The organism is Streptomyces sp. NPDC048182, assembly GCF_043202555.1.
Lineage (GTDB): Bacteria > Actinomycetota > Actinomycetes > Streptomycetales > Streptomycetaceae > Streptomyces.
Genome location: NZ_JBIDAQ010000003.1, coordinates 277,649 through 335,319 on the forward strand (window position 1 = coordinate 277,649; position 57,671 = coordinate 335,319).

The window sequence follows — 57,671 nt, forward strand, 5'->3', positions numbered from 1 at the left end:
GGAGGTCTCGATCGCCTGGCAGATCGACGCCTACCGCTTCGAGCTGCCGTTCCTGGCCGCCCCCATGGACTCGGTCGTCTCCCCGGCCACCGCCATCCGCATCGGCGAGCTGGGCGGCCTCGGCGTGCTGAACCTCGAGGGCCTGTGGACCCGGTACGAGGACCCGCAGCCGCTGCTCGACGAGGTCGCCGGCCTGGACGCGGAGCGCGCGACCCGGCGCCTGCAGGAGATCTACGCGGCCCCCATCCAGGAGGAGCTGATCGGCCGGCGCATCAAGGAGGTGCGCGACGCGGGCGTGGTCACCGCCGCCGCGCTCTCCCCGCAGCGCACCGCCCAGTTCTCCAAGGCCGTCGTGGACGCGGGCGTGGACATCTTCGTCATCCGCGGCACCACCGTCTCCGCCGAGCACGTCTCGGGCGCGCACGAGCCGCTGAACCTGAAGCAGTTCATCTACGAGCTGGACGTGCCGGTGATCGTCGGTGGCTGCGCCACCTACACCGCCGCCCTGCACCTGATGCGCACCGGCGCGGCGGGCGTGCTGGTCGGCTTCGGCGGCGGCGCCGCGCACACCACGCGCAACGTGCTCGGCATCCAGGTCCCGATGGCCACCGCCGTCGCCGACGTGGCCGCGGCCCGCCGGGACTACATGGACGAGTCCGGCGGCCGGTACGTGCACGTGATCGCGGACGGCGGCGTCGGCTGGTCCGGCGACCTGCCCAAGGCGATCGCCTGCGGCGCCGACTCGGTGATGATGGGCTCCCCGCTGGCGCGCGCGACCGACGCGCCGGGCAAGGGCCACCACTGGGGCATGGAGGCAGTGAACGAGGAGCTGCCGCGTGGCCGGAAGGTCGACCTCGGCACGGTCGGCACCATCGAGGAGGTCCTCACCGGCCCGTCCCGCATCCCCGACGGCTCGATGAACTTCTTCGGCGCCCTGCGCCGCGCGATGGCCACGACGGGCTACAGCGAGCTGAAGGAGTTCCAGCGGGTCGAGGTGACGGTGGCGGACTCGCAGCACCGCCGCTGACCCGTTCCGCCCACCTGGCACACGAAGGCCGGCCGCCCTCTCCGGGGCGGCCGGCCTTCGGCGTGTCCCCATGGGACGCCACAGCAGGCCAACCCGCTGGGATCGAGTCCGTCTTCGGATGGTCCAGTTCCGGAGGAGGTGGATCTTGCGGATCTACGGACGTTGAGCGGCCGCCCCCAAGCGAGATGGGGGCGGACACCCGTTCATCGTCCTGGCGCCTGCCGCAGTACCCGCTGCGGTGGGCGCCGCCTGCTTTCACGGTACCCGCGCCGCCCCCCGTCCACCACCAGCCTCCGTGGTGCGGCCCCCCGCGCGCGCCCCCTCCTCACAACCGGTGCGCCGCCCCCGTGGGCGTGGCCCCCCGGGTGTCGAGGAGGAGCTGGGCCTTCACCGACAGGCCCTGGAGGTCATACGTGCGGTGCTGCTGGAGCAGGATCGTGAGGTCGGCGTCGGCGGCGGCCTCGTAGAGGGAGTCGGCGCGGGGAACCGGGCGGTCCAGGACGTTCCAGGACGGGACGTGGGGGTCGTGGTAGCTGACGGCGGCGCCCAGTTCCATCAGGCGGGTCGCGATCTCGTGGGCCGGGGTCGCCCGCTGGTCGCCGAGGTCGGCCTTGTAGGTGACACCGAGGAGCAGGACGCGGGCGCCGCGCGCGGACTTGCCGTGCTCGTTGAGGAGGGCGGCGGCGCGCTGCACGACGTAGCGGGGCATCTGGGCGTTGACCTGCTGGGCCATCTCGACCAGGCGCAGGCCGCGCGGGGCGTGGCCGGTGAGGTCCTGGGGGACGGAGTGGCCGCCGACGCCGGGTCCCGGGCGGAAGGCCTGGAAGCCGAAGGGCTTGGTCTCCGCGCAGCGGATGACGTCCCAGAAGTCGACGCCCAGGTCGTGGCAGAGCATGGCCGTCTCGTTGACGAGGGCGATGTTGACGTGCCGGAAGTTGGTCTCCAGGAGCTGCACGGTCTCGGCCTCGCGGGTGCCACGCGCGCGTACCACCTTGTCGGTGAGCCGCCCGTAGAAGGCGGCGGCCGACTCGGTGCAGGCGGGGGTGAGGCCGCCGATGACCTGCGGAGTGGTGGTGGGCGTGGCGTCGCGGTTGCCGGGGTCGACGCGGCTGGGGGAGTAGGCGAGGTGGAAGTCGCGGCCGGCGCGCAGTCCGGAGCCCTGCTCCAGGATCGGGCGCAGGAACTCCTCGGTCGTGCCGGGTCGGACCGGGGACTGGAGGATGACCGTGGTGTGCGGGCGCATGTGCGCGGCGAGGGTGCGGGCCGCGTCCGCGATCTGGGCGAGGTCGGGGGCGCCGTCCGCGTCCGGCGGGGTGGGCGGGCAGATCACCGCGGTGCGCACCCGGCCCAGCTCGGCGGGGGCCGCGGTGGTGCGGAAGCCGGTGGCCAGCATCCGGCGCACCTCGGCGGGGGTGAGCGGGCCGGGCTCGGGTCCGGTGGGGTAGCCGAGCGTGGGGATGCCGGCGGCGACGGCGGCCTGGGCCAGCGGCAGGCCGTACGGGCCGAGTCCGATGACGGCGAGATCTGCGGGCATGGCGTGGGCCGTCCTTCCCAGTAACCGAAGCGGGACAGGTGCGCAAGCCCGGTGGACAGAACGGGCGAGCACAACGTCAGACTAGGAGTAAATATGACCGACCTGTGGGATTGCGTGCCTGTATGTCCGGGAGTGTCGAGATGTCCGGAGCTGCCGAGCGTTGTCCACAGGCCCGGCGCGTGACGGCGGAGTCGGGCAAGCTGGTCAGAACCTGGGCGGCGGGGTACCCAGGGACCGGGCCTCGCCCCGACGGGGTGCGGCGGACGTGACGGACAGCGGGAGGCAGCGGTGAGGACAGCGACACTGGGGCCGGAGCAGCGCGCCGAGGCGCTCGCGGCGATGGCCGAGCGGGAGCTGGACGTACTGGTGGTGGGCGCCGGCGTGGTCGGCGCGGGCACCGCCCTAGACGCGGTGACACGCGGCCTGTCCACCGGCCTGGTCGAGGCGCGGGACTGGGCGTCGGGCACCTCCAGCAGGTCCAGCAAGCTGATCCACGGCGGGCTGCGCTATCTGGAGATGCTCGACTTCGCCCTGGTCCGCGAGGCGCTGAAGGAGCGCGGCCTGCTCCTGGAGCGGCTCGCGCCGCACCTGGTCAAGCCGGTGCCCTTCCTCTACCCCCTCCAGCACAAGGGCTGGGAGCGGCTGTACGCCGGCTCGGGCGTCGCGCTCTACGACGCGATGTCGATGGCGCGCGGCCACGGCCGGGGCCTGCCCGGGCACCGGCACCTGACCCGCCGTCACGCCCTGCGCGTGGCACCGGCGCTGCGCAAGGACGCCCTGGTCGGCGCGTTGCAGTACTACGACGCGCAGATGGACGACGCCCGCTTCGTCACCACCCTGGTGCGCACCGCGGCGGCGTACGGCGCGCCGGTCGCCAACCGCGCCCGCGTCACCGGCTTCCTGCGCGAGGGCGAGCGCGTGGTCGGCGCGCGCGTGCGGGACGTCGAGGCGGGCGGCGAGTACGAGATCCGGGCCAAGCAGGTGGTCAACGCGACCGGGGTGTGGACCGACGACACCCAGTCGATGGTCGGCGAGCGCGGCCAGTTCCACGTCCGCGCCTCCAAGGGCATCCACCTGGTCGTCCCCAAGGACCGCATCCACTCCAGCACCGGCCTGATCCTGCGCACCGAGAAGTCCGTCCTCTTCGTCATCCCCTGGGGCCGGCACTGGATCATCGGCACCACGGACACCGACTGGGACCTCGACAAGGCCCACCCGGCCGCCTCCAGCGCCGACATCGACTACCTGCTCGAACACGTCAACTCCGTCCTCTCCGTGCCCCTCACCCGCGACGACGTCCAGGGCGTCTACGCGGGGCTGCGCCCGCTGCTGGCCGGCGAGTCCGACGCCACCAGCAAGCTCTCCCGCGAGCACACCGTGGCCCACCCGGTGCCGGGCCTGGTCGTGGTGGCGGGCGGCAAGTACACGACGTACCGGGTGATGGCCAAGGACGCCGTCGACGAGGCGGTGCACGGCTTGGACATGCGGGTCGCCGACTGCGTCACCGACGACCTGCCCCTGCTCGGCGCCGAGGGCTACCACGCGATGTGGAACGCCCGGGCGCGGGTCGCCGCGCAGACCGGGCTGCACGTGGTGCGGGTGGAGCACCTGCTCAACCGGTACGGCACGGCCGCCGAGGAACTGCTCGCGCTCGTCGCCGCCGACCCCACCCTCGGCGAGCCCCTCCAGGCCGCCGACGACTACCTGCGGGCCGAGATCGTCTACGCCGCCTCGCACGAGGGCGCGCGCCATCTGGACGACGTGCTGACCCGGCGCACCCGGATATCCATCGAGACCTTCGACCGCGGCACCCGCAGCGCCCGCGAGGCCGCCGAGCTGATGGCACCGGTCCTCGGCTGGGACAAGGACCAGGTCGAACGGGAGGTCCAGCACTACGAGAAGCGGGTCGAGGCCGAGCGCGAGTCGCAGCGCCAGCCCGACGATCTGACGGCCGACGCGGCCCGCCTCGGGGCACCGGACATCGTGCCGCTCTGACGGGGCACCCGCAGGGGATGACGCGCGGTCAGCCCGCCGTGCGGCCGGGCAGAGCCCAGTCCCTGACCCGCACGCGGGCCGGCCGAAGGGCGCCGTCCACCGGTCCGCGCCGGGCACGCGGGCGAGGACCGGTGCGAGGGGCACCCTGGGCGTCGGGCACTTGTCGGGTGAGAGACAATGAAGGCTCTGTCAGGGCGGGTTGCATGAGGGGACGCATGTCGGAGGCGGAGCGGGCGGGGACATCCCGTCAGGACAAGAGCGCACGTCTCCTCGCCGGGCGCTACCGGCTGGGAGACGTGCTCGGCCGAGGCGGCATGGGGACGGTGTGGCGCGCCGAGGACGAGACCCTCGGACGCACGGTCGCCGTCAAGGAGCTGCGGTTCCCGACCAACATCGACGAGGACGAGAAGCGGCGCCTGATCACGCGCACCCTGCGCGAGGCCAAGGCGATCGCGCGGATCCGCAACACCAGCGCCGTGACGGTCTACGACGTCGTCGAGGAGGACGACCGGCCGTGGATCGTGATGGAGCTCGTCGAGGGCAAGTCGCTCGCCGAGGTCATCCGCGAGGACGGCCTGCTCGACGCGCACCGCGCCGCCGAGGTCGGCCTCGCCGTGCTCGACGTGCTGCGCTCGGCGCACCGCGAGGGCATCCTGCACCGCGACGTGAAGCCGTCCAACGTGCTGATCTCCGAGGACGGCCGGGTGGTGCTGACCGACTTCGGCATCGCGCAGGTCGAGGGCGACCCGTCCATCACCTCCACCGGCATGCTCGTCGGCGCCCCCTCCTACATCTCGCCGGAGCGCGCCCGCGGCCACAAGCCCGGCCCCGCCGCCGACCTGTGGTCGCTCGGCGGCCTGCTGTACGCGGCGGTCGAGGGCACCCCGCCCTACGACAAGGGCTCCGCCATCGCCACCCTCACCGCGGTGATGACGGAGAACCTGGAGGAGCCGAAGAACGCCGGGCCGCTGAGGGACGTCATCTTCGGGCTGCTCAACAAGGACCCCGACCAGCGGCTCGACGACGCCGGGGCGCGGGCGCTGCTCACCCGGATCGTCAGCGCCCCGGCCGGCGCGGGCGAACCGCTGGACGCCACCCGGGTCGTGCCGCTGCCCGCGCAGCCCGACGAGCGCTCCCGCCGGGGCGGCGGGAAGGGTGCCGGGGGCAGGCGGACCGAGGAGGGCGGCGACCGGCTGCGCGGGGCGCTGCGATCGGTGCGCAAGGCCGCCGTGGGTGCGGGGGCCGGGGCCGGCGCGGGTGCCGCCGGGAGTGACGCCCGGTCCGCGTCCGGCTCCGGTTCGGCGCCCGCCGCGTCGGGCGTGCCCGCGTCGCGGACGCCGGCGGCCGGTTCCGGGGCCGATGCGGGTCCAGGCCCGGGTGCCGGCTCCGGCTCGGGCTCGGCGGGCTCCGGTGGGGTGAATGCCGGGTCCGGCGGGCGGAGTTCCGGCTGGCCCGTCGTGCCGCCGCCGGACCTGCCCGCCCGGTCCGCGCCCCGGGCGCCGCTCAGCGACGTGGTGCCACGCCGGACGCTGGTGATCATCGCGGTGGTGGTGGCCCTGGCCGTGCTCGGCACCGTGCTCGCCCTGGTCCTCGGGGGCGGCGACGACGACAAGGGCGCGCAGGGCGCCGGCGACGCCAAGTCGTCCGCCTCCGCGCCCGCGAGCGGCGACACCGGGCGGGAGGCGAGCGGGGGCACGCGCACCGACGGCTCCACCGGCGCCAGTGCCTCGGCCACCGGCGAGTCCCCGCGGTCCAGCGCCAGCGGGTCGGGCAAGCCCGGCGCGGGGAGCGGCGGCTCCGACGACGATGACTCCGACGACACCGACGACTCCAAGGTCGAGGGCGTGGCCACCACCCACCAGGGCGCCCAGGGGTACCGGCTCGGCCTGCCCGCGGGGTGGAAGTACGGCTCCAAGGACTCGGCCGGCGACCGCTTCACCGGCCCGGACGGGCAGAAGCTGCTCGTCGCCTGGACGTCCTCGCCCAAGGGCGACCCGGTGCAGGACTGGAAGAACCAGGAGCGGTACATGACCCGCTCCGGCTACCAGAAGATCCGCATAGAGAAGGTGGGCTTCCGGAGCTGGAACGCGGCCGACTGGGAGTTCACCTACACCGACGGCGGCACCTCCTACCGGACCGTGGACCGCGGCTTCGTCGTCGACGACCGGCAGGGGTACGCCCTGATGTACACCGCGCGGGCCGCCGACTGGGACGGCGACCAGCGCCGGGACACCTGGAGGACGCTGACGGAGAGCTTCCGGCCCAAGTCCTGAGCCGGCACTCGGGGTTGGCCTGTACCAGATTCGGGCACGAGAGATCCGGCATCCCTCGTTGCGGGTTGCCTCCGGCACGTATCGTGAGTGTTTGCGGACCGTACGCAGCCGTAACGGGCCGCCGGACGAACGGAATCGACCGACAGACCGCCGGGGGTGGCGACGTGGACGACTACGCGGGACGGGTCCTCGCCGACCGCTACCGGCTGCCGCTGCCGCCCTCCGACGAGTACGAACTCACCGAGTCGCCGGCCTTCGACACCTACAGCGGGCAGGAAGTCCTGGTGCGGCAGCTGCCGTTGCCGGAGGTCGTCGAGGCGGAGGTGCTCGACGCGGAGGGACTGCCGGAGGGCTTCACCGCCCGTGACGGCGCCGTCCGGCGTCCGGTCCAGCGGACCCCGTCCGGGCGGGGCGGGACGCGCCGGCCGGCCGACCCGGTGGTCCGGCGGGCGGTCGAGGCCGCGCAGGCGGCGGCCGCGGTGCCCGACCATCCGCGTCTCGACCAGGTCTTCGACGTGTTCGCCGAGGGCGGTTCGCTGTGGGTGGTCAGCGAGCTGGTGGCCGCGAGGCCGCTGGCCGCGCTGCTCGCCGAGCAGCCGCTGACGCCCTACCGGGCGGCGGAGGTCGCCGCGGACGTCCTGCTCGCGCTGCGGGTCCTGCACGCCTACGGGTGGGTGCACCGCAACATCACCGCGCGCACGGTGCTCGTCTGCGACGACGGCCGCGTGATGCTGACCGGCCTGGCGGTGGGGGCGGCCGAGGAGGCCCTGTGCGGGTACGACCCGGTGCCGGCCGCGGAGGACGACGAGGCGGCCCCCGCCGCCCCGGCCCTCCCCGCGACGACACCGACGGCTCCCGGCACGCCGGGCACCTCGGCGTACCCCGCTCCCGGCAGTCCGGGCCCGCCGGTGGCACCCGCCCTCGGCGGTCCCGGCGGTCCCGGCGCTCCCGTGGCACCCGCTCCCGGCGTGCCCGCCCCCGGGGCCCCGATCGAGAGCTACGGTCCCGGTGGCACCGGCCCCGCCGGGGTCGATCCCGAGGCCGAGCGGCGGGCCGCCATCCAGGCGCGGAACGCCGGTGAGCTGCCGGGCCCGGGGAAGCCCGAGGGGGGCCGGGCCCTGCCGGGACCCGGCCCCGCCGGGCCGGCCGCCACCGACGACGTCCGCGCGGCCCGCGCCGGTGCGATCGCCGCGTACCGGGCGGGGGCCCGTGCCGCCGCCCGCATCCAGGAGGCGCAGACCGGCCGTGCCGCCCTGCCCGGCGCCCGCCCCGCCCCCGACGACGGTCCGGCAGCCGACGAGGGGCAGGACCCGGGCTCCCGGCCCGCGCCCCCGGGACAGATCGCCGACCCCTACGGCGTGCGCACCACCCCCTGGCACGGCGCCACACCCCGCCCCGCCGGCGGCCCACCGCCCACCACCGCCCAGCCCCCGACCGCCTCCCCGCCCCGCGCCCTCCCGGCGGCACGGGACCCGCACGACCGGCCGCGCTCCGGCGGCTCCGGCGCGCCGGGCCCGTACGACCGGAGCACCTCGCAGGCCCAGCCCGGCGGTCGGGCCGCACCGGATCCGTACAACCGGGCGCACCCCGACCGTCCCGCAGCTCCGGGCCCGTACGACCGGCCGCGCTCCGATGGTTCCGGCGCGCCGGGCCCGTACGACCGGAGCACCTCGCAGGCCCAGCCCGGCAGTCCCGCCGTTCCTGGCCCGTACGGCCGGCCCGCTCCCGACCCTCGCCCCGCCGCTCAGGTGCCGTACGAGAACCGACCGCAGCACCCCGCCCCGGGCCGTTGGGACGAGCCGGCCGGTCGGGCCGCCCGGCGCGGTCCCGCCACCGCGTTGGCCGCCGAGCGGGCGCGGCAGGCGCGGATGGCCGTCGTGGGGCCGGTGACCGAGCGGTGGGCGCCCGAGCAGGCCGGGCCGGTGCACGAGAACTGGCAGTTGGCGGCGCCCATCGGTCCCGCCACCGACCTGTGGGCCCTCGGCGCGCTGCTGTTCCGCGCCGTGCAGGGGCACGCGCCCTACCCGGAGGAGTCCACCGCCGAGCTGGTGCAGATCGTGTGCGCGGAGCCGCCGGCGTTCGCCGAGGAGTGCGGGCCGCTGCGCCCGGTCGTGGAGTCGCTGCTGCGTCAGGACCCCACCGAGCGCATCGAGTTCGAGGAGCTGAGCGGCTGGCTGCGCTCCCTCGTCCGGTCGGCGCCCGAGCCGGAGGCCGGGATGCACGTGGTCGCCGCCCCGCCCCCCGACACCGCGCGGCTGCCGATCATCCGGCGCCGCGGCGAGCTGGTGCGCCGGCGGCGGGCCGGCCTGCCCGCGCACCACGGGCGGCACAAGCGGGCCCGCGAGGAGGCCGAGCGCTCCCCGCGCAGCCTGGGCCGCACCCTGCTCCTCCTGGTGCTGCTCGTCCTGGCCGGCGCGGTCGCCTACGCCATGTTCTTCATGCCGAAGAGCGACACCGCCGGTTCCGGCGCGGGCGACCGCACCGGCTCGGCCGGTGAGGCGAGCCGTCCGCCGCCCGAGCGGTCGCCGGACGACTCACCGAGTGCGGAGCCGAGCACGGAGCCCAGCACGCGGCCGAGCACCGAGGAGCCCTCCGGCGCCACCGAGCCGCAGAGCAACGTCCCCGACGGCTTCACCCTGCGCCAGGACCCCGAGGGCTTCCGCCTCGCCGTGGCCGACGGCTTCCGCCGCACCCCCCGCAACGGCAGCGGGCAGGTCGTCTACACCAAGGGTGCCTTCGAGCTGTTGGTCGTTCCCGGACGGGACAGCGCGGGGCAGTACGGCACCGACCCGATGGCCTACCAGCGGGACAAGGAGCGGGAGTTGCAGCCGTACCGCGACTCCAGCTGGGCCACCTCCAGCGGCCTGAAGACCATCGAGGTGGGCGGACGCACCATGGCCGAGGGGCAGTTCACCTGGACCGGGTCCGGCGGAGGGGAGCTGTTCGTGCGCAACGTGGCGATGCTCATCGATGGCCGTTACCACATCGTCCAGGTGCGCGGCCCCGAGGCCGAACGCGACCAGGTGACCCGCATCTACGAGCAGGCGTCGGCGAGTTACCGGTACACGCGCTGACGGGAGCCGCGCCGAAGGGTTGCCTTCCGTTCGCGGAAGCGACAACCGTCACAGAGCTGTCCCGGTGACCCCCCGGGCGTTCCCCGGGAGGCGGTCGGTTCCTTAGTCTGACCCTGACAACACCATTGCGGGGCAACGTGAATCAGATGCAGGGCCGGCTCGTCGCGGACCGTTACCGGCTCGGTGACGCCATCGGCAGCGGCGGTATGGGACGGGTGTGGCGCGCCCACGACGAGGTGCTCCACCGGACCGTCGCCATCAAGGAGCTGACCGCGGCGCTCTACGTGACCGAGAGCGACCAGGCGGTGCTGCTCGCGCGCACCCGGGGCGAGGCGCGGGCGGCGGCGCGGATCAACCACTCGGCGGTCGTCACCGTGCACGACGTGCTGGAGCACGACGGCCGGCCGTGGATCGTGATGGAGCTGGTCGAGGGCCGCTCGCTGGCCGACGCCGTCAAGGAGGAGCAGCGGGTCGAGCCGCGCGAGGCCGCCCGGATCGGCCTGTGGGTGCTGCGCGCCCTGTGCGCCGCGCACGCCGCGGGTGTCCTGCACCGCGACGTCAAGCCGGGCAACGTGCTGCTCGGCCGGGACGGCCGGGTGCTGCTCACCGACTTCGGCATCGCCCAGATCGAGGGCGACTCCACCATCACCCGCACCGGCGAGGTCGTCGGCTCGGTCGACTACCTCGCGCCGGAGCGCGTCCGGGGCCACGACCCCGGGCCGGCTTCCGACCTGTGGGCGCTGGGCGCGACGCTGTACACGGCGGTGGAGGGCGTCTCGCCGTTCCGCCGCACCTCGCCGCTGACCACGATGCAGGCGGTGGTCGAGGAGCAGACCCCCGAGCCGCGGAACGCCGGCGCGCTGGCGCCCGTCATCGAGGCCCTGCTGCGCAAGGACCCGGCGGCCCGGCCGCCCGCCGCCGAGGCCGAGCGGCTGCTCGCCGCGGCGGCGGAGGGGCGGCACCCGGGCGCCCCTCCGGCGGTGGGGTACGGGGACACCGGCCAGGGGCCGGGCCACACAGCGGTCGGTCATCCGGCCCCGGGTTATCCCACGGCCGGGCAACCCGCCGCCGGCCATCCCGCTACCGGCCATCCCGCCGCTGGCCATCCCCCCACTGGCCATCCGGCGACCGGCCCGACGGCCATGGGACCGGCGCCGGCCTGGCCCCCGGCGGCCACGGGCCCGACCCCCACCGGGCCGATGACGCACACCGGGCCCGTCCCCGCCGCCGGCCCCCTGCGCCGGCGCCTGCGCACGCTCGCCCTGATCGTCGTGGTGGCCGCCCTGGTCGGCGGCGGCACCGCCGTCTGGCTCCAGAGCCGGGACGAGGGCCGGGGCTCCGGACAGGGCGGCGCGGGCCCCACGCCCGGCCCGACCACCTCGGCCACCTCCGGCCCGTCGCCCTCCACCTCCGCCTCCGAGGACGACCCGAGTGCGGGCCCCTCGGAGCCCTCCGACTCCGTCCCGGCGGGCTGGACGCGCCGCGACGACCCGGCGGGTTTCAGCCTCTCGCTGCCCGAGGGCTTCAAGCGCGAGGAGTTCACCACCGACGGCGGTCTGAAGCAGATCGACTACTCGCCCGACGGCGGCCGGAACTTCCTGCGGGTGGCCGTCGAGACCGACCCCGACTACGACGACCCGGTCGCCCACCAGCGCGACCTGGAAGCGCAGTTGCAGGGCCTGGCCGACTACCACCGCGTCACCCTGGCCGCCTCCACCTACCGCGACCGCAAGAGCGCCCACTGGGAGTACACCTGGACCGCGCGGGCCAAGGACACGCCGTTCCCCGGTCCGCGCCGGGCCGTCGAGGAGACGTACATCTCCCGCGACGGCACCGAGTACGCGATCTACATGTCGTCGCCCGCCGAGAACTGGCCCACCACCCGCGAGCAGTTCCGGACGGTGCTGCGCAGCTGGGAGGAGCAGCCCGGCTGACCCGGTCCCCGGCCGCGGGGCGCCCTCCCGGCCCGTCGGTTGTCGGCCACCGGCGTCCCGGCGGTCCGGAGCGCGTGCCTCCGGTGCGGCATCATGAGCCGCATGGTGACCGAGGGCGCGGGCGGGCGGGTCCTCGCGGGCCGCTACCGGCTCCAGGAGCGGCTCGGCCACGGCGGCATGGGCATCGTGTGGCGGGCCACCGACCAGCTGCTGGCCCGTCAGGTGGCCGTCAAGGCGCTCCCGCTGGACGACACCCTCTCCGCCGCCGAGGCCCGGCGCCGCCGCGAGCGCACCCTGCGCGAGGCCCGCGCGGTCGCGGGGCTGCGGCACCCGCACGTCATCGTCGTCCACGACGTGGTCGAGGAGGACGCGCACGCGTACATGGTGATGGAGCTGGTCGACGGCGGCTCGCTGGCCGACCGGCTCCGCGCGCACGGCCCGGTGGACGCCCGCGAGGCCGCCCGCATCGGGGTCGCCCTGCTCGGCGCGCTGCGCGCCGCACACGCCGCCGGCGTCCTGCACCGGGACGTCAAGCCCTCCAACGTGCTGGTCGGCGCCGACGGCCGGGTCGTGCTCACCGACTTCGGCGTGGCCCAGGTCGCCGGCGCCACCACCCTCACCGAACTGGGCGCCTTCGTCGGCTCGCCGGAGTACACCGCCCCCGAGCGGATGTCCGGGGCGCCCGCGGGGCCCGCCGCCGACCTGTGGTCGCTGGGCGTCCTGCTGTGCGCGGTGCTCAGCGGCGCCTCGCCCTTCGAACGCGACTCCCTGGGCGGCGTCCTGCGCGCCGTCGTCACCGACGCGATCCGCCCGCCGGCCGAGGCCGGGCCGATCCTGCCCGTCGTCCGGGGCCTGCTGCAACGCGACCCGGAGCGGCGCGTGGACGCCGAGGAGGCGGAACGGCTGCTGCGGGCGTACCTCGCCACCGGCCGCACGCCGGCACGCCGCCGTACCCAGCCCCGGGTACGGCCCCGTACCCGGACCCGCCCCGCCGCCCGTGGTGCCCTCGCCGCCCTCCTCCTCGTCGCCTTCGCGGCCGGCGCCGGCGTCGCGGCGGTGGCGCTGCTCGCCGACCACGGCGGCAGCGGCGGCGGCAGCCCGTCGAGTTCGGCACCCGCGACCCCGACCCCCGGCCCGTCACCGCCGGGGAGCACGCCCAACATGCCTAAAGGGGAGATAAGCGGCACCGCGCGTCACGGGTCTGTGACCACGGGCCACAAGCGGTGGATCGGGACACCTCCACCGCGATATGGATGAACCATGAGCAGTAACGGGGGACCTCGCAACGGGCCGGACGAGCCCACGAGTTACGGACTGGAGCCGCCGGGCCCGCGCCAGGACCCGCCCGTCGCCGTGCCGCACCCCGGCAATCCGTACGCCACACCCACGCAGGTCGCGCCGGTGCGGACGGAGGCCCCGCCGGCGTCCGACCCGGGCGCGGGCCGGCTCATCGCCGGGCGCTACCGGCTGGTGGCCAAGCTGGGGCACGGCGGCATGGGCACGGTGTGGCGGGCGACGGACGAGACCGTGGACCGCGAGGTCGCCGTCAAGGAGCCGCGGGTCCCCGACGGCCTCCCCGCCCGCGAACGGGACAACGCCTTCGAGCGGATGCGCCGCGAGGCCCGCGCGGCGGCCCGGCTGGACCACCCGGCCGTGGTCAACGTGCACGACGTGGCGGTGGTCGACGAGCAGCCGTGGATCGTCATGGAGCTGGTGCACGGCCGCACCCTGGGCGACGCCCTCAAGGAGGGCACCCTGGAGAACCGTGAGGCCGCCCGGATCGGCCTGGAGGTGCTCGGCGCCCTGGAGGCCGCGCACGCCGCCGGCGTCCTGCACCGGGACGTCAAGCCGGACAACGTCCTGCTCGGCCGGCACGACCGGGTCGTCCTCACCGACTTCGGCATCGCGCAGATCGAGGGCGAGACCAACCTGACCGACACCGGCGGCTTCGTCGGCTCGCCGGAGTACATCGCGCCGGAGCGGGTCCTCGGCCGCCGTCCGGGCCCCGCCTCCGACCTGTGGTCCCTCGGCGTGGTGCTCTACGCGGCGACGGAGGGCATCTCGCCGTTCCGCCGCAGCAACACCCCCGCCACGCTCCAGTCGGTGCTCAACGCCGTGCCCGCGCCGCCCGCCGCCGCGCACGGCCCGCTGGCCGAGGCCATCACCGGCCTGCTGGCGAAGGACCCCGCGCGCCGCCCCGACGCGGCCCGGGTGCGCGCCCTGCTGGAGCAGGCCGCGAACCCGCCGGCGCCGGCGCCGACGGTCCGCGTCGTCACCGCCGTCTCGGGCGGCCTGCGCTCCTACCGTCCCGGCAAGGGGACCTGGATCGCGCTCGGCGCGGCCGTCGTCGCGGTGGCGCTGGGGTCGTACCTGCTGGTCGCGGACCCCTTCGCCGGGTCGCTGCCGGACGGCTGGAAGCGGTACGAACTGGACAAGAAGGAGGCCATGAGCGTCGCCGTGCCGGCCCCGTTCGTGAAGGCGCCGCACCCCGACGACTGGGACGGCACCAGCGACACCTTCTCCGACCCCAGCGGGGCGGTCACCGTGCGGGTGGACCGCGACATCAAGGCCGAGGACAAGGACAACGCCATCCCGGCGACCGCCTCGGCCTACGGGTGGCAGGACTGGGACATGTTCAAGGACGGTGAGTACGGCTGGAACATGGCCGACAAGCCGGTCCCGCAGGGCGAGCCGCGCGAGGCCGAGTACCAGGGCCGCAAGGCCGCCGAGAACGTCATCCGGTACACGACCGCGGACACCGAGAACCCGCGCGAGCGGGAGATCCACCTCTTCTACTACCGCGCCGGCAACGGCGACATGTACCGGGCCTGGATCGACTACCCGTACAAGGGCTACTTCGCCGACGAGAGCCGGGACATCGCCAAGACGGTGATCGACCACTGGGACATCGACAACCTCTGAGCCCACCGGCCACCGCGGAGCACAACGCGCTGATCAGGGTGTTTGCTGCCAGTGGACGCTGGCGGCATGCGGCCGGTCGTGACCGGTCGGTGAAAGCCCATTACCGACGGGTACACAAAGGCCGCCCGACGTCATACCCTGCGGCTCATGACGGACGCGCAGGCACCAGCCATCACCGGCACCAACCCCCTCGCCCCCGCACCGCAGGGCGCCCGCACCGCCGCCGACGTGGTCACGCCGGAGCTGGTCGCCCAGCTGACCCGGGGCGTGGCCGGCTCCGGGCGCACCGCCAACCACACGCCGTTCACCGGCGAGAAGCTGGCCGACCTGCCCGAGTCGACGCCCGAGGACGTCGCCGGCGCCTTCGAGGCCGCCCGCACCGCCCAGGCCGCCTGGGGCCGCACGCCGGTGCGCCGGCGCGCCGCGGTGCTGCTGCGCTTCCACGACCTGGTCCTGGCCCGCCAGGCCGAGGTCCTCGACCTGATCCAGCTGGAGACCGGCAAGGCCCGCCTGCACGCCCACGAGGAGGTGCAGGCCGTCGCCATCGCCGCCCGGCACTACGGCCGCCGCGCCGCCGCCTACCTGCGCCCCAAGCGGCACGCCGGGGCCATGCCGACGCTGACCAAGGTCACCGAGTTGCGCCACCCGCGCGGGGTGGTCGGCCAGATCGCGCCCTGGAACTACCCGCTGGAGCTGTCCGTCGGCGACGCGCTGCCCGCCTTCGCCGCCGGCAACGCGGTGGTCATGAAGCCCGACACCGAGACCTGCCTGACCGCCCTGTGGGCCCGCGACCTGCTGATCGAGGCCGGGCTGCCGCCGGAGGTCTTCCAGGTCGTCATCGGGGAGGGGCCGGTCGTCGGCCCCGAGATCGTCCGGCACGCCGACTACGTCTCCTTCACCGGCTCCACCCGCACCGGCCGCGAGGTCGCCCAGGGCGCCGCCGCCCGCCTGGTCGGCGTCTCGCTGGAACTGGGCGGCAAGAACGCCATGCTGGTCCTGGAGGACGCCGACCTGGACAAGGCGGCGGCCGGCGCGGTGCGCGCCTGCTTCTCCTCCGCGGGCCAGCTGTGCATCTCCATCGAGCGGCTCTTCGTCCACGAGTCGGTCGCCGACGCCTTCCTGGAGCGCTTCGCCGCCCGCACGAAGGCCATGCGGCTCGGCACCTCCCTCGCCTACGGCGCCGACATGGGCTCGCTGGTGGGGGAGCGGCAGCTCAAGACCGTGGAGGCGCACGTCTCCGACGCCGTCGCCAAGGGCGCGAAGGTCGTCGCCGGCGGCACCGCCCGCCCGGACATCGGCCCGTACTTCTACGAGCCGACCATCCTCGACGGCGTCGAGGAGACCATGACCCTGTGCGCCGAGGAGACCTTCGGGCCGGTCGTCGCGATCCACCGCTTCGGCACCGAGGAGGAGGCCGTCGAACGGGCCAACGCCACGGCGTACGGACTGAACTCCTCGGTGTGGACGAAGGACGGCCGCCGCGGCCGGGACATCGCCGCCCGCCTGCGCACCGGCACGGTGAACGTCAACGAGGGCTACGCCCCCGCCTACGGCAGCGTGCAGTCCCCGATGGGCGGCATGAAGGACTCGGGCCTCGGCCGCCGCCACGGCTCGGAGGGCATCCTCAAGTACACCGAGGCCCAGACGGTCGCCCACCAGCGCCTGCTCCCGATGGCGCCCTCGCTGGGGATGGACGACGAGAAGTACGCCCAGTTCATGAGCCGCAGCTTGCGTGCCATGAAGACACTCCGGTTCAGGTGACCGACCTTCTTCAGGGGCGCGGGGCTGTATCGACTTGCGGCTCCGCCGCGTGAGCGCGACCAGCCCAGGACGGCCCGCACGCGACACTCAAAGAGGAGACCCCGTGCCCAAGGACGCAGACGCCTACGACTACGACGTCCTAGTCATCGGCTCCGGCTTCGGCGGCTCGGTAACGGCCCTCCGCCTCACGGAGAAGGGCTACCGCGTAGGCGTCCTGGAGGCCGGCCGCCGCTTCACCAGGGAGACCCTCCCCAAGAACTCCTGGGACCTCAAGAACTACCTCTGGGCGCCAAAGCTAGGCATGTTCGGCATCCAGCGCATCCACCTCCTCGGCAACGTCATGGTCCTGGCCGGCGCCGGCGTGGGCGGCGGATCGCTCAACTACGCCAACACCCTCTACGTCCCCCCGAAGCCCTTCTTCGAGGACCCGCAGTGGAAGGACATCACCGACTGGCAGGAGGAGTTGGCGCCCCACTACGACCAGGCCCGCCGCATGCTGGGCGTGCGCCTCAACCCCACCATGACCCCGTCCGACGTCCACCTGAAGGCGGCGGCGCAGAAGATGGGCGTCGGCGACACCTTCCACCTCGCCCCGGTCGGCGTCTTCTTCGGCGACGGCGAGGACGCGGACGGCGCGGCCAAGGCCCGGCCCGGCGCCACCGCGGACGACCCGTACTTCGGCGGAGCCGGACCGGCCCGCACCGCCTGCACCGAGTGCGGCGAGTGCATGACCGGCTGCCGGCACGGCGCGAAGAACACCCTGAACGAGAACTACCTCCACCTCGCCGAGCGGGCCGGCGCGGTCGTGCACCCCCTGACCACGGTCGTCTCCGTCACCGACGACTCGCGGGGCGGCTACGCGGTGGCGACCCTGCCGACCGACCGGCGCGGCCGGAACAAGAAGAGGAAGGCCGAGGGACGCCTCTTCACCGCCCGCCGCGTGGTCGTCGCGGCCGGCACCTACGGCACCCAGACGCTGCTGCACCGCATGAAGGCGAGCGGCCGGCTGCCGTACCTCTCCCCGCGCCTCGGCGACCTCACCCGCACCAACTCCGAGGCCCTGGTCGGCGCGCAGACCGACGACCGCCGCTACCGCCGGGCGACCGGCACGCCCAAGGCCGACTTCACCCGCGGCGTCGCCATCACCTCCTCGATCCACCCCGACGAGAACACCCACGTCGAGCCGGTCCGCTACGGCAAGGGCTCCAACTCGATGGGCGGCCTGTCCATCCTCCAGGTCCCCTACGCCGAGGGCTCCTCGCGCGCCCTCGGCTGGCTGGTGCACGCCGCCCGGCACCCGATGCTGGTCGCCCGCTCGCTCTCCAACCGGCGCTGGTCGGAGCGGACCATCATCGGGCTGGTCATGCAGTCCCTGGACAACTCGCTGACGACGTACCTGAAGCCCGGCGGCGTCGGCAAGGGCCTGCTCACCGCCCGGCAGGGCCACGGCGCGCCGAACCCCAAGCAGATCAGGGCCGCCACGGAGGCCGCCTCCGCGCTCGCCGCCGAGATCAACGGCTTCGCCGGGTCCAACGTCGGCGAGCTGATGGGCACCCCGCTCACCGCGCACTTCCTCGGCGGCTGCCCCATCGGCGACTCCCCGGAGACCGGCGTCATCGACCCGTACCACCGGCTCCACGGCCACCCGGGCATCTCGGTCGTGGACGGCGCCGCGGTCTCGGCGAACCTGGGCGTCAACCCGTCGCTGACGATCACCGCGCAGGCCGAGCGGGCGATGTCGTTCTGGCCGAACAAGGGCGAGGAGGACCCGCGTCCGGCGCCGGGCCGGGCGTACGAGCGCCTGGCCCCCGTCGCACCCAGGTCCCCGGCGGTCCCGGCGGACGCCTTCGGCGCGCTGAAGCTGCCGCTGCTGGGGATACCGACGGTGCCGCCCAAGGCGTAGGACGGACAGCGCACGCAGAAGGACCCGCACCCCCCTCCGAGTGCGGGTCCTTCTCGTATGCGGTGCTCCGCGTTACGCGGGCGTACCGGCCTTGCGGCGGCGGACGACGAAGATCGCACCGGCGCCGGCGACGACGGCGGCACCGCCGACCAGGCCGATCACCGGCAGCGCGGAGCTGGAACCGGTCTCGGCGAGGCTGCCGTTGACCCGCGGGGCGTTGGCGGCCGGCTGCTCGTCGGTGACCGGGGCGCTGCCGCCCTCCTGCGGCTCCGTGCCGTCGGTGTCCGTGCCGGGGGCGACGATCTGGAACTTGTAGGCGACCTCGCCGAAGCCGACGCACTCGGAGTCGGCGTCACCGTAGATCGTCGCGCCGAGCGTGAAGCCCGCGCCGACCGGGGCACCGGCCTTCACGTTCACGCGCAGCGGGACGTTCACCTCGTAGTCCGGCTTCAGCTCGTCCGTGACGCCGGCCCAGCCCACGGCCCAACCCGCCTCGTCGAGGGTCTCCCAGCGCTTCCCGTCCGGGTTGTACGCCTGCAGGGTGACCTGCTTGCTCTTGAACAGCTCCTCGCCGTCCTGGTCGGGGGAGGCGCCGGCCAGGTAGGCCAGGTCCTGGAGCGTGGAGTCGGAGTTGTTGACCACGTTCAGCGAGAACTCGTGCCAGCCGCTGCCCGCCTGGATCTTGCCGGGCAGGCCGGAGAAGCTGACGTCGACCTTGGTGTCCGCGCACTCGCTCGGCTCGGGCTCCGGGGTCTCCGTCTCCTCGGGCGTGGACGCGCTCGGAGAAGGGGTGCCGGTCGCCGAGGGGGTGCCGGTCGGCGAGGCCGAGTCGGTGGCGGTGGCGGAGGGGGTCGCGGTGGGGTCGGGGGTGCTGGTCGCCGACGGCGTGGTGGTGGCCGACGGCTCGGTGGAGACCGACGCGGTGGGGGACGGCGTGTCCGTGGGCGACTCGGTGCTGGTGACCGAGGCCGACGGGGACGGCGTCGCGTCGCCGTCCGCGAACGCGGCGGGCGCGGTGAGCAGTGCCACCGGGGCGATGACTGCCGTGGCGGCCGCTGCGGCCAGGGCGCGACGAATCTTCATGAAGACCTCAGTTAGTCCGGCGTGAGTCCATCCGTTCGGCGTGTTTGATCACTACGCCCTGGGAATGGTTGTCCGCGAACTGACAGGATCTTTATGTGACGTGAGACACAGAAGTTGTCGATGTTGCGGGCGGGCGGAGACGGCCCGGCCCCGTCCGGCCGGCCCCGGGCGTCCCCGGAGCCGGCCGTCACTTGGGTGACCGGGCTGCTGTCCCCTGCCGTCCGGTCACTTCCCTGGAGCGAGGTCCCACGACGTGCGGCACGATCCGTACGTCTCATCGCTCCAGCGAGCCACGCGTGGTTCTTTCGGGCCCGCCCCTGGCTGACACGGACACCGGGAGAACGAAGCCGTCGGCGGGCCGGTCACGCGCCGTACGGGTGAGACGGCGGCCGAACTCAGATGCGACCCCGGCACAGCTCCAGGAGCGTCATCGCCAGCGCGGTGCCCGGCCGGCCGAGGGCGTCCCGCCAATGGCCGAGCACCTCGGTCTCGCGGGACAGGTTCACGCGCCGGCCGCCGGCGGCGATCCGGGCGTCCTGGATGACGGCCGAGACGGCCATCCGTTCCTGGATCAGGCCGATGATGCGGTCGTCGAGCGCGTCGATGCGCGCGCGGGCGCCGCCGATCACGTCGGTGGGCTCGGTGGCGGTCTCGGTGGCGGTCTCGGCGGTGGTCTCGGTGGTGACGCTGGTCATGGGGTTGCTCCTCGGCTGGGGCGGCGGCCCCGGAGCGAGAAGGTCCGGAAAACCGCAGGCGCCCCGGACCTTGTCGGCCCGGGGCGCCTGGGAAGTCGCTCGTCAGTTGCTCAAGCAGCACGACCATGGCAGCCGGTGGGCCGGTTGCCATAGGTAAAGACGAAGGTCGGGTGCGTGAGCATGCGGTCAGTATGCCGTGCGGACGGACCGTGTCCAAGCCGGTTCGCATGGTGAGACCGGGGGAGGGGGCTGCGGACGGGGACGGCGGGTCCGGTCGCCTCGGTAGAATCGGTGGCACAAGCCCCCGCCCGACCGCCGGAAGGCACCCCGTGTCATCAGCGACTCCCGCTGCCGCCGCCCCCGACACCGTCCTGGTCGTCGACTTCGGCGCGCAGTACGCCCAGCTCATCGCCCGCCGAGTCCGCGAGGCCCGGGTCTACAGCGAGATCGTGCCCAGCTCGACGCCGGTCGAGGAGATGCTCGCCAAGAACCCGGCGGCCATCATCCTGTCCGGCGGCCCCTCCTCGGTCTACGAGCCGGGCGCCCCGACCGTCGACCCCGCGCTGTTCGAGGCCGGCGTCCCCGTCTTCGGCATGTGCTACGGCTTCCAGCTGATGGCCACCGCCCTCGGCGGCACCGTCGACAACTCCGGCGCCCGTGAGTACGGCCGCACCGACCTGACGGTCTCCAAGCCCTCCTCCACCCTCTTCGAGGGCACCCCCGCCGAGCAGGCCGTGTGGATGTCGCACGGCGACGCCTGCTCCGCCGCCCCCGAGGGCTTCACCGTCACCGGCTCCACCGCCGTCGTGCCGGTGGCCGCCTTCGAGAACGACGAGAAGAAGCTCTACGGCGTCCAGTACCACCCCGAGGTCATGCACTCCACGCACGGCCAGCAGGTCCTCGAGCACTTCCTGTACCGGGGCGCGGGCCTGCGCCCGGACTGGACCACGGGCAGCGTCATCGAGGAGCAGGTCGCCCTCATCCGCGAGCAGGTCGGCGACCGGCGGGCCATCTGCGGCCTGTCCGGCGGCGTGGACTCCGCCGTCGCCGCCGCCCTCGTCCAGAAGGCCATCGGCACCCAGCTGACCTGCGTCTACGTCGACCACGGCCTGATGCGCAAGGGCGAGACCGAGCAGGTCGAGAAGGACTTCGTCGCGGCCACCGGCGTGCAGCTCAAGGTCGTCGACGCCGAGGAGCGCTTCCTGAAGGCGCTGGCCGGGGTCTCCGACCCCGAGGAGAAGCGCAAGATCATCGGCCGGGAGTTCATCCGGGTCTTCGAGCAGGCCCAGCTGGAGATCATCGCGGACGAGGGTCCGGCGGTCGAGTTCCTCGTCCAGGGCACCCTCTACCCGGACGTGGTCGAGTCCGGCGGCGGCACCGGCACAGCCAACATCAAGTCGCACCACAATGTCGGCGGGCTCCCGGAGGACCTGGAGTTCCAGCTCATCGAGCCGCTGCGCAAGCTGTTCAAGGACGAGGTCCGGATGGTCGGCCAGGAGCTGGGCCTGCCCGAGGAGATCGTCCAGCGCCAGCCCTTCCCGGGCCCCGGGCTCGGCATCCGCATCGTCGGCGACGTGACCAAGGAGCGGCTCGACCTGCTGCGCGAGGCCGACGCCATCGCCCGCGAGGAGCTGACCGCGGCCGGCCTGGACCGCGAGATCTGGCAGTGCCCGGTGGTCCTCCTCGCCGACGTCCGCTCCGTCGGCGTCCAGGGCGACGGCCGCACCTACGGCCACCCGATCGTGCTGCGCCCGGTCTCCAGCGAGGACGCCATGACGGCCGACTGGTCCCGGCTGCCCTACGACGTGCTCTCCAAGATCTCCACCCGGATCACCAACGAGGTCAAGGACGTCAACCGCGTCGTCCTCGACGTGACCTCGAAGCCCCCGGGCACCATCGAGTGGGAGTGACCCCCCTGGGTCTGACCCCGGTCCTCCCTGGGCGCGCCTGACGGCCCGCACGACCCGCGTCAGCTCGACCCGGAAGAGGTGGAACGGCTCCGGCCGTTCCACCTCTTCCGCGTGTGTGGTGGGTGTGCGAGGGAGGTCATGCTCCGAGTCTGCCGACCCATCCAGACGCCCCCTGTCCGGTATCGCCGGGCCGTTCCTGGACAGGAGCTGTCCCAAAGGACGCACCGCCGGTAACTTCCGCCCCTACAGAGACGCCGCCGCACCGACGCCGCCGCACCGACACCGGGAGGACACGCCACATGCACGGGACGCCCGGAGCCATCCCGCCCCCGCCGCTGCCCACCGCCCAGCTGCGGTTCGCGATGCCGCCCAAGCACGACTCCGTCGCCGACGAGCGCCGCTACCGCAAGGAACGGCTGGCCGGTGCCCTGCGCCTGTTCGGCCGCCACGGCTTCGAGGACGGCGTCTCCGGGCACATCACCGCCCGCGACCCCGAGTTCAGCGACTGCTTCTGGGTCAACCCCTTCGGCGTGCCCTTCGGACACATCACCGTCAGCGACCTGGTGCTGGCCAACTCCGAGGGCCAGGTCGTCGAGGGCCGCCACCACGTCAACCAGGCCGCCTTCACCGTGCACTCCCAGGTCCACGCCGCCCGCCCGGACGTCGTCGCGGTCGCCCACTGCCACTCCGTGCACGGCCGCGCCCTCGCCGCCCTCGGCGAACTGCTCGACCCGATCACCCAGGAGAGCTGCGCCTTCTACGAGGACCACACCCTGTACGACACCTACTCCGGCGTCTCCGTGGACGTCGAGGAGGGCCGGCGCATCGCGCGCACCCTCGGCTCGGGCAAGGCACTGGTGCTGCGCAACCACGGGCTGCTGACCGTCGGCGACTCGGTGGACGCCGCCGCCTGGTGGTTCCTGTCGATGGAGCGGTCCTGCCAGGTGCAGCTGACCGCGCGGGCGGCCGGGCGGCCGGTCCTGATCGACCACCGGCAGGCGGTGGCCACCCGGGAGCAGCTCGGCGGCGACCTGGTGGCCTGGATCAACTACCAGCCGCTGTGGCAGCGCGTCAGCCGCGACGAGCCGGACCTCCTGGACTGACCCGTCTCCCGGGTGCGTATGGTCGAGCCGACGGCGGGACTTGACGGGTCGGTGGAAGGCGGCGGACGGCGATGGCATTCGGCATGCGGACGGAGACCTACCCCTCTCCGGGCGGCGACCGGGGCTGGCGGGCGGAGGCCGCCCGGTACGCCCTGCTGCCCCTGCGGATCTTCCTCGGCGTCACCTTCGTCTACGCCGGCCTCGACAAGCTCACCGACGGCGGCTTCCTGGCCGACTCCGGCGCCGGCTCCATCGGCGAGACGATGCGCGCCGCCCGCGACTCCGCTGCCCTCCCTTCCCTGGTCGACCTCGCCCTGCACGCCCCCACCGGCTTCGGCTACGCCATCGCCCTGGGCGAGCTGGCCGTCGGTCTCGGCACCCTCCTCGGGCTCCTCGGCCGCCTGGCCGCGCTCGGCGGCGCCCTGATCTCGCTCAGCCTGTGGCTGACGATGAGCTGGTCCTCCGATCCCTACTACTACGGCAACGACCTCGCCTACCTCATGGCCTGGCTCCCTCTCGTCCTCGCGGGCGCGCCCGTGCTGTCCCTGGACGCGATGCTGCACACCCGCCGCAGGCGCCGCCGGGCGGGCTACCGGTAGCGGCGTCGCCGTCAGCGGGGGGCGTCCGGGCCCGCCCCCGCCCCCGCCCGGGGGTCCCGCGCCCGCCGTCGCCCTCGCACGCCCCGGGCCATGGCGGCGACGAGGCCCGCGAGGCAGAGGCCGCCGACGACGAGGGGGATCGCGGTGAACCACGGGATCTGCCACAGGCCCCCCGCGTCCCCGGCGTAGAGGAAACCCGCCACGGCCAGGACGAGGCCGGTGACGAGCCGGCCGGGCTGGAAGCTACGACCCCGCACGGGTCACCTCCGCCTGCCCCACGCCGACCTCCAGGTCGAGGTCGAGGGTGCCGCCGCCGGTGGTGCCGGAGGCGGGAGCGAGGACCAGTCGCTGGTGCTTGCCCGGCGCGACGTCGATGTCCTTCCTGTCGTCGCCGGGCAGTTGTATGTCGCCCACACCCACCTCCACGTCCAGCCGCACGGTCATGTCGGCCGGCACCACGACCCGCACGCGACCGAGGCCCACGTCGGCCCGGGTGGTCACCGTCTGCCCGTCGGACAGCTTCAGGCCGGTCAGATCCAGGGTGCCGGTGCCGGCCCCGACCTCGTACTGCTGCCGCACCTCGGCCGCCGCCGCGGGTCTCCAGACGGTGCGGATCCAGCCGCTGCCGTGCTGGTGGGGCAGGGCGGCCGTACCGGTCAGCAGCGCGGCGGTGACCAGCGCCAGGAAGACCGAGCCGAAGCCGGTGCGCCCGACGAAGGCGCTGAGCGCGATGCCCAGGCCGAACACCGCGAGCGCGCAGGCCAGGCCGGTCTGGACACTGCTGCCGACCGGGTGGTCGTCCCAGGTGAGGCGGGTGCCGAGGAAGCCGGCGAGCAGGGCGAGGAGGAAGACCGGGCCGCCGATCCGCCGGGGTCCCCGAGGGCGCGAGATCGGCGCCATGGGGGGCACCCGGGGCTCGTCGTCCATCGCGTAGGCACCGAGGCTGATGTTGACCGCGGCGGCTATGTCTCGGGCGTCGGACTCCCGCGGCCCCCACAGATAGCCCGTGCCGCCGACATGGGTGCCGTCCTTGACGATGGGGTCGCGCCACCACGAGGGATAGCGGACCGGGGGTGCCTGGGCCTCGGGCGGGGCGTCGGCGGCGGCCTGGGCGGAGAGCGGGTCGGGGTCCGGGGCGTCGCGCCGGCGCGACCAGTACCCCGCGCCGGCGAGCAGCAGGGAGACGACGACGGCGAAGGCCAGCACCGAGGCGTTGCGCAGCAGGGTCAGGAAGACCCCGCAGCCGACCAGGGCGAAGAGCACGGCGGTCAGCGCCTGCCCGTCGACACGGCCGGTGAGGAGCTTTCGCACCTCGTTCTCCTCCTCGTCCTCGTACGGGACGAGGAGCCAGGCGACGGCGTAGAAGAGGAGGCCGAGGCCGCCGGTGGCGGAGAGCACGGCGAGGGTGACGCGGAAGATCACCGGGTCCATGTCGCACTGCCGGCCGAGACCGGCGCAGACCCCGGCGAGGACCTTGTGCCGCCGGTCCCGCCGCAGCCCCGGTGGGGGCGGGGCGGGGCCGTCCCCGCCGCCGGATGGCTCCGCGGCGGGCGCGGCACCCTGCGGCCCGGCGCCCCGTGGGGGGCGTGGGCCGGGGCCGGGTCCCGGACCCGTCGCGGCGTGCTCGTGATCGGTCATGAATCCATGGTGACGGCCGCGGCGGCCCGGCGGGACCGGGGACGACCCTGGTCGGACCCTGAGATCTCCCCGGACCGTGTCCGGGGAAATGTTCGAAGAACCCCGGTGCGCGGGCTCTGCGGCGCCTCGGCCCGCCGAAGATCAGGGGAGTCTCGGGGGCGGTCCCTGATGCCGCCGTTCGCCGGGCCGTGTGACGATCGATGGCATGCCGGACGCCGCAGCAGCACCCCTCGACGACCCGCGGCCGCCGCGCAAGCTCTACCGCAGCAGCGACGGACGCTGGCTCGGCGGGGTGGCGCGGGGGCTCGCCGGGCATCTCGGGCTGCCCGTGGTCTGGGTCCGGCTGGTCTTCGCCGGCCTGTTCCTCGCCGACGGCCTCGGCGCGCTGCTGTATGCGGCGTTCTGGTTCTTCGTGCCGCTCGGCGTCGGCGGCGTCGACTCCCGCAAGCCGCCGTCGCTGGTCTCGGCGGAGACCGCGCCGGACGGGCGGCGCCGGCTGGTCGCCCGCCGACCCGACCGGGGCCAGATGGTCGCCCTGCTGCTGATGGTCGTCGTCGCCCTGGTCTTCGTGGGCAATGTCGACCTCGGCGGCGGCGCCCGCGTCTATCTCTGGCCGACCGTGCTCGTCGGCGCCGGTGTCGCCCTGGTCTGGCGGCAGGCGGACAACGCCCGCCGGGCCCGCTGGGCGGAGGTCGGGCGGCACCGGCGCACGGTGACGCTGCTGCGCACCTTCGCGGGCGTCCTGCTGGTGACGACCGGTGTCACCGGCGTCTTCGTCCTGCAGGGCTCGGCCGCGCACCTCGGCTCCGTCCTCCAGGCCGCCCTCGCCGTCGTCGTCGGCATCACGCTGCTCGCCGGCCCGTATCTGGTGCGCATGACGCAGGACCTCTCCGAGGAGCGGCTGATGCGCATCCGCGCCCAGGAGCGCGCCGAGGTCGCCGCGCACGTCCACGACTCGGTGCTGCACACCCTCACCCTGATCCAGCGCAACGCGGAGAGCCCGGGCGAGGTGCGGCGCCTGGCCCGCGCCCAGGAGCGCGAGCTGCGCGCCTGGCTGTACAAACCGGAGGGCACCGGCAAGGCGGAGGACGACGAGCCCGCCACCCTCGCCGAGGCGGTCAAGCGCAATGCCGCCGAGGTGGAGGACAAGCACGGGGTGCCCATCGAGGTGGTCGTGGTGGGCGACTGCCCGCTGGACGAGAGGATCGGGGCGCAGATGCAGGCCGGACGCGAGGCGATGGTCAACGCCGCCAAGTACGGTGGCGAGGGCGGCGCCGTCCAGGTCTACGCCGAGGTGGAGGGCCGCACGGTCTTCGTGTCCGTCCGGGACCGCGGGCCCGGCTTCGACCTGGACGCGATACCCGCCGATCGGATGGGCGTCAGAGAATCGATCATCGGCCGCATGGAGCGCAACGGGGGCACGGCGCGGCTGCGCGCGGTGCCGGACGGTGGCACGGAGGTCGAACTGGAGATGGAGAGGGCGGAGACGACGTCATGAGCGAGCCGACCGAGACGAACGGCACGACCGGAGCGGGCGGGGCGGGGCGGCATGTGCGGGTGGTGCTCGTCGACGACCACCGGATGTTCCGTACCGGCGTCCAGGCGGAGATCGGCCGGACCGAGGAGACCGGCGTCGAGGTGGTCGGCGAGGCGCCCGACGTCGACCAGGCCGTCTCGGTCATCACCGCGACCCGGCCCGAGGTGGTCCTGCTCGACGTCCACCTCCCGGGCGGCGGCGGGGTGGAGGTGCTGCGCCGCTGCGCCGCGCTCATGGCCGACGCCGAGAGTCCCGTCCGCTTCCTCGCGCTCTCCGTCTCCGACGCGGCGGAGGACGTGATCGGCGTGATCCGCGGCGGCGCCCGCGGCTACGTCACCAAGACCATCACCGGCTCCGACCTCATCGACTCGATCTTCCGCGTCCAGGAGGGCGACGCCGTCTTCTCCCCGCGCCTGGCCGGTTTCGTCCTCGACGCCTTCGCCTCCACGGACGCCCCGCCGGTCGACGAGGACCTCGACCGCCTCACCCAGCGCGAGCGGGAGGTGCTGCGGCTGATCGCGCGCGGGTACGCGTACAAGGAGATCGCCAAGCAGCTCTACATCTCCGTCAAGACGGTCGAGTCCCACGTCTCGGCGGTCCTGCGCAAACTCCAGCTCTCCAACCGCCACGAGCTGACCCGCTGGGCGACGGCTCGCCGACTGGTCTGACCCGCCCCCCTAGACCCCGTCCGGCATCAGCCCCACCTCGAACCACACCTCCTTGCCGATGCCGCAGCCTCGCGCCTGGGCGCCCCAGTCCTTCGCCAGAGCCGCCACCAGGGCGAGGCCCCGGCCCGACTCGTCGGTCGGGCGCGCGGTGGTGGGGGCGGGGAGGATGTTGCTCGCGTCCGTCACCGTGACGCGGAGGTGGGTGTCCGTGAGGGCGCAGCGGGCCCAGATCTCGCGGCCGGCGGGGACCTTCGCGTGGCGGTACGCGTTGGTCATCAGCTCGCTCAGGAGCAGCTCCGCCGTGTCGGTCACCGCCTGCGGCAGCTCCCACGACGCGGCCTGCTCCCGGAAGAGGGTGCGGGCGCGGGCGACGCTGCGGGGGTGGCGGGGGAGGCGCCACTCGATGTCCTTCGGGGCGGTCTGCATGGGCTGGTCATCCCTTGCGTTGAGATGTTCGCGGTTTGCGGGATCACCGTCCCGGTTGGCGCGTAGCCTCACGAGTAACGGAGCGGGTACAGGGGGTGGTTGTACCCGGCGGGCCCCCGGTGGAGGTGTGTGTGACGACCGAGGAGAACTCGAAGCCGCCGACCGCGTGGCGGTACTGCGGCAGCCAGATCAAGCTGTGGCGAGGGGAAGCGGGTGTCGGCCGCAACGCGCTCGCCACGGAGGCGGGGTACGACTACGAGTACGTCAAGTCCATGGAGAACGGCCGCCGTCGGCCGACCGTGCGGCTGCTACAGGTCGCGGACCAGTTGTGCGGGGCGGGTGGCAAGCTCGTCGCGGCCCAGGAGTATCTAAAGCCGGAGCCGTTCCCGGCGAGGTCGCAGGAGTTCATGGCCATGGAGGCGGAGGCCATCAGCTTCTCCTGCTACGGGCCGCTTCTCGTGCCTGGCCTGTTGCAGACGGAGGCCTATGCGCGTGTGCTGATCGGTGGCAGCTCGCCCCCATTGGACGACGAGACGGTTGCCGAGCGCGTGGCAGGGAGGCTTCGCAGAGCGGAGGCCGTGCGCCGGAGGGTCGGTGTGTCGTACGGCTTCGCCATCTACGAAGCCGCCCTGCGTACCGACGTCGGTGGTGTCGACGTGATGCGCGAGCAGTTACGGCACTTGCTGGATATGGGCGAGCTCCGCAACGTCTCGATCCAGATCCTGCCGTTCGGCCGCTGTAGTGGGGCCGCCCTAAACGGCAGCATCGTTCTGCTGGAGACGCCCGATCATGAGCACTGCGGGTACATCGAGGCGCCCGAAGTGAGCGTCCTGCACAGCACCCCTGAGAAGGTGAGTGCTCTCACGCAAGCTCATGCGATGATCCGCACGCACTGTCTCAGCGTGGAGGAGTCGGCCACGTTCATCAGAAAGGTGGCAGAGGAACGATGAGTGAAGGCCTGACGTGGATCAAGTCGAGCTACAGCGACAGTCAGGGCGGCGACTGTCTCGAAGTCGCCCTTGACTGGCGCAAGTCCACGTACAGCGACAGCCAGGGCGGGAACTGCCTCGAAGTCGCCCTCGACCCCTGCGAGTCCGCCCACCCCCGCGCCATCCATGTCCGGGACTCGAAGCTCGGGGCTCGGAGCCCCCGGTTCGCCGTCGATGAGGGTGCTTGGGGGGCCTTCGTCGCGCACGCTCGTACCGGGGCTTGAGCTTCGAGGGGCGAGGGTCGGGGGTCGAGCGGCGTTTGCAAGGAATGGGTGGTGGGGTTCGACCCACCACCCACCCTCCCCGCAACTCGCCGTTCCGCGAGGCGGGATGACTTTTCGTGATCGGCTTGCGACGCGGCGTCGTCGCCCTCTAGCGTTCGCAGCAACAAACAACCCCGGTCGGGTGCTGCGAACACCCGCCGGGGCCTCACCTCAAGATCGTTAGGAGCGATCTCGTGGCTTACGAAGACTCTAACGCTGCCCTCCCCGCACACGCAGCTCATCCCATGGCCAATCCCGGCTACGGCAAGCGCACCGTCCCCGACGCGCCCGCCGCTGTCGACTTCTCACACCTCCCCGCCCGCGAGGGCTACGTCGCCGCCTACGTGCACCGGCTCCCCGAGGGCGCCGCGATGGACGTCAAGAGCCTCGCCAAGGTGCTGCCCCTCTTCGGCCAGCAGGCCATCCGCAGCGCGCTCAACTTCCTGTCCCGCGCGGGGCATCTGCACCGGGTCCGCGGCCTCGCCGCCACCGGGGACGGCGGAACGCGCTGGGTGTTCCGTACATTCTGGTCCAGTGAGGCCCGCGACAGCGCCTGGTGGGCCCGCTTCCTGGGCGGGGACGCCCACGAGGCCGTCTCCACGAGTGAACCCGCGCCGACGCCCGCGGCCCCACCCGCCCCCGAGACCCCCCGCACCGTGGCCTACCGCGCCCTCGCCCGGCTCGGCCGTGTCGAACCCCGGCTCGCCCTCTCCGACGCCGACTGCCGCGACCTCGTAGACCTGGTCGTGCCGTGGCTGGAGCGGGGAGCCACCACCGTCTCGCTGATGCAGGCCGTGACTTCCGGCCTGCCCGACGCCATCCACGCGCCTCGCGGGTTCGTCGCGCGGCGGCTGCGGGACAAGTTGCCGCCCCTGGACGCGTCCACACCGGCCTCGGAGCCGGATGCCGCCGAGCCCCGCCTGCTCGGGCGGCTCATGCCCGAGTGCACCGAGTGCGGGGTACCAGGGCGGGTCGGCGCCTTCGTCGGCGGGCTGTGCCGAGGTTGTCGTACCGTCACACCACCGGGGGCCGCCGTACGGAACGACTCGGCGGAGAGCGTCGGCCGCCTGCCCGCCCGCCTGATGCTCCGGAGGTTCGCCTATGACGCAGCCGTACCCGCCGATCGAGCCGTACGAGACGGGGATGCTCGATGTCGGTGACGGCAACCTCGTGTACTGGGAGGTCTGCGGGAATCCGGTGGGCAAGCCGGCGGTCGTCGTGCACGGGGGGCCGGGGTCGGGGTGTGGGACGAGGGCGCGGCAGTTGTTCGATCCCGCGCGGTACCGGGTCGTCCTGTTCGACCAGCGCGGGTGTGGGCGCAGCACACCGCATGCCAGCGATCCCGCCACCGACATGCGGTGCAACACCACCCCGCACCTGATCGCCGACATGGAGCGGCTGCGCGAGCATCTCGGCATCGACCGCTGGCTGCTGCACGGCGGGTCGTGGGGGTCCACGCTGATCCTGGCCTACGCCGAGACGTATCCGGAGCGGGTGTCGGAGGTCGTCATCGCCGCCGTCACCACCACCCGGCGCTCCGAGGTCGACTGGCTCTACCGGGGGGTCGGCCGGTACTTCCCCGAGCAGTGGGAACGCTTCCTCGCCGCCGCCCCGGGCACGCCCCGGGACGGTGACGTCGTCGCCGCCTACGCACGGCTCACGGAGGACCCGGACGCCGCGGTCCGGGAGAAGGCCACCGTCGACTGGTGCCGGTGGGAGGACGCGGTCGTGTCCGGGGAGACGGACGAGCCCACCCACCCGTACGGCGAACGGCCCCCGGCCGCGCGGCTGGCCTTCGTCCGGATCTGCGCGCACTACTTCTCCCACGGCGCCTGGCTGGAGGAGGGCGCGCTGCTGCGGGACGCCCATCGGCTGGCCGGGATCCCGGGGGTGCTGGTCCACGGCAGGCTCGACATGGGCACACCGCTCGACACCGCGTGGGAGCTGGCCCGCGCGTGGCCCGACGCGGAGCTGACGGTCGTCCGGGACGCCGGTCATCTGGGGACCGAGACGACGCGGGCCCATGTGCTCCGGGCCCTCGACCGGTTCGCCGCCCGGAGCTGAGCCGGGCCGAGCAGAGCCGAGCCGGGTCACACCACCCGCGTCGCCCCCGCGAACGGCATCTGGTCGATGGGGGCGACGCGGACCGGGGCCGAGGGGTTCGGGGCGTGGATCATCTGGCCGTTGCCGATGTAGAGGCCGACGTGGCTGATGCCGGAGTAGAAGAAGACCAGGTCGCCGGGGCGGAGCTGCGCGCGGGAGACGCGGTGGCCCGCGCCGATCTGGGCGTAGGTCGTGCGGGGGAGGGAGACGCCCGCGGAGCGGTAGGCGGCCTGGATCAGGCCCGAGCAGTCGAAGGCGTTCGGGCCGGTCGCGCCCCAGACGTAGGGGCTGCCGAGCTTCGCGCGGGCGTAGGCCACCGCCGCGGCGGCCCGGCTGGTGGTGCCGGATGAGGGTGTCAGGTCCGGGCGGGCCGAGCGGGTGGGGTGGGACGGAGGGGCGGTGCGCTCAACCGGGCGCTCGACCGGGGTCAGACGGGCGAGAAGGCCGCGGGCCTCGGCCAGCTTCGCCGTGATCGACTCGCGGTGCTCGCCCAGTTCGGCGCGGCGGGCGGTCAGCGAGGTCAGTTCGGTGCGGGCGGTGGCGCGGACCTGCTCGACCTCGCGCAGCTCGCCCCGTACGCGGCGCACCGCGGCCGCCTGGCGGGTGCCCGCGCGTTCCACGAAGGCGGCGCCGTCGAGGTAGGCACCGGGGTCGGAGGAGAGCGCGAGCTGGAGGGCGGGGTCCAGGCCGCCCGCGCGGTACTGCGCCGCCGCCACCGCGCCCAGGGACTCCCGGGCGGTGTTCAGGCGGTCCTCCTTGCGGGCCGCCTCGTCCTGGAGCCCCGCCAGCCGCCGCCCGGCCGCGTCGGCCTTCTCCTTGGCGCCGTTGTACTGCTCGGTGGCGACTTCCGCCTCCCGGTACAGTCGGTCCACCTCCGCCCTGACCTCGGCCGGCGACCGCTGCGGGTCCGCGTGCCCGGTGCCCGCGCCCAGGCCGGCCGCGGTGGCCGCGCCCGCCAGGGTGAGGGTCACCGCCGTCCGGGCCGCCGTGCCGCGCGTCGGGTGCTGCCGTGGCCTGCGATGGGCTGCCACCAGGGATCGCCGTCCTTTCGTCCGGGCCGGTCCGGGGCCGGACCGTGCCGGTCCGTGCCGGTCCGTGCCGGTGTTTCCGGGGCAGGACGCTAGGGCGGGTCGTGGGGCTCAGGCCCCGGAATGCGCGGAAGTGACGCTTCCGGGCCGTCCTGCGACCGCTTCACCGACGCCGGTGTCGGAGCGTGTCCGGCCGCTGATTAGGCTCCGGCCCCATGGACGTTCTCCTCCACCTCTTCGTCGGCCTGCACATCATCGGCATCGCGGCGCTGCTCGGCGGCTTCCTCACCCAGATGAAGGCGATGGGGCAGGGCACCGCCCGGTTCGGCCCGGCCATGCTGCACGGCGCGCTGACGATGCTGGTCACCGGGATGGTCCTGGTCGGCCTCAACCAGGCCGATGATCAGAGTCTCAACAATGTGAAGATCGGCGTTAAGCTCGCCCTGCTCGTCGTGATCCTCGGCCTGGTCTACGTGCAGCGCGACGAGGAGCGGGTGGACAAGCGGCTCTTCGGGCTCGTCGGGCTGCTGACGACGGTCAACATCTTCATCGCCGTGCTGTGGACGTGACCTCCGCCGCCCCCGTCCCCGCCGGACGCAGTGCCGTTCGCGCCGAGAGGACCGCCCCCGCCGCGACCGCCAGCCACACCGCCACCGCGATCCACAGCAGCACCCGGCCCGGCGTGTCCAGGCCCGGCGCGTCGACGGCGGCGCCCACGGACAGGGTCGCCGCCGCCGACATGCCGAGCGGGAAGACCGTCGACCAGCGGCGCACGTCGTAGCGCGGGCGCGGCCACACCAGCTCGGCGACAAGGAGGACGGCGAGCCAGGCCAGGTCGAGGGCGAGGAGCAGGACCGTCACGTCGTGCAGTACGGCGTTGTCGTCGGCGTTCCACAGGTAGCGGCCGGGGCCGTCGGCGGTGAGCAGCTTGGCGCCGGCCAGCGCCGAGATGGCGAGCGCGCCGCCCGCGATCCAGTGGTCCCCGGCGCCCCGGGCCACCTGCCGCAGGTCGAAGCGGAACAGGGCCACCAGGTAGAGCACGATGCCCAGCCAGAACGGCACCAGGGCGGCGTGCGCCAGCCACGCCGTGGAGGTCGCCGCGGCCAGCGTCGCGCCCAGTACGGCCAGCCCCTGCGTCGCCACGCAGCCCAGGAACACCGCGCCCGGCATCCGGCGCCCCCACCGCCGCACCACCAGCCAGATCAGCCCCGGCCACAGCAGCACCGCGAGGGCCAGCAGCGCCTCGGCCAGGACCTGCCACCCCAGCACCGCGAAACGGGTGCCCAGCACGCAGGTCGCCGCCACGGCCGTCAGCGCGCCCGGCGTGCCCGCCCGGGTCAGCCACTGCGGCCGCTGGGCCAGCAGCAGGTAGCCGAAGTTTGCCGCCAGGGCCAGCCAGGCCGCGCAGGCGAGCACCAGCGCGATCTTGGAGAGGACCTCGTGACCCGCGAGGTGCAGGCCGACCGACAGGATGCCGGTCGCCATCACCGCCGCCCCGGCCGCCGGCGGGCGCTGCGCCCACCAGGCGCGAGGGGTGAGGGGGGTGCCCATGGTGCCCAGCGGGGTGCCCGATGGGGTGCCTGACGGGGTGCCCGATGGCGTGCCTGACGGGGTGCCTGACGACATGCGCCGATGCTAGGCAGGGACCCGCTCAGGCCGGTCGCACCACGCTGTGGATCGCTGACTCTCCGTCGTAGTAGACCGACTCCTCGCGCACGTACGCGCCCGGCTTCGGGGCGTGGATCATCATGCCGCCGCCGATGTAGAGACCGACGTGGCTGATGTCGTCGTAGAAGAAGACCAGGTCACCGGGTTGTGCCTGGGAGAGCGGGACCGTCGCGCCGGCGTTCACCTGGGCGTAGGTGGTGCGCGGCAGGCTCACTCCGGCGGCCTTCCAGGCGGCGGAGGTCAGGCCCGAGCAGTCGTACGAGCCGGGTCCTGTGGCGCCCCAGACGTACGGCTTGCCGATCTGGGCGCGGGCGAAGGCGAGGGCCTTCTCGGCCTTGCTGCCGGCGGAGGGGACGGGGGTGGTGGCACCGCCGGTGCCGGTGCCCGTGCCGGTGCTGGAGCCCGCTCCCTGGTCAGGGGAGGGCTCGGGGGCGGCGGACTGCTCCTGCTGCCGTTCCCGCTCGGCCGCCTGCTGCTGCCGCTCCTTCTCCTTCTCCGCCGCCTGCTGCCGGGCCAGCTCCGCCGCCTTGCGGGCCGCCTCCTCCTGCTTCTTCTTCTCGATCGCCGCCAGCCGGGCCTTCTCCTCGGCGGTCAGCCGGGACAGCAGCTCGCGCGCGGTGGAGAGCTTCTTCTGGACGGTGGCCTTGGCCGTCTTCAGGTCGTCCTGCGCCTCGCTGAGCGTCTGGAGGCTCTCGGTGGCCTCGCGGCGCTTCTTCAGCGTCGCGGACTGCTCGGTGACGTAGTCGTCGACGGCGTCCTTCTGGCGGCCGGTGAGCCGGTTCATCAGGTGGTTCTGGTCGAAGTAGTCCTGCGGGGAGTCCGCGAGCAGGAAGGTCGCCGTCTGCGGGACCGCCGCGCCGGTGCGGTACTGGGCGGAGGCGTAGGAGCCCAGCTCCTCGCGCGCGTCGTTGAGGCGCTGGGTGCGCTCGGCGACGTCCTCCTGGAGCGCGTCGACGTGCTTGCGCTGCTTGCCGGCCCGCTCCTGGGCGGCGTTGTACTGCTCGGTGGCGGAGCCCGCCTGGCGGTACAGGTCGTCGACCTTGCGCTGGACCTCTTCGAGGGTGGGCTTGCCGTCCGCCGCGGGGGCGGCGGTGGCCGACTGGGACAGCAGGGCCACGGAGGTGAGGGCCGCCGTCGCGAGGACGGGGGTCCGGATGCCTGCCACGCGCGACCGGGAGGGACGCGGCTTGCGGTGCGACGCCAAAGAAGGCGACTCCTTCCGTGATCCGCCTGCGGCTGCGAAGTGGAGGAGGGCGGCGGAGGCCGCGCGGTTCGGCGAGGTTCGCCGGAGGGGGTCGAGCGGCTTGCCCGCACGCTAGCCAACTCGTGTGGCCCCTGTGAAGGTTGCTGGATGTTATGTCCGATACATTTCCGTGACCTTCGGCTGATTTCCGGGGCCGGAGCCGGTTGTCGGTGGGGCGCTCTAGACTCGGAGAGCGATGAGCAGCCTCTTTGACGAACACTTCCTGGCGAGCCTCCAGAGCCCCCGCGGGCACGAGCGCGGGCGCGAGGAGGAGCCCCCGCCGCCGCCCGAGGACGAGCACGAGCACGCACGGGAGCCGATCCCGGACGACCTGTTCGCCGGGAAGTACGACGGCCCGCCCCCGGACCGGGACACCCACTACCGGGACGGCGCCCCGAGGCCGGTCCTCGACGCCGCCGCGCTCCTGGAGGGGCTGAACGACAACCAGCGCGCCGCGGTCGAGCACGCCGGCACCCCGCTGCTCATCGTGGCCGGCGCCGGCTCCGGCAAGACCCGGGTGCTCACCCACCGCATCGCCTACCTGCTCGCCGAGCGGGCGGTGCACCCCGGCCAGATCCTCGCGATCACCTTCACCAACAAGGCCGCCGGTGAGATGAAGGAGCGCGTCGAGCAGCTGGTCGGCCCGCGGGCCGGCGCGATGTGGGTGATGACCTTCCACAGCGCGTGCGTGCGCATCCTGCGCCGCGAGTCGAAGCGACTGGGCTTCACCTCGTCGTTCTCGATCTACGACGCCGCCGACTCCAAGCGCCTGATGGCCCTGGTCTGCCGCGACCTGGACCTCGACCCCAAGCGCTACCCGCCGAAGTCCTTCAGCGCCAAGATCTCGAACCTGAAGAACGAGCTGATCGACGAGGAGGACTTCGCCGCCCAGGCCACCGACGGTTTCGAGAAGACCCTCGCCCAGGCGTACGCGCTCTACCAGTCCCGTCTCCGCGAGGCCAACGCCCTCGACTTCGACGACCTGATCATGACGACGGTCAACCTGCTGCGCGCCTTCCCGGACGTCGCCGAGCACTACCGCCGCCGCTTCCGGCACGTCCTGGTCGACGAGTACCAGGACACCAACCACGCCCAGTACGCCCTGGTCAGGGAGCTGGTCGGCACCCCCGCCGAGCACCCCGTCGACGTGCCGCCGGAGGCCGAGGTGCCGCCCGCCGAGCTGTGCGTGGTGGGCGACGCCGACCAGTCGATCTACGCCTTCCGCGGGGCCACCATCCGCAACATCCTCCAGTTCGAGGAGGACTACCCGGACGCGACGACGATCCTCCTGGAGCAGAACTACCGCTCCACGCAGACCATCCTCAGCGCCGCCAACGCGGTCATCGAGCGCAACGAGTCCCGCCGCCCCAAGAACCTGTGGACCAACCAGGGCGCCGGCGCCCGCATCACCGGCTATGTCGCGGACACCGAGCACGACGAGGCGCAGTTCGTCGCCGACGAGATAGACCGTCTCACCGACGCGGGCGAGGCGAAGGCCGGCGACGTCGCCGTGTTCTACCGCACCAACGCACAGTCCCGTGTCTTCGAAGAGGTCTTCATCCGCGTCGGCCTGCCGTACAAGGTCGTCGGCGGCGTGCGCTTCTACGAGCGCAAGGAGGTCCGGGACGTCCTGGCCTACCTGCGGGTGCTCGCCAACCCGGAGGACTCGGTGCCGCTGCGCCGCATCCTCAACGTGCCCAAGCGGGGCATCGGCGACCGCGCCGAGGCGATGATCGACGCCCTCGCCCAGCGCGAGAAGATCAGCTTCCCGCAGGCGCTGCGCCGGGTGGACGAGGCGTACGGGATGGCCGCGCGCTCGGCCAACGCCGTCAAGCGGTTCAACACGCTGATGGAGGACCTGCGTACGGTGGTGGAGTCCGGCGCCGGTCCTGCCACCGTCCTGGAGGCCATACTGGAACGCACCGGCTACCTCGCCGAGTTGCAGGCATCCACCGACCCGCAGGACGAGACCCGCATCGAGAACCTCCAGGAACTCGCCGCCGTCGCCCTGGAGTTCGAGCAGGAGCGCGCCGAGGACGAGGGCTCCGGCACGCTGGCCGACTTCCTGGAGCAGGTCGCCCTGGTCGCCGACTCCGACCAGATCCCGGACGACGAGGACGGCGACGGGGTCGTCACCCTCATGACCCTGCACACCGCCAAGGGCCTGGAGTTCCCGGTCGTCTTCCTCACCGGCATGGAGGACGGCGTCTTCCCGCACATGCGCGCCCTCGGCCAGCCCAAGGAGCTGGAGGAGGAGCGCCGCCTGGCCTACGTCGGCATCACGCGCGCGCGGGAGCGGCTGTACCTGACCCGCTCGACGCTGCGCAGCGCCTGGGGCCAGCCGTCCTACAACCCGCCCTCCCGCTTCCTGGAGGAGATCCCCGCCCCGCACCTGGACTGGAAGCGGACCGGTTCGGGCGCGTCGGCGCCTTCCGGGCCGGTCTCCGCGGTGGCGGCCTCGCTGTCCTCCTCGCGCTCCCGCTCCTCGGCGTCCGGCGCCTCCGGCTTCGCCACGCGCCGTACGGCGGAGAAGCCGACGGTCTCGCTGGCGGTGGGCGACCGCGTCACGCACGACCAGTTCGGGCTCGGGACCGTGGTCGGGGTCAAGGGCACGGGCGGGAATGCCGAGGCGACGATCGACTTCGGCGACCCCAAGCCGAAGCGGCTGCTGCTGCGGTACGCGCCGGTGGAGAAGCTGTAGCCCTCGGGCTGCTTGGTTGCGTCGTTACGTCGTTACGTCGGGTCGAGGCCGTGGCTGCGCAGCCAGCTCAGCGGGTCGATCGCCGACCCGCCCGCGGGCCGCACCTCGAAGTGCAGGTGCGGGCCGGTGGAGTTGCCCGAGTTCCCGGAGAAGGCGACCGGGTCCCCGGCCTGCACGCTGGTGCCGGAGGCCACCTGGTACGAGGAGAGGTGGCAGTACCAGGTCTCCGTGCCGTCCTTCGCGGTGAGGATCAGCATGTTGCCGTACGCGGAGTTGTACTGCGTGCGGACCGTGCCGTCGGTGGCGGCCTTCACGCTGGTGCCGTAGGACACGGGGAAGTCGATGCCGGTGTGCACGGACATCCAGTTGACGCCGGCCTGGCCGTAGTAGGCGCTGAGCCCGCGCTGCGAGACCGGGAGCACGAACTTGGGGCGCAGGCGCTCCTTGCGCGCCGCCTCCTCCGCCGCGCGCTTCTTCTCGGCGGCCTGCTCGGCCTTCAGGTCGATGCGCTCCTGCGTGCGGCTGGCCCGGTCGGCGAAGTCGTCGGCGCCGGCGGAGAGGCTCGCGAGCTGGGTGTCCAGCTTGTTGTTGGCGGTGGACGGCTTGACCGGCGCGGCCTGCGCCTCGGGCGCGTCGGCCGCGGAGGCGGAGGCGTCCTCGCTGGACAGGGCGCCGACGGAGGCGGCGGCGATGCCGGCGACGCTCATCACGCAGGCCGAGGGGACGGCGATGGTCATCAGCTTGGAGCGCTTGGCGGGCCGGCGGCGGGCGGCGCGGGAGGCGGTGCGGGCGCCGGGGACCACGGCGGGCGGGGCGAGCTCCTCCTGCTCCTCCAGGAGCAGCGGCACGGCGGGCATCTCGCCGGTGGCGGCCAGGTGGTCTACGGGCAGGTGGTCTGCGGGCGGGATCTCGTCCTGCGCGGGGGCCTGGGAGGCGTCGGCCGGGTTCCACTGGGTGGCGTCCCAGACGCCGGTGTCGAAGGTCTGCGTGCCCCAGTCCCACTGCTGGGTGCCGTCCCACTGCTGACCGCTGCCGCCGCCGCCGTCCGGCACGGCCCAGGCGCCGGTGTCCCACTGCTGCTGACCGGGCCCGGCCGTCCACGCGGTGGTGTCGTAGGCGCCGGTGTCGTGGGTGGCGGTGTGGTGCTGGGCGGCGTAGGCGTCGTAGTACGGCGCCACCTGGCCGACGGTGGCCCACGCGCCCGTGGCGTACGTGCCCGTCGTGTCGTAGCCGCCGGTGTTCTGGCCGGGGAGGGTGCCGAAGAGGGGGTCCGCGTCGAAGGTGGTGAAGTCACCGTACGTGGCTTCTCCCGCGTCGTATGACGCGTAGGGCGCCGGGGCGGCATCGGAAGCCGAGGCCGGGGTGTTCAGGGTCCCCGACGGGTGACGGTCGTTCAACCGACTTCTCTTTCGCCTCGACAACAGGGGCTGCCAGAGCAGTGCGGCGACTGTACCCGGCGGTATACGGGCACGACAATCTTCCGCAGGTTTCGCGCGCGCAGGAAACGGGCAATCGGCCGTGTTTCGGCGGGCGGTGCACGCGACCTTGGCATTGTGTTCGAGGTCTGTTTGATTCCGGCGGGCGCGCGTCTGCTGCTTCGTCGCTCTCCGTAGCCGTCGCGGCGGGGCGTCAGACCGCCCTGAGGGCCCCGGTCGCCGGCTCGGGCTTCGCCTCCGCCGCGTCCAGGGCCTGGCGTATCCCCTGGGCGACCGCCGGGTGGACGGGGAGGGCGAGGTGGCCTATGCCGGTCACCCGGACGTTCTGCGCGGTCAGGTCGGGGTGGTCGATGCAGGCGTTCTCCAGCGGGTCCATCACGCGGTCCTGGTCGCTCCAGAAGCTGACGAACCGGGTACGGCAGCCGGGCGCGGGGCGGGCCAGCTCGGCCAGGACCGCCGAGCCCGGGCGCATCTGCCGCACGATCGGGTGCGCGTCGGCGAGCGGCACCACCCGGGTGCCCGCGTGCGGGGTGCCGAGCGTGACCAGGGTCCGGACGCGCAGGTCGCCCCCGAGGCGCTGCACGTAGTACCGCGCGATCAGTCCGCCGAGGCTGTGCCCGACGATGTCGACCCGGTCGCTGCCGGTCCGCTCGCAGATCTGCTCGATGTGGCGGCCGAGCAGCTCGGCGGCGGTGCGGATGTCGCAGGTCAGCGGCGAGTAGTTGAGCGACTCGACTTGGTGCCTGCCGTGCTGGGCGAGGTTTCGGCGCAGCAGCAGGAAGACCGAGCGGTTGTCGATGAAGCCGTGCAGCAGCACCACGGGGGGTTCCGCGCCGCGCGGCAGCGGGGTGGCGCCGCCCGGCGGGAGGGCGGGGGTGGCGCGTCGTTCCTCGGCGATGCCCGAGGGGTAGAGGAGCAGATGTCCGGCGAGGATGGCCGCCTCCAGGGCGGTGGCCTTGAGGAAGGTCAGGGAGAGGCCCGTGAGCCTGGCCGGGAGTGCGACGAGCCTGGCCGGCACCGCGACGAGACCCGAGAGCCCTGACAACACCGTCGTGACCTTCATGAGCCGACCTCCTTGTCGGCAGCGCGGAAACGCCTCTGCTCCCCGGGTGCCCGCGTGCGGGGTCGTGACACCAGTGACCGGTGGGGTGGAAGGGGCGGGGAGTCGGAGTGGATGCGCCCCGGGCACCGGTGACGGTGCGCGGCGGCCGTGTCCCACCGTGTGATTTCCCCCTCTGTCCGCACCGCGAAACCGCCGCTTGCGGGATGCTGGCGATAACGTTCGTTCACTTCCGCGGACGGCGTGGTACTTGTCCCTATGGACGTACGGGGCGTACGTGGCGTACGGACGTATGGACGAGGTCCATGGTTGGAGTCCACGGATGGATGTAGTCGCTTCATGGAGGCAGTGATGGGTGTGGCAGCCGGTCCGATCCGCGTGGTGGTGGCCAAACCGGGCCTCGACGGCCACGACCGCGGGGCCAAGGTGATCGCGCGGGCGCTGCGCGACGCCGGTATGGAGGTCATCTACACCGGCCTCCACCAGACCCCCGAGCAGATCGTGGACACCGCGATCCAGGAGGACGCCGACGCGATCGGGCTCTCCATCCTCTCCGGCGCCCACAACACGCTGTTCGCCGCGGTGATCGACCTGCTCCGGGAGCGCGAGGCGGAGGACATCCTCGTCTTCGGCGGCGGGATCATCCCGGAGGGGGACATCGCCCCGCTGAAGGAGAAGGGCGTCGCGGAGATCTTCACCCCCGGCGCGACGACGGCGTCCATCGTGGAGTGGGTACGAGCCAACGTGCGGGAGCCCGCGGGGGCTTAGGCAGGCGGGCTGCGGGTCTGCGGGTCTGCGGGTCTGGGGGGTGCGAGGCTGCGCGGGGCCTGGGTGAGTTGCGGGGGCCCGGTCAGGGCGTCGCCCTCAGCTCCTCATACATCGCCGCCCGCAGCCGCAGTGTGGTGGCCAGGCGCTGGAACGCCTCCGCCCAGTAGCCGCCGGCGCCCGGCGCGGCGTCCTCGGGCTCGTCCGGCACGGCCAGCAGGCCGTCCAGGCGGCCCGCCTCCGCGGGGTCGAGGCAGCGCTCGGCCAGGCCCATGACGCCGCTGAAGCTCCACGGGTAGCTCCCGGCGTCCCGCGCGATGTCCAGGGCGTCGACCACCGCCCGCCCGAGCGGCGGCGCCCACGGCACCGCGCACACGCCGAGCAGCTGGAACGCCTCGGACAGCCCGTGCGCCCCGATGAACCCGGCGACCCACGCCGCCCGTTCGGCCGCGCCCAGCGTGGCGAGCAGTCTGGCCCGCTCGGCCAGGGACACCGCCCCGGGTCCGCCCGCCTCGGGTGCGCTGGGCGCTCCGAGCAGCGCCCGTGCCCAGCCGGCGTCCCGCTGCCGCACCGCCGCCCGGCACCAGGCCGCGTGCAGCTCGTCCCGCCAGTCGTCCGCCACCGGCAGGGCGACGATCTCCTCCGGGGTGCGCCCGCCGAACCGCTCCGGCCAGCAGCCGAGCGGGGCCGCCTCCACCAACTGGCCGAGCCACCAGGACCGTTCCCCGCGACCGCCGGGCGGGGTGGGCGCGACGCCGTCCCGCTCCATGCCCGCGTCGCACTCGTGGGGCGCCTCCACCGCTATCGCCGGCGTGGGCAGGGTGCGGTCGAGGGACACGCACGTCCGGGCCCGGGCCGCCATCCGCCCGGCCAGCGCCGATTCTGGCAGCGCGGACAGCAACTCGGCCGCCGTGGAGCGGACATTGCGGCTGCGGTCGGTCAACGCCTGCTCCAAGAAGGGCTCGTCGGCCGGTCGCAGTCCCGTGCGCAGCGAGTCCAGGAACATCAGCCGGTCCTCGGCCCGCTCCGTCGGCCAGGTCGAGGCGAGCAGCTCCCGGGCCGCCGCCGGGTCGCGGGCGCGGAGGGCGGCGAGCAGGGCGACCCGCTCGGCGAACAGGCCCTCCTTCCAGAGCTGTCGGATCCGCTCGGCGCCCTCGGCCCCGGCCGCGCCCTCGGACCCGGCCCCGGACCCGGCCCCGGACCCGGCCCCGGGCGGTGTGGCGCCGTCGGCCGGCGTGCCGCGCAGGGCGAAGCGCCAGTCCGTGTTCAGCCGGGCCAGCCACCGAGCCCGGGGGCCGGCGAAGGCCAGGGCCGCCGGGCGCAGGTCCGTACGGCCGCGGGCCGCGTCGAGCAGGGCGGGGAGCGCCTGCGGCGGCGCCGCGTAGCCGCGGGCGTTGGCCGCCGCGAGCCACTGGGGCAGCAGCTCCATCAGGTCGGGCGCCGCGCCTCTGCGACCGCCGCCGCCCGCCGTGCCGGGGCGGTCGCCGAGCAGGGTCGTGAGGCGCCGGGCGGCTGCCGCGGGCAGCGGTGGCCGGGGGTCCTCCGGCGCGGGCGGGGGCCGCTCGGCGCACCGGGCCGGGACCAGGCCGGCCCGTCTGCGCAGGGTCTCCACGGCCGCCGCGTCCAGCAGGGCCGGCGGGGCGCCGGGGCCTGGCGGGCAGCCGGGCGGGGTGCGCCGGGCGGTGCCGAGGAGGGCGGCGGTGACGAGGTCCTCCCATGTGCCGGTCATGTGGTGTCGCCGTCCCTTCGTCTCTGTGCCGTCGTCGCTGTGTCTTCGTCTCTGCGTCTTTGTCTCTGTGCCGTCGCCCTGTGTCCGGTGGTCCGCTGCTGTTCTGCCGTCATCTGTTCCGGCGTCGCGAGGTGCGGGTCAGCTCAGCGGCACCGCGCCGCCGGGGCCGGCCGGCCAGGCCGTCAGAGGGGTAAAGCCGCGGTGGCCGCACTCTCCGAAGACCTTGACGGGGCGGCCTCCCGACAGGGCCACCAGGCGCCACCACCCCGGTCGGTCCCGGGCCCCCGGGGTGAGCGGCAGCGCCGTCTCCCCTTCCGCGTCGGCCAGTTGCCAGGAGTCGCCGTCGGGTGTCGGCACCACCCGGTCCAGCGTCACCGGCACCGACTCCAGCCACGGGTCCTCCCGCAGTGCCTCTCCGTACCGCTCCGCCGCCCGCCCCGTCGTCACGCCCGGCGGGCGCAGCCCCGTCGGCACCGGTGGCGCGAACTGCTCGTCCAGCGCGACCCGGGGCCGTCCGGCGCCGCCCGGATAGGCGCTCACCTCCGCGTCGAGCGCCGACCCCACCGGCAGGGCCGGCTCCGGTGCCCGCCCGGCGGCCCCGTAGGAGAGGAGCAGGGCGGTGCGGTCGGTCGCGGTGCCGTGCAGCCAGATGCGACGGGTCGTCAGCCGCGCGTCCACCGTGTCGTACTGGGCGAGGACCAGCCAGTTGTCCCGCACCGGCGGGCCCGTCGGGCGCGCGGTCAGCCCGACCCGGGTCCGCACCGCCGCGGCCAGGCCGTCCGGCAGCGACTCGCGGCGCAGCCAGCCCTGGTCGAGGAGATGGAGCAGGGCGCACTCCTCGAGGAGCCGGGCGGGCCAGCCCGGGCCGGAGCCCGGTATGGAGCCCAACTCCCTCACCCGGGCGGCCAGCCCCGGAGCCTGGGCGTCGACCATGCGGGCCGCCGTCTCCTCCCAGCTGCCGTACCCCGCCTGCTCGGCACCGGCCAGGCCGGCGCGCAGCAGGTCAGCCAGTCGCTGCTCCAGCTCACTGGCTCCCGCGGTGATCCGCTCGGCCCGGTGCTCGGCCCGGCGCCTGGCCGCCTCGGGGTCGGCCGGTACGGCGTACTGCTGAGTCATGTCACCGACGGTAGGCCCCGCCACTGACAATCACTCAGTTCGCGGCATTCGTGCAGGTCAGAGCGATTGTCAGTGGGATGGTCCATGGTGGATCCCAGACCGAAATCCCAGACCGAACCGGCCGAGCTGGAGGGGGATTCAGCCATGACCGTGACCACCCGCGAAAGTGCCGCGCCCGAGGCCCTGCGGCCCCATGCCGAGCACGCCTTCGCCGCCGAACTGGCCGCGCTGGCCGGGCGGGACGACCGCCCGCGCCCGGCCCGCTGGAAGCTGTCCCCGTGGGCCGTGGCCACCTATCTGCTCGGCGGCACCCTGCCCGACGGCACGGTGATCACCCCGAAGTACGTGGGCCCGCGCCGCATCGTCGAGGTCGCCGTCTCCACGCTGGCCACCGACCGCGCCCTGCTCCTGCTCGGTGTGCCGGGCACGGCGAAGACCTGGATGTCCGAGCACCTCGCCGCGGCCGTCAGCGGTGACTCGACGCTGCTGGTGCAGGGCACCGCCGGCACCCCGGAGGAGGCGATCCGCTACGGCTGGAACTACGCCCGGCTGCTCGCCCACGGCCCGAGCCGGGACGCCCTGGTGCCCAGCCCGGTCATGCGGGCCATGGCCGAGGGCGGCACCGCCCGGGTGGAGGAGCTGACCCGCATCCCGGCCGACGTGCAGGACACGCTGATCACGATCCTGTCGGAGAAGACCCTGCCGATACCGGAGCTGGGCGAGGAGGTGCAGGCGGTCCGCGGCTTCACCCTCATCGCCACGGCCAACAGCCGCGACCGCGGGGTCAACGAGCTGTCCAGCGCTCTGCGCCGCCGCTTCAACACCGTGGTGCTGCCGCTGCCCGACAGCGCCGAGGCCGAGGTCGACATCGTCACCCGCCGCGTCGACCAGATCGGGCGCTCCCTCGACCTGCCGGCCGGTGCCGACGCCACGGCCGAGATCCGCCGGGTGGTCACCGTCTTCCGCGAGCTGCGCGACGGCCTGACGGCCGACGGGCGCACCAAGCTGAAGACGCCGAGCAGCACCCTGTCGACGGCCGAGGCCATCTCCGTCGTCACCGGCGGCCTGTCCCTTGCCGCGCACTTCGGCGACGGGGTGCTGCGGCCCGGGGACGTCGCAGCGGGCGTGCTCGGCGCCGTCGTCCGCGATCCGGCGGCGGACCGCGTGGTGTGGCAGGAGTACCTGGAGACGGTCGTGCGGGAGCGCGACGGCTGGGCCGACTTCTACCGCGCCTGCCGGGAGGTGACCGCGTGACCGGCACCGGCGGGTGGGCGGACGAGGACGACCCGAGCTGGACCAAGAAGGGAGGGGGACGGTGTGACGGGAGTCGACGGGGCCGGGGGAGCCGGGGCCGGTGACGCGGCCGGCGTCGGCGCCGGGGGCGAGCCGCTGCTGCTCGGTGTGCGCCACCACGGGCCCGGCTCGGCCCGGGCGGTCCGTGCGGCGCTGGACGCGACCAGGCCGGGAGCCGTGCTGATCGAGGGCCCCGCCGAGGCCGACGCCCTGGTCCCGCTGGCCGCCGACCCCGCCATGCGGCCGCCGGTCGCCCTGCTCGCGCACGCCGTGGACGAGCCGGGGCGGTCCGCGTTCTGGCCGATGGCCGAGTTCTCCCCGGAGTGGGTCGCCCTGCGCTGGGCGCTGGAGCGGGAGGTGCCCGTCCGGTTCATCGACCTCCCGGCCGCGCACTCCCTGGTGGGGGACCGGGCCGGTCCGGAGGACCCCGGCGAACTGCCCGCCGACCCGCTGGCCGCCCTCGCCGAGGCCGCCGGGTACGACGACGCCGAGCGCTGGTGGGAGGACGCCGTCGAGCACCGGGGCGCGGGGGAGGGGCCCCCGTCGGATCCGCTGGCGCCGTTCGTCGCCGTGGAGGAGGCCATGGCGGCGCTGCGGGAGACGGAGCCGTGGGGGGCGGGTGACGGGGACGCGTTCGACCGGGACCTCGTGCGGGAGGCGCACATGCGGCTCCAGGTGCGGGCGGCGCGCCGGGAGCACCCGGGGCGGCGCGTGGCCGTGGTGTGCGGCGCCTGGCACGTGCCGGCGCTGCGGCGCCCGGCCCCGGTCGCGGCCGACCGGGCGCTGCTGAAGGGGCTGCCCCGGACGAAGGCCGACCTGACCTGGGTGCCGTGGACGCACCGCAGGCTGACCCGGGCCGGCGGGTACGGGGCGGGCATCGACTCGCCGGGCTGGTACGGGCATCTGTTCCGGGCGCCGGACCGGCCGGTGGAGCGCTGGCTGACCGAGGCGGCGGGGCTGCTGCGGCAGGAGGACCGGGTCGTCTCGCCGGCGCACGTGATCGAGGCGGTGCGGCTGGCGGGGACGCTCGCGGTGCTGCGCGGGCGTCCGCTGCCCGGGCTCGGCGAGACGCTGGACGCCGTGCGGGCGGTGATGTGCGAGGGCTCGGACGTGCCGCTGGCGCTGATCCACGACCGGCTGGTGGTGGGGGACGTGCTGGGCGAGGTCCCGCCGGACGCCCCCGCGGTGCCGCTCCAGCGCGACCTCGCCCGGCTCCAGCGGCGGCTCAGGCTCCGCCCCGAGGCGCAGCCGCGCGAGCTGGAGCTGGACCTGCGCAAGGAGACGGACGCCGGGCGCAGCCGGCTGCTGCACCGGCTTCGGCTGCTCGGCGTCGGCTGGGGCGAGCCGGCCGCCTCCCGGGGCGGCACCGGCACCTTCCGGGAGACGTGGCGGCTGCGGTGGGAGCCGGAGCTGTCGGTGCGGGTCGCGGAGGCCGGGATATGGGGGACGACCGTGTCGGCCGCCGCCACCGCGAAGGCGGCGGCCGACGCGGTGGCCGCCCGGCGGCTCGCCGAGGTCACCGCGCTCGCCGAGCACTGCCTGCTGGCCGGCCTCGCGGACGCGCTGCCCACGGTGATGGCGGTGCTCGCCGACCGCGCGGCCCTCGACACCGACGTGGGCCACCTCGCCCAGGCCCTGCCCGCCCTGGTCCGCGCCCTGCGCTACGGCGACGTGCGCGGCACCGGCACCGGGGCCCTCGCCGAGGTCGCCGCGGGCCTCGCCGAGCGGGTCTTCGTCGGCCTGCCCCCGGCCTGCACCGCCCTGGACACCGACGCCGCCGAGGAGATGCGCCGCCATGTGGACGCCGTGCACGCGGCGGTCGACCTGCTCGCGGACGCCCCCGCGCCCGGTCACGCCGAGTTGCTCGGCGGTGCTCCCGCGCCCGGCCGCGCCGACCTGCGGGGCCGGTGGCGGGCGGTGCTCGGGCGGCTTTCGGTCCGGGAGGGCGTGCCCGGCGTGATCCGGGGGCGGGCGGTGCGGCTGCTCCTCGACGAGGGGGCGCTGGCACCGGCGGAGGCGGCGCGGCTGATGGGGCTCGCGCTCTCCCCGGGCACACCGCCTGCGGACGCGGCGGCCTGGATCGAGGGCTTTGTCGGCGGCGGCTCCGGCGGCGGCATGCTCCTGCTGCACGACGAGGGGCTCCTCGCCCTGGTCGACGCCTGGCTGACCGGTGTGCCGGCGGACGCCTTCACCGACGTGCTGCCCCTGCTGCGGCGCACCTTCGCCGCGTACGAGCCGGGCGTCCGCCGCTCCCTCGGTGAGCGGGTCCGGCGGGGCCCGGACCGGCGGGGCGTGGCGGCGGCCACCGGGATCGGGCTGCCGGGCTTCGGGCCGGAGACCGACGGCGGGCGGGCGGACGCGGTGCTGCCGGTGGCGCGACTGCTACTCGGCCTGGACGGGGCGGAGACGGATACGCATACGGATACGGATTCGGACGCCGGTAGCGCCGAGGGGCGCGCGAGCGTGGGGGGCGGGGCATGACGGGCGGGTCGGCGGAACCGATGGAGGAGCTGGTGGCGGAGCCGGCGGTGGATGAGCGGCTGCGCAGGTGGCGGCTGGTGCTCGGCGGCGACCCCGCCGACGGCACCGGGCACGTGCCGGCGGGCCGCGACGCCGGGATGGACGCGGCGCTGACCGCGCTGTACGGCAAGGGGGACCAGGACGGCCGCCGCCCTGCCGCCGGGCGGGACAGGGCGGGGGGTCTGGGGGCGTCGGCGCCGTCCGTGGCCCGCTGGCTGGGCGACATCCGCGCCTACTTCCCCGCCCCCGTCGTGCAGGTCATGCAGCGGGACGCGATCGACCGGCTCGGCCTGGCCGCGCTGCTCCTGGAGCCGGAGACGCTGGCGGCCGTGGAGCCGGACGTGCACCTGGTCGGCACCCTGATCTCGCTGCACGCGGCCATGCCGGAGACGACCCGGGAGACGGCGCGGGCGGTGGTCCGCAAGGTGGTCGAGGACCTGGAGCGGCGCCTCGCCGTCCGCACCCGCACCGCCCTCGCCGGCGCCCTCGACCGCAGCGCCCGCGTGCACCGGCCCCGGCACGGCGACATCGACTGGAACCGCACCATCGCGGCCAACCTCCGGCACTACCTGCCCGAGCACCGCACGGTCGTGCCGGAGCGGCTCGTCGGGTACGGGCGGGCGGCGCGGTCGGTACGGAAGGAGGTCGTGCTCTGCGTCGACCAGTCGGGGTCGATGGCGGCCTCCGTCGTGCACGCCGCGGTCTTCGGGGCGGTGCTGGCCTCCATGCGGGCGCTCAGCACGCGGCTGGTCGTCTTCGACACGGCGGTCGTCGACCTCACCGACCAGGTGGACGACCCGGTCGACGTGCTGTTCGGCACGCGGCTGGGCGGCGGCACGGACATCGACCGGGCGCTGGCGTACTGCCGGTCCCGGATCACCCGGCCCGCCGAGACGGTGGTGGTGCTCATCAGCGACCTGTTCGAGGGCGGCGTCCGCGACGGGATGCTCAAGCGGGTGGCGGCGATGCAGGCGGCCGGGGTGCGGTTCGTGGCGCTGCTCGCCCTGTCCGACGAGGGGGCGCCCGCCTACGACCGGGAGCACGCGGCGGCCCTCGCCGCGCTGGGCGTGCCCGCCTTCGCCTGCACGCCCGATCTCTTCCCGGAGGTGATGGCGGCGGCGCTCGAGGGGCGCCCGCTGCCGATACCGGACGCCGCCGGGCAGGGCATAACGGACATGCCTACCCATCGGTAGCTTCACTGCCGGGAAGGGCTTGCGCGACCCGGGGCGTACCGTGCGAAGATCCCGCGTCGTGAGCTGGTCGGCCGCCCTGTCCGGTGCCGCCCTGCGCCTGCCGCGCACGGTGGCGCCCCGGCGTGCGCTGTGGCCGGCTCTGCGATGGGCTCTGCGATGCGCTCTGCTGCTGGGCGGGCTGTTCGTGCTCGGGGTGGTCTGCGGTGGGCGGGCGGAGGCGGCCGGCACCGAGCGGGCGCCCTCGGCCGGAGGTGTGGTCACCGACGTGGTCGGGCGGGTCGGGCAGGCCGTCGGGAGCGGGGCGGACCTCCGTCCGGTGACCGAGACGCTCGGGTCGGTGGTGGAGGCGGTGGTGCCGGTGGCTCCGCCGGTGGAGCCACCGGCCGAGCCCCGCCCCCTTCCGGCCCCGGCTGACCTTCCGGCCCCGGCCGACCTTCCCGACCCCGCTCCGCTGCCGGATCCGGTGCCGTCCGTCCCCCCGCCCTCCGTCCCGGCCTCGTCGTCCTCCTCGTCCTCGTCGTCCCCGTCGCCCGGCGCACCGGAGCGCCCCCACCGCACGACAGCCGCCCCGGCGCAGCACCGGAAGCCGCCCGCGACGGCCTCGTACGCACCCCCCGGGACACCCGCCCAGGCCCCGCACACGCAGGCGCACCCGAGCCGCGCCCCCCACACCCCGCACCGCCACGCCCGCGCCCTCGGGCCGCTCGCGCCCCCCGCAGGCGCCGACACCGGCGCCAACCCCGCCTCCGCCCCCGGCGCGGACAACGGCTCGGCCCGGCACGTCGACGCCCAGGCCGTCGCACCGCTGCGCCCTGTGCCGCCCCGGCTCGTGCCCGGTGCCGTCGAGTCGGTGGGCGTGCCCGCGCTGCGGGACGGCGGCCGGGACGTCCCCGTACCGCCCGCCTAGGCGGCGCCCCCGGTGTTCCGCGGGGTATGCGGTCCCAAGGCGGTCGAAATCCGTCGGCCTCCGGCCGGTCACGGCCCCCGCGGACAGGATCGGGCGCTCCCCATTGGGGTGGGGACGGCCGGTCCGCACCCCGGACGTGCCGCCTGCGCGCGGCCCGTCCGGGGAGCGCGACGGGTCCCACCGGGCCAACCCCAGCCCGGTGGGGCCTCGGACGCGCGGCCGTCGACCGGCACCGCGTGCCAGGTCAGGCGGCATCATGTGACAGGTATCACCGCTCAGGTGTGACCCGCGATTTAGGGACCTCACGCAACCGGCGATAACCTGCGAGACGGACATGCCGCGCGCTCGGACACCGTGTGCGCATCCCTTGTGACCCATGCGGACGTCACGTTGCCCTTCGCGGCACGCCCACGCATCCAACGAACCGCGAGATCACTGATAGGGACGGAAGCGCGTGGACCTGTTCGAGTACCAGGCGAGGGACCTCTTCGCCAAGCACGATGTACCGGTGCTGGCCGGTGAAGTCATCGACACGCCGGAGGCGGCGCGCGAGATCACCGAGCGTCTGGGCGGCAAGTCCGTCGTCAAGGCCCAGGTCAAGGTCGGTGGCCGCGGCAAGGCCGGTGGCGTGAAGCTCGCCGCCACCCCGGACGAGGCCGTCGCCCGCGCGACGGACATCCTCGGCATGGACATCAAGGGCCACACGGTCCACAAGGTGATGATCGCGGAGACCGCTCCGGAGATCGTGGAGGAGTACTACGTCTCCTTCCTCCTCGACCGTGCCAACCGCACGTTCCTCTCCATCGCCTCCGTCGAGGGCGGCGTGGAGATCGAGGAGGTGGCGGCCACCCGACCGGAGGCCGTCGCCAAGACCCCGATCGACGCCATCGAGGGCGTGACCGAGGCCAAGGCCCGCGAGATCGTCGAGGCCGCCAAGTTCCCGGCCGAGGTCGCGGACAAGGTCGTCAACGTCCTCGTCAAGCTGTGGGACACCTTCATCAAGTCGGACGCCCTCCTCGTCGAGGTCAACCCGCTCGCGAAGGTCGCCTCCGGTGACGTCCTCGCCCTGGACGGCAAGGTGTCGCTGGACGAGAACGCCGAGTTCCGCCACCCCGAGTACGCGGAGCTGCACGACAAGGACGCGGCCAACCCGCTCGAGGCCGCGGCCAAGGAGAAGAACCTCAACTACGTCAAGCTCGACGGCGAGGTCGGCATCATCGGCAACGGCGCGGGTCTCGTCATGAGCACCCTCGACGTCGTCGCGTACGCCGGTGAGAAGCACGGCAACGTGAAGCCGGCCAACTTCCTCGACATCGGCGGCGGCGCCTCCGCGCAGGTCATGGCCAACGGCCTGGAGATCATCCTCGGCGACCCGGACGTCCGCTCCGTGTTCGTCAACGTCTTCGGCGGCATCACCGCCTGCGACGAGGTCGCCAACGGCATCGTCCAGGCGCTGAAGCTCCTGGAGGACCGCGGCGAGAAGGTCGAGAAGCCGCTCGTCGTCCGCCTCGACGGCAACAACGCCGAGCTGGGCCGCAAGATCCTCACCGACGCCAACCACCCGCTGGTGCAGCGCGTCGACACCATGGACGGCGCGGCCGACAAGGCCGCCGAGCTGGCTCACGCCGCCAAGTAAGCACTCAGGACGAGGACAGAACACACCATGGCTATCTGGCTCAACAAGGACAGCAAGGTCATCGTCCAGGGCATGACCGGCGCCACCGGCATGAAGCACACCAAGCTCATGCTGGGTGACGGCACCGAGGTCGTGGGCGGCGTCAACCCGCGCAAGGCGGGTCAGTCCGTGGACTTCGACGTCCCCCAAGGTCTTAAGGACCAGGGAGGGGCCCCCATCGAGGTACCGGTCTTCGGCACCGTCAAGGAGGCCATCGAGAAGACCGGCGCCAACGTCTCCGTCATCTTCGTGCCGGAGAAGTTCACCAAGGACGCGGTCGTCGAGGCCATCGACGCCGAGATCCCGCTGGCCGTCGTCATCACCGAGGGCATCGCGGTGCACGACTCCGCCGCCTTCTGGGCGCACGCCGGCGCCAAGGGCAACAAGACCCGCATCATCGGCCCGAACTGCCCCGGCATCATCACCCCGGGCCAGTCCAACGTCGGCATCATCCCGGGCGACATCACCAAGCCGGGCCGCATCGGCCTGGTCTCGAAGTCCGGCACGCTGACGTACCAGATGATGTACGAGCTGCGCGACATCGGCTTCTCGACGGCCGTGGGCATCGGCGGTGACCCGATCATCGGCACCACGCACATCGACGCGCTCGCCGCGTTCGAGGCCGACCCCGAGACCGACCTGATCGTCATGATCGGCGAGATCGGCGGCGACGCCGAGGAGCGGGCCGCGGACTACATCGCGAAGAACGTGACCAAGCCGGTCGTCGGCTACGTCGCGGGCTTCACCGCGCCCGAGGGCAAGACCATGGGCCACGCCGGCGCCATCGTCTCCGGCTCCTCCGGCACCGCCCAGGCGAAGAAGGAGGCCCTGGAGGCCGCCGGCGTCAAGGTCGGCAAGACGCCGACCGAGACCGCCAAGCTCGCCCGCGCGATCCTGGCCGGCTGACCCCGCCGCACAGGCAGCCGACCCGAACCGATCGGGCCCGTCCCCAGCGCATGGGGGCGGGCCCGATCGGCGTTTCCGGGTGTCACCCCGGACGAAGGCGTCACCCGAACCGAGGCGTCACCCGGACCGAGGCGTCACCCCGGTGAAGGCGACAGCCGCTCCGGGCCCGCCGCCGCCTCGTCCCGCAGCTTCTGCCGCAGCTCCAGCTCCGTGTCCGACAGCGGACCCGGCGCCGTGCGCGGCGGTACCCCGCGCACCGGCTGCCCCGGGGAGACCGGCGGCTCGTAGTGCGTGGGCGCGGTGCGCAGCGTCAGGGACGTGGTGCCGATCAGGGCGGCCGTGAAGGCGATCGCGATCCTGGTCAGGAACTTCGCCCGCCGCTCGCTGCCCAGCCGCACCGCCGTCGGCCCCGCCGCGCGCAGCCGCTCGGCGGACGCCAGCTCGGCGAGGCGGCGGTGCAGCACCTCCGGGTCGGCCAGCTCCGGCACCCGGTCGGCGAGCGCCTCGCGGGCCCGCATCAGCCGGCAGGCGGCGGCCGGGGTGCTGGCCTCCGTCTCCGCGGCCGTCTCGGGCAGGTCGAGGCCGACGCCGTCGTAGAGGACGAGCGTGCGGCGGTGCGGCGGCGGCAGGCGCAGCAGGACGTTCATCAGGGTGCGGTCGGCCGGGTCGGCGGGCGGCGCCTCCGGGTGCCGGTGGCGCAGTCGGAAGCGGTGCCAGGGGGAGAGCGCGTACTCGTAGGCCAGCGAGCGCACCCAGCCCACCGGGTCGCGGTCGCGGGCCACTTCCGGCCAGCGCTCCCACGCCTGCTGGAACGCCCGCTCCACCGACTCGCGCGCCAGGTCGCGGCGGCCGGTGAGCAGGTACGTCTGCCGCACCAGGGCCGGGGCGCCGAAGTCGTAGAGCGCGTCGAAGGTCTGAGCGGGAGTCAGGGGCGGGGTCCCCGGCACCGTGTCCCGCAGGGGTCTGGCGGGGAGGACGAGGCTGTCGGCCGTCTTGGTGAGGACCGCGGCCGGTTCGGCGGACGCGGCGCCGGCTGTCACGACGACCGGGACGGGTGGCGCCGCCGGTTCCGCCGACCCGGTTGCCTGAGTCGCCGTCTGTTCCGCCTGAGCCGCCGTCTCTTCGGCCAGGTCGGCCAGGTCGGCCAGCAGTTTCGCGTACGCCTCCCGCTTGCGTCCGCGCGGGGTCGTGCGGCCCGACTCCCAGGCGCGGACCGTGTCGCGGGTGACGCCCGCCCGCTCGGCCAACTGAGTGTGCGTCAGCGAGGCGGCCTCGCGCAGGCGTCGGCGCTCCTTCGGTGGAGGCAGCGGGGTCGCCGGGCTCCGGGTCACAGGACACCCCTTCGTACGAAAAAGTACATAAACGTATATTGAGCGACACAACGGAGCTTCGCCTGTTACGGGGGGAAGAAGCGTGTCGTTGGGAGCATGGCGGGCGTGACCGAGACGACCGCTCACCGCAGACCCCCGCTGCTGCTGCGCGCCCGGCGGCGCACCCGGTGGCACGCCCGCTGGCGCGACCGGTCGCCCGGCCTGGCCGCCGGCGCGCTGGGCGGCGCCCTCGCGGCCGGGCTCGGCCTCGCCTCGCTCGCCGTGCTGGTGATGGTGGTGTGGATCAGCTCGCCCTACCCCGACAGCGGGCCCGACGGGGCGCTGCGGGTCGCCGCCGCGCTGTGGGTGCTGGCGCACGGCGCCGAACTGATCCGCGCCGACACCCTGTCCGGCGCCGCCGCGCCGCTCGGGGTCACCCCGCTGTTCGCGCTGCTGCTGCCGATGTGGCTGGTGTACCGGGCGGCGCGGGACGTCACGGACGGCGGCGAGGAGGGCGACGGCGACGGTGACGCGCCGCCGCCCGTCGCGGCCCGCACCGCCTGGACGGGGGTGGTGCTCGGCTACCTGGCCGTCGCCGCGCCCGCCGTGCTCTTCGCGGCCGGGGGCGCCCTGCGGCCCGCCTGGCCGTGGGCGGTTCTGTGGCTGCCGCTGGTGGTGACGGCGGCGGCCGGCGCCGGGGTGTGGACGGCGCTCGGCGTGACCCGAGGGCTGCTCGGTCGGGTGCTGGGCGTCCTGCCGGCGGGCGTGCGGGCGCTGGTCGTACGCCCCGACGCGCGCCTCGGTCCGGCGGCGCGGGCCGCGGGTGCCGGGGCGGCGGCGCTGGTCGGGGGCGGCGCGCTGCTGGTGGCCGTGTCCCTGCTCTGGCACGGGGGCGCGGCCCGGGACGCCTTCGTGCGGCTGTCGGGCGACTGGTCCGGGCAGTGCGCGGTGCTGCTGCTCTGCCTCGCCCTGGTCCCGAACGCGGCGGTGTGGGCGGCGGCCTACGCCCTCGGCCCGGGTTTCGTCGTCGGCACCGGCCATGCGATCGGCCCCCTGGCCGCCGCCTCGACGCCCCCGCTGCCGGCGTTCCCCCTGCTGTCGGCGGTACCGGACGCCGGCCCGAGCACCCCGCTGCACTGGGCGGCTGGGGCGGTGCCGCTGGCGGCGGGGGTGGTGGTGGGGTGGGTCACGGCGCGGGCGGCGACGGAGGGCGCGCCGGGTGGACCCCCGGCGTGGGTGACCTCGGGCGCGGCGTCCGCCACAGGGCGCGCTCCCACGCCGCCCGCCCGCGAGGATGCCGGGCCGCGTGCCGCCTGGACCCTCGGCCGGACGGCCCTCGCCGCCGCCCTCGCCGCCGTGCTGTGCGGCCTTCTCGTCGCCCTGCTCGCGGCGCTCGCCGGCGGGCCGCTGGGGAACGCCGGGCTCGCGGACTTCGGGCCGGTGTGGTGGCAGGCCGGGGGTGCGGCGCTGGGGTGGGTGGCCGTGGTGGCGGTGCCGGTGGCGGCCGGGGTGCGGCTGTGGCGGAACCGGGGGCGGGCGGCGGCGCCGGTGCCGTTGCCGGCGAGGGCCGCGCCGCCGGAGGCCGGGCCCGTCTCCGGCGTACGCGCCGGAAGCAGGCGGCGGATCCGCATCCCGCTGCCCCCGCTGCCCCCGCTGCCCCCGAGGGAGACCGCCGCGCCGCCGGACGGAGGGCGGGGTGGCAAGACGGAGACGGCGACGGAGACGGACGAGGACACCATCCCCTTCGGCCTCTACGACGACACCGAGGGCCCCGACGACGCCCCCTACGACCTGCTGCCCGAGCCAGAACCGAAGCCCACGCCCCGGCCCACCGGCCCGACCGACCCCCCGGTCACCCCGTGACGAACGGCCCCGTCACTCCTCCACGCCCAGCAGCGTGCGCAGCTGCTCCGGCAGCAGGCGCTCGCAGGACTGCTTGGCCTGGTCGGTGAGGGCGTCGCCGCGGCACGTGTAGTAGTCCCGGTACACCAGTTGCGTGGTGAAGGACAGGACGACCAGGAGCAGCGCCAGCGAGGACGTGACGAGACCCGTGATCGCGGCGGTGCGCTGCGGCCGTGCGGACTCCGCGTCGGCCCCCTCGCGGGGCTTGGCGCGCAGGGAGCTGACGCCCCAGTACAGGGCGAGCGCGCCGAGCAGCAGGGCCACGGACGGCCAGCCGAAGACCATGAGGCCCAGGGCCCAGATACCGGCCAGCAGGGCATAGCGGGCGCGCCGCTGGACGGGGTCCGTGGGATCCCAGCGCCGGTCGGGGCGGCCCTCCGGGGGCTCCTGGCCCTCGGTGCCGGGCCGCTCGCCGAAGCCGCCGCCCGAGGAGCGCCCCGGCTGGCGGTCGCTCCACTGGTGGCCCCAGGGCGAGCCGCCCTCCCGGCCCCGGTCGTCCCCGGACCCGTCGCCGCCGGAGGGGTGGCGCGGCTGCCAGGGGCGGTCGGGCGAGCCCTCGGGGGGCGGCGCGAACGGGTTGTCCTCCTGACCGGCCCCGTCCTTTCGGTCCGAGGAGCTGTCCGGCGGAGTCGAAGGGCGTTCGCGCAACAGCACGGCGCCGCGCTGCTCCGGCTGCTCAGGCTTCCGGGGGAGCGTGAAGAGTCGCAGGCTGCGGTCCGGCATCAAGTGAGCGTCTTCTCCTCGGTGGAACGGGTGGCCACGAACGATTCGGTACGACTGGTGAACGCCTGGCACCCGGGCCGCGTTCCCCGCCCGGCGGTGCCCGGCTCCCGCAGACGCTACCCCCCGCTCCCGCCCCCGTCCCGTGGGGGCCGTCGGGTGTGCCGGTATCGTTGCTGGCGGTCGGCCGCTTCGTAGGCTTCCCCGTATCCCGGGGCGTGAAGCATTCGTAGGACCGTACAAACGCCGCCGACCGATCCGTCCCCGAGCATCCCCAGAAAGGGCCTCACCGTGGTGAAGCGCCTCGTCGTGCTGGTCTCCGGATCCGGCACCAACCTCCAGGCGCTCCTCGACGAGATCGCCGCCACCGGCGCCGGGGCCTACGGGGCCGAGATCGTGGCGGTCGGCGCCGACCGCGCCGGCGTCGAGGGGCTCGCCCGCGCCGAGCGCGCCGGGCTGCCGACCTTCGTGTGCCGGGTCAACGACCACGCCACGCGCGAGGAGTGGGACGCCGCGCTCGCCGAGGCCGTCGCCGCGCACGCGCCCGACCTGGTCGTCTCGGCCGGGTTCATGAAGATCGTGGGCAAGGAGTTCCTGGCCCGCTTCGGCGGCCGGTTCGTCAACACCCACCCGGCGCTGCTGCCCAGCTTCCCGGGGGCGCACGGCGTGCGGGACGCGCTGGCGTACGGGGCGCGGGTCACCGGCTGCACCGTCCACTTCGTCGACGACGGCGTCGACACCGGGCCGATCATCGCGCAGGGCGTGGTGGAGATCCGGGACGAGGACGACGAGAGCGCTCTGCACGAGCGCATCAAGGAAGTCGAGCGAAGGCTGCTCGTCGAGGTCGTGGGGCGGCTCGCCCGCAACGGCTATGCGATCGAGGGACGAAAGGTAGTTATCCAGTGACCGCCGAGAGCAACAAGCGGGCCATCCGCCGCGCACTGGTCAGCGTCTACGACAAGACCGGCCTGGAGGAGCTGGCCCGCGGGCTGCACGAGGCCGGTGTGGAGCTGGTCTCCACCGGGTCCACGGCCGGCCGCATCTCCGCCGCCGGCGTCCCCG

The 57,671-nt window shown here is 74.3% G+C and carries 44 protein-coding genes and 1 pseudogene (2 of these 45 running past the window's edge); 30 read left to right on the forward strand and 15 right to left on the reverse strand.

Translation table 11 applies throughout. The annotated features are described in order from the left end of the window. Window positions 1–1,027, forward strand: partial view of a GuaB3 family IMP dehydrogenase-related protein gene (locus ACGFZL_RS07395; RefSeq protein WP_355167696.1) — the 3' portion only. 98 nt of this gene lie to the left of the window's left edge; the window shows 1,027 of its 1,125 coding nt (coding positions 99–1,125); its start codon lies beyond the left edge, outside the window; it ends in the stop codon at window positions 1,025–1,027. A gap of 325 nt (window positions 1,028–1,352) precedes the next feature. Here the strand turns inward: ACGFZL_RS07395 and ACGFZL_RS07400 are convergent, their stop codons facing one another. After that, a complete protein-coding gene (locus tag ACGFZL_RS07400; protein ID WP_393689977.1) occupies window positions 1,353–2,561 on the reverse strand; it encodes a nucleotide sugar dehydrogenase in 1,209 nt (402 codons plus the stop codon). A 288-nt stretch (window positions 2,562–2,849) separates the two neighbouring features. Here ACGFZL_RS07400 and ACGFZL_RS07405 point away from each other — a divergent pair, with 288 nt between their 5' ends. The 8 genes from ACGFZL_RS07405 (at window position 2,850) to ACGFZL_RS07440 (ending at window position 18,423) form a co-directional block, all read left to right on the forward strand. Beyond that, window positions 2,850–4,556 (forward strand): glycerol-3-phosphate dehydrogenase/oxidase, encoded by a 1,707-nt coding sequence (locus ACGFZL_RS07405; protein ID WP_355167700.1) that lies wholly within the window; start codon window positions 2,850–2,852, stop codon window positions 4,554–4,556. A 215-nt stretch (window positions 4,557–4,771) separates the two neighbouring features. Further along, entirely contained in the window at window positions 4,772–6,829 is a 2,058-nt protein-coding gene (locus ACGFZL_RS07410; RefSeq protein WP_393690195.1) for a serine/threonine-protein kinase, read from the forward strand. 164 nt (window positions 6,830–6,993) lie between these two features. Further along, the gene (locus ACGFZL_RS07415; protein WP_393689978.1) at window positions 6,994–9,903 is read left to right on the forward strand and encodes a protein kinase; all 2,910 of its coding nucleotides are present in this window, start codon (window positions 6,994–6,996) and stop codon (window positions 9,901–9,903) included. Window positions 9,904–10,049: 146 nt separating this feature from the next. Next, the gene (locus ACGFZL_RS07420; protein ID WP_393689979.1) at window positions 10,050–11,837 is read left to right on the forward strand and encodes a protein kinase domain-containing protein; all 1,788 of its coding nucleotides are present in this window, start codon (window positions 10,050–10,052) and stop codon (window positions 11,835–11,837) included. Between the two features lie 93 nt (window positions 11,838–11,930). Continuing rightward, window positions 11,931–13,094 (forward strand): serine/threonine-protein kinase, encoded by a 1,164-nt coding sequence (locus ACGFZL_RS07425; RefSeq protein WP_393689980.1) that lies wholly within the window; start codon window positions 11,931–11,933, stop codon window positions 13,092–13,094. Window positions 13,095–13,097: 3 nt separating this feature from the next. Further along, on the forward strand, window positions 13,098–14,759 hold the full coding sequence (locus ACGFZL_RS07430) for a serine/threonine-protein kinase (RefSeq protein ID WP_393689981.1): 1,662 nt from the start codon (window positions 13,098–13,100) through the stop codon (window positions 14,757–14,759). 147 nt (window positions 14,760–14,906) lie between these two features. Continuing rightward, entirely contained in the window at window positions 14,907–16,520 is a 1,614-nt protein-coding gene (locus ACGFZL_RS07435) for a succinic semialdehyde dehydrogenase (RefSeq protein WP_393689982.1), read from the forward strand. Between the two features lie 103 nt (window positions 16,521–16,623). Next, window positions 16,624–18,423 carry a GMC oxidoreductase gene (locus tag ACGFZL_RS07440; RefSeq protein WP_393689983.1) on the forward strand — a complete coding sequence of 600 codons (1,800 nt, stop codon included), beginning with the start codon at window positions 16,624–16,626 and terminating at the stop codon, window positions 18,421–18,423. Window positions 18,424–18,495: 72 nt separating this feature from the next. Here ACGFZL_RS07440 and ACGFZL_RS07445 read toward each other — a convergent pair whose 3' ends face one another. Together ACGFZL_RS07445 and ACGFZL_RS07450 are read right to left on the reverse strand one after the other, a co-directional pair. Beyond that, on the reverse strand, window positions 18,496–19,506 hold the full coding sequence (locus ACGFZL_RS07445) for an LAETG motif-containing sortase-dependent surface protein (protein ID WP_393689984.1): 1,011 nt from the start codon (window positions 19,504–19,506) through the stop codon (window positions 18,496–18,498). A 395-nt stretch (window positions 19,507–19,901) separates the two neighbouring features. Then, window positions 19,902–20,201 carry a chorismate mutase gene (locus ACGFZL_RS07450; RefSeq protein WP_393689985.1) on the reverse strand — a complete coding sequence of 100 codons (300 nt, stop codon included), beginning with the start codon at window positions 20,199–20,201 and terminating at the stop codon, window positions 19,902–19,904. Between the two features lie 329 nt (window positions 20,202–20,530). Between ACGFZL_RS07450 and guaA the strand changes: the two genes are divergently transcribed. The 3 genes from guaA (at window position 20,531) to ACGFZL_RS07465 (ending at window position 23,813) form a co-directional block, all read left to right on the forward strand. Then, window positions 20,531–22,111 carry a glutamine-hydrolyzing GMP synthase gene (guaA, locus tag ACGFZL_RS07455; RefSeq protein ID WP_393689986.1) on the forward strand — a complete coding sequence of 527 codons (1,581 nt, stop codon included), beginning with the start codon at window positions 20,531–20,533 and terminating at the stop codon, window positions 22,109–22,111. 299 nt (window positions 22,112–22,410) lie between these two features. After that, complete coding sequence (locus tag ACGFZL_RS07460; RefSeq protein ID WP_393689987.1) at window positions 22,411–23,214, forward strand: class II aldolase/adducin family protein; 804 nt, start codon at window positions 22,411–22,413, stop codon at window positions 23,212–23,214. 83 nt (window positions 23,215–23,297) lie between these two features. Beyond that, complete coding sequence (locus tag ACGFZL_RS07465) at window positions 23,298–23,813, forward strand: DoxX family membrane protein (RefSeq protein ID WP_393690196.1); 516 nt, start codon at window positions 23,298–23,300, stop codon at window positions 23,811–23,813. A gap of 11 nt (window positions 23,814–23,824) precedes the next feature. Here ACGFZL_RS07465 and ACGFZL_RS07470 read toward each other — a convergent pair whose 3' ends face one another. After that, entirely contained in the window at window positions 23,825–24,070 is a 246-nt protein-coding gene (locus ACGFZL_RS07470; RefSeq protein ID WP_393689988.1) for a hypothetical protein, read from the reverse strand. Continuing rightward, on the reverse strand, window positions 24,057–25,451 hold the full coding sequence (locus ACGFZL_RS07475) for a PspC domain-containing protein (RefSeq protein WP_393689989.1): 1,395 nt from the start codon (window positions 25,449–25,451) through the stop codon (window positions 24,057–24,059). Before ACGFZL_RS07475 ends, ACGFZL_RS07470 begins: the two co-directional genes overlap by 14 nt. Before the next feature lie 205 nt (window positions 25,452–25,656). On the opposite strand from ACGFZL_RS07475, the gene ACGFZL_RS07480 reads away from it, so the two are divergent. Then, the gene (locus ACGFZL_RS07480) at window positions 25,657–26,949 is read left to right on the forward strand and encodes a PspC domain-containing protein (RefSeq protein WP_393689990.1); all 1,293 of its coding nucleotides are present in this window, start codon (window positions 25,657–25,659) and stop codon (window positions 26,947–26,949) included. After that, window positions 26,946–27,656: a LuxR C-terminal-related transcriptional regulator gene (locus ACGFZL_RS07485; RefSeq protein ID WP_393689991.1), complete on the forward strand. Its 711-nt coding sequence runs from the start codon at window positions 26,946–26,948 to the stop codon at window positions 27,654–27,656. Before ACGFZL_RS07480 ends, ACGFZL_RS07485 begins: the two co-directional genes overlap by 4 nt. 9 nt (window positions 27,657–27,665) lie before the next feature. Here the strand turns inward: ACGFZL_RS07485 and ACGFZL_RS07490 are convergent, their stop codons facing one another. Beyond that, window positions 27,666–28,082 (reverse strand): ATP-binding protein, encoded by a 417-nt coding sequence (locus ACGFZL_RS07490; RefSeq protein ID WP_393689992.1) that lies wholly within the window; start codon window positions 28,080–28,082, stop codon window positions 27,666–27,668. Window positions 28,083–28,213: 131 nt separating this feature from the next. Here ACGFZL_RS07490 and ACGFZL_RS07495 point away from each other — a divergent pair, with 131 nt between their 5' ends. From ACGFZL_RS07495 to pip, 4 genes are all read left to right on the forward strand, one after another. Next, on the forward strand, window positions 28,214–29,032 hold the full coding sequence (locus tag ACGFZL_RS07495; RefSeq protein ID WP_393689993.1) for a helix-turn-helix domain-containing protein: 819 nt from the start codon (window positions 28,214–28,216) through the stop codon (window positions 29,030–29,032). Further along, complete coding sequence (locus tag ACGFZL_RS07500; RefSeq protein WP_393689994.1) at window positions 29,029–29,295, forward strand: DUF397 domain-containing protein; 267 nt, start codon at window positions 29,029–29,031, stop codon at window positions 29,293–29,295. Before ACGFZL_RS07495 ends, ACGFZL_RS07500 begins: the two co-directional genes overlap by 4 nt. A 284-nt stretch (window positions 29,296–29,579) precedes the next feature. Then, window positions 29,580–30,494, forward strand: coding sequence for a MarR family transcriptional regulator (locus tag ACGFZL_RS07505; protein ID WP_393689995.1), 915 nt, complete (start codon window positions 29,580–29,582; stop codon window positions 30,492–30,494). Beyond that, window positions 30,436–31,398, forward strand: a complete 963-nt coding sequence (gene pip / locus ACGFZL_RS07510) for a prolyl aminopeptidase (RefSeq protein WP_393689996.1) — start codon at window positions 30,436–30,438, stop codon at window positions 31,396–31,398. Before ACGFZL_RS07505 ends, pip begins: the two co-directional genes overlap by 59 nt. Window positions 31,399–31,424: 26 nt before the next feature. Here pip and ACGFZL_RS07515 read toward each other — a convergent pair whose 3' ends face one another. Continuing rightward, on the reverse strand, window positions 31,425–32,468 hold the full coding sequence (locus tag ACGFZL_RS07515) for an NlpC/P60 family protein (RefSeq protein WP_393689997.1): 1,044 nt from the start codon (window positions 32,466–32,468) through the stop codon (window positions 31,425–31,427). A gap of 212 nt (window positions 32,469–32,680) precedes the next feature. Between ACGFZL_RS07515 and ACGFZL_RS07520 the strand changes: the two genes are divergently transcribed. Further along, a complete protein-coding gene (locus ACGFZL_RS07520; protein ID WP_393689998.1) occupies window positions 32,681–33,034 on the forward strand; it encodes a hypothetical protein in 354 nt (117 codons plus the stop codon). Here the strand turns inward: ACGFZL_RS07520 and ACGFZL_RS07525 are convergent. Both ACGFZL_RS07525 and ACGFZL_RS07530 read right to left on the reverse strand, forming a co-directional pair. Then, window positions 33,012–34,016 carry a tellurite resistance/C4-dicarboxylate transporter family protein gene (locus ACGFZL_RS07525; RefSeq protein ID WP_393690197.1) on the reverse strand — a complete coding sequence of 335 codons (1,005 nt, stop codon included), beginning with the start codon at window positions 34,014–34,016 and terminating at the stop codon, window positions 33,012–33,014. The genes ACGFZL_RS07520 and ACGFZL_RS07525 overlap by 23 nt on opposite strands. Before the next feature lie 100 nt (window positions 34,017–34,116). Beyond that, window positions 34,117–35,337 (reverse strand): NlpC/P60 family protein, encoded by a 1,221-nt coding sequence (locus ACGFZL_RS07530; protein ID WP_393689999.1) that lies wholly within the window; start codon window positions 35,335–35,337, stop codon window positions 34,117–34,119. 235 nt (window positions 35,338–35,572) lie between these two features. Here ACGFZL_RS07530 and pcrA point away from each other — a divergent pair, with 235 nt between their 5' ends. Then, window positions 35,573–38,077, forward strand: a complete 2,505-nt coding sequence (gene pcrA / locus ACGFZL_RS07535) for a DNA helicase PcrA (protein WP_393690000.1) — start codon at window positions 35,573–35,575, stop codon at window positions 38,075–38,077. 32 nt (window positions 38,078–38,109) lie between these two features. Here pcrA and ACGFZL_RS07540 read toward each other — a convergent pair whose 3' ends face one another. Together ACGFZL_RS07540 and ACGFZL_RS07545 are read right to left on the reverse strand one after the other, a co-directional pair. Further along, window positions 38,110–39,474, reverse strand: a complete 1,365-nt coding sequence (locus ACGFZL_RS07540) for a M23 family metallopeptidase (RefSeq protein WP_393690001.1) — start codon at window positions 39,472–39,474, stop codon at window positions 38,110–38,112. 232 nt (window positions 39,475–39,706) lie between these two features. Beyond that, the gene (locus ACGFZL_RS07545; protein ID WP_393690002.1) at window positions 39,707–40,576 is read right to left on the reverse strand and encodes an esterase/lipase family protein; all 870 of its coding nucleotides are present in this window, start codon (window positions 40,574–40,576) and stop codon (window positions 39,707–39,709) included. Between the two features lie 348 nt (window positions 40,577–40,924). Here ACGFZL_RS07545 and ACGFZL_RS07550 point away from each other — a divergent pair, with 348 nt between their 5' ends. Further along, window positions 40,925–41,341 (forward strand): cobalamin B12-binding domain-containing protein, encoded by a 417-nt coding sequence (locus ACGFZL_RS07550; RefSeq protein WP_355167752.1) that lies wholly within the window; start codon window positions 40,925–40,927, stop codon window positions 41,339–41,341. 82 nt (window positions 41,342–41,423) lie between these two features. On the opposite strand, the gene ACGFZL_RS07555 is transcribed toward ACGFZL_RS07550, so the two are convergent. Continuing rightward, window positions 41,424–43,067 (reverse strand): DUF5691 domain-containing protein, encoded by a 1,644-nt coding sequence (locus ACGFZL_RS07555; RefSeq protein WP_393690003.1) that lies wholly within the window; start codon window positions 43,065–43,067, stop codon window positions 41,424–41,426. Between the two features lie 138 nt (window positions 43,068–43,205). Further along, window positions 43,206–44,159 (reverse strand): annotated as a pseudogene (locus ACGFZL_RS07560) (SWIM zinc finger family protein); the annotation flags it as partial. 168 nt (window positions 44,160–44,327) lie between these two features. On the opposite strand from ACGFZL_RS07560, the gene ACGFZL_RS07565 reads away from it, so the two are divergent. The 6 genes from ACGFZL_RS07565 (at window position 44,328) to sucD (ending at window position 52,677) form a co-directional block, all read left to right on the forward strand. Continuing rightward, window positions 44,328–45,437, forward strand: coding sequence for an AAA family ATPase (locus tag ACGFZL_RS07565; RefSeq protein WP_393690004.1), 1,110 nt, complete (start codon window positions 44,328–44,330; stop codon window positions 45,435–45,437). A gap of 63 nt (window positions 45,438–45,500) precedes the next feature. Further along, window positions 45,501–47,957: a DUF5682 family protein gene (locus ACGFZL_RS07570; RefSeq protein WP_393690005.1), complete on the forward strand. Its 2,457-nt coding sequence runs from the start codon at window positions 45,501–45,503 to the stop codon at window positions 47,955–47,957. Further along, window positions 47,954–49,189: a VWA domain-containing protein gene (locus tag ACGFZL_RS07575; RefSeq protein ID WP_393690006.1), complete on the forward strand. Its 1,236-nt coding sequence runs from the start codon at window positions 47,954–47,956 to the stop codon at window positions 49,187–49,189. The genes ACGFZL_RS07570 and ACGFZL_RS07575 overlap by 4 nt, the downstream gene beginning before the upstream one ends. 58 nt (window positions 49,190–49,247) lie before the next feature. Then, a complete protein-coding gene (locus tag ACGFZL_RS07580) occupies window positions 49,248–50,096 on the forward strand; it encodes a hypothetical protein (RefSeq protein WP_393690007.1) in 849 nt (282 codons plus the stop codon). Between the two features lie 454 nt (window positions 50,097–50,550). Beyond that, a complete protein-coding gene (gene sucC, locus ACGFZL_RS07585; protein WP_355167764.1) occupies window positions 50,551–51,732 on the forward strand; it encodes an ADP-forming succinate--CoA ligase subunit beta in 1,182 nt (393 codons plus the stop codon). A 27-nt stretch (window positions 51,733–51,759) separates the two neighbouring features. Continuing rightward, the gene (sucD, locus tag ACGFZL_RS07590) at window positions 51,760–52,677 is read left to right on the forward strand and encodes a succinate--CoA ligase subunit alpha (protein WP_393690008.1); all 918 of its coding nucleotides are present in this window, start codon (window positions 51,760–51,762) and stop codon (window positions 52,675–52,677) included. 134 nt (window positions 52,678–52,811) lie between these two features. Here the strand turns inward: sucD and ACGFZL_RS07595 are convergent, their stop codons facing one another. After that, the gene (locus ACGFZL_RS07595) at window positions 52,812–54,008 is read right to left on the reverse strand and encodes a helix-turn-helix domain-containing protein (protein ID WP_393690009.1); all 1,197 of its coding nucleotides are present in this window, start codon (window positions 54,006–54,008) and stop codon (window positions 52,812–52,814) included. Window positions 54,009–54,104: 96 nt separating this feature from the next. Here ACGFZL_RS07595 and ACGFZL_RS07600 point away from each other — a divergent pair, with 96 nt between their 5' ends. Beyond that, window positions 54,105–55,850, forward strand: coding sequence for a DUF6350 family protein (locus tag ACGFZL_RS07600; protein WP_393690010.1), 1,746 nt, complete (start codon window positions 54,105–54,107; stop codon window positions 55,848–55,850). Between the two features lie 12 nt (window positions 55,851–55,862). Here the strand turns inward: ACGFZL_RS07600 and ACGFZL_RS07605 are convergent, their stop codons facing one another. Next, complete coding sequence (locus ACGFZL_RS07605; RefSeq protein ID WP_393690011.1) at window positions 55,863–56,612, reverse strand: hypothetical protein; 750 nt, start codon at window positions 56,610–56,612, stop codon at window positions 55,863–55,865. A gap of 288 nt (window positions 56,613–56,900) precedes the next feature. Between ACGFZL_RS07605 and purN the strand changes: the two genes are divergently transcribed. After that, window positions 56,901–57,515, forward strand: coding sequence for a phosphoribosylglycinamide formyltransferase (gene purN / locus ACGFZL_RS07610; protein ID WP_393690012.1), 615 nt, complete (start codon window positions 56,901–56,903; stop codon window positions 57,513–57,515). After that, window positions 57,512–57,671, forward strand: the start of a protein-coding gene (gene purH / locus ACGFZL_RS07615) for a bifunctional phosphoribosylaminoimidazolecarboxamide formyltransferase/IMP cyclohydrolase (protein ID WP_393690013.1). The gene runs 1,400 nt beyond the window's last position; the window shows 160 of its 1,560 coding nt (coding positions 1–160); it begins with the start codon at window positions 57,512–57,514; its stop codon lies off the right edge, out of view. The genes purN and purH overlap by 4 nt, the downstream gene beginning before the upstream one ends.

Coding starts and splice junctions, on each gene's coding strand:
- ACGFZL_RS07400 (WP_393689977.1), bottom strand. CDS start 2,561: ATGCCCGCAGATCTCGCCGTCATCGGACTCGGCCCGTACGGCCTGCCG.
- ACGFZL_RS07410 (WP_393690195.1), top strand. CDS start 4,772: ATGTCGGAGGCGGAGCGGGCGGGGACATCCCGTCAGGACAAGAGCGCA.
- ACGFZL_RS07420 (WP_393689979.1), top strand. CDS start 10,050: ATGCAGGGCCGGCTCGTCGCGGACCGTTACCGGCTCGGTGACGCCATC.
- ACGFZL_RS07425 (WP_393689980.1), top strand. CDS start 11,931: ATGAGCCGCATGGTGACCGAGGGCGCGGGCGGGCGGGTCCTCGCGGGC.
- ACGFZL_RS07430 (WP_393689981.1), top strand. CDS start 13,098: ATGAGCAGTAACGGGGGACCTCGCAACGGGCCGGACGAGCCCACGAGT.
- ACGFZL_RS07435 (WP_393689982.1), top strand. CDS start 14,907: ATGACGGACGCGCAGGCACCAGCCATCACCGGCACCAACCCCCTCGCC.
- ACGFZL_RS07445 (WP_393689984.1), bottom strand. CDS start 19,506: ATGAAGATTCGTCGCGCCCTGGCCGCAGCGGCCGCCACGGCAGTCATC.
- ACGFZL_RS07450 (WP_393689985.1), bottom strand. CDS start 20,201: ATGACCAGCGTCACCACCGAGACCACCGCCGAGACCGCCACCGAGACC.
- ACGFZL_RS07460 (WP_393689987.1), top strand. CDS start 22,411: ATGCACGGGACGCCCGGAGCCATCCCGCCCCCGCCGCTGCCCACCGCC.
- ACGFZL_RS07465 (WP_393690196.1), top strand. CDS start 23,298: ATGCGGACGGAGACCTACCCCTCTCCGGGCGGCGACCGGGGCTGGCGG.
- ACGFZL_RS07475 (WP_393689989.1), bottom strand. CDS start 25,451: ATGACCGATCACGAGCACGCCGCGACGGGTCCGGGACCCGGCCCCGGC.
- ACGFZL_RS07480 (WP_393689990.1), top strand. CDS start 25,657: ATGCCGGACGCCGCAGCAGCACCCCTCGACGACCCGCGGCCGCCGCGC.
- ACGFZL_RS07485 (WP_393689991.1), top strand. CDS start 26,946: ATGAGCGAGCCGACCGAGACGAACGGCACGACCGGAGCGGGCGGGGCG.
- ACGFZL_RS07490 (WP_393689992.1), bottom strand. CDS start 28,082: ATGCAGACCGCCCCGAAGGACATCGAGTGGCGCCTCCCCCGCCACCCC.
- ACGFZL_RS07500 (WP_393689994.1), top strand. CDS start 29,029: ATGAGTGAAGGCCTGACGTGGATCAAGTCGAGCTACAGCGACAGTCAG.
- ACGFZL_RS07505 (WP_393689995.1), top strand. CDS start 29,580: ATGGCCAATCCCGGCTACGGCAAGCGCACCGTCCCCGACGCGCCCGCC.
- pip (WP_393689996.1), top strand. CDS start 30,436: ATGACGCAGCCGTACCCGCCGATCGAGCCGTACGAGACGGGGATGCTC.
- ACGFZL_RS07520 (WP_393689998.1), top strand. CDS start 32,681: ATGGACGTTCTCCTCCACCTCTTCGTCGGCCTGCACATCATCGGCATC.
- ACGFZL_RS07525 (WP_393690197.1), bottom strand. CDS start 34,016: ATGGGCACCCCCCTCACCCCTCGCGCCTGGTGGGCGCAGCGCCCGCCG.
- pcrA (WP_393690000.1), top strand. CDS start 35,573: ATGAGCAGCCTCTTTGACGAACACTTCCTGGCGAGCCTCCAGAGCCCC.
- ACGFZL_RS07545 (WP_393690002.1), bottom strand. CDS start 40,576: ATGAAGGTCACGACGGTGTTGTCAGGGCTCTCGGGTCTCGTCGCGGTG.
- ACGFZL_RS07550 (WP_355167752.1), top strand. CDS start 40,925: ATGGGTGTGGCAGCCGGTCCGATCCGCGTGGTGGTGGCCAAACCGGGC.
- ACGFZL_RS07555 (WP_393690003.1), bottom strand. CDS start 43,067: ATGACCGGCACATGGGAGGACCTCGTCACCGCCGCCCTCCTCGGCACC.
- ACGFZL_RS07565 (WP_393690004.1), top strand. CDS start 44,328: ATGACCGTGACCACCCGCGAAAGTGCCGCGCCCGAGGCCCTGCGGCCC.
- ACGFZL_RS07575 (WP_393690006.1), top strand. CDS start 47,954: ATGACGGGCGGGTCGGCGGAACCGATGGAGGAGCTGGTGGCGGAGCCG.
- sucD (WP_393690008.1), top strand. CDS start 51,760: ATGGCTATCTGGCTCAACAAGGACAGCAAGGTCATCGTCCAGGGCATG.
- ACGFZL_RS07600 (WP_393690010.1), top strand. CDS start 54,105: ATGGCGGGCGTGACCGAGACGACCGCTCACCGCAGACCCCCGCTGCTG.
- ACGFZL_RS07605 (WP_393690011.1), bottom strand. CDS start 56,612: ATGCCGGACCGCAGCCTGCGACTCTTCACGCTCCCCCGGAAGCCTGAG.